55 protein-coding genes, 1 tRNA gene and 1 other RNA gene (2 of these 57 only partly in view) are annotated in these 56565 nt (G+C 66.6%); 30 read left to right on the top strand and 27 right to left on the bottom strand.

Features of this window, described 5'->3' with window-relative positions; translation table 11 throughout:
* From DFR49_RS05985 to DFR49_RS05960, 6 genes are all read right to left on the bottom strand, one after another.
* On the bottom strand, window positions 1–201 hold the 5' portion of the coding sequence (locus DFR49_RS05985) for an N-succinylarginine dihydrolase (protein WP_119034746.1). The gene continues 1053 nt to the left of window position 1, outside the view; the window shows 201 of its 1254 coding nt (coding positions 1–201); it begins with the start codon at window positions 199–201; its stop codon lies beyond the left edge, outside the window.
* The gene (locus tag DFR49_RS05980; protein ID WP_119034745.1) at window positions 201–1217 is read right to left on the bottom strand and encodes an arginine N-succinyltransferase; all 1017 of its coding nucleotides are present in this window, start codon (window positions 1215–1217) and stop codon (window positions 201–203) included. Before DFR49_RS05980 ends, DFR49_RS05985 begins: the two co-directional genes overlap by 1 nt.
* Entirely contained in the window at window positions 1214–2422 is a 1209-nt protein-coding gene (locus tag DFR49_RS05975; RefSeq protein ID WP_119034744.1) for a hydrolase, read from the bottom strand. Before DFR49_RS05975 ends, DFR49_RS05980 begins: the two co-directional genes overlap by 4 nt.
* Before the next feature lie 99 nt (window positions 2423–2521).
* On the bottom strand, window positions 2522–3520 hold the full coding sequence (locus DFR49_RS05970; RefSeq protein WP_245968259.1) for a DUF481 domain-containing protein: 999 nt from the start codon (window positions 3518–3520) through the stop codon (window positions 2522–2524).
* An 85-nt stretch (window positions 3521–3605) separates the two neighbouring features.
* Entirely contained in the window at window positions 3606–4097 is a 492-nt protein-coding gene (locus DFR49_RS05965) for an RNA pyrophosphohydrolase (protein ID WP_245968258.1), read from the bottom strand.
* A complete protein-coding gene (locus DFR49_RS05960) occupies window positions 4094–5068 on the bottom strand; it encodes an alpha/beta hydrolase (protein ID WP_119034742.1) in 975 nt (324 codons plus the stop codon). Before DFR49_RS05960 ends, DFR49_RS05965 begins: the two co-directional genes overlap by 4 nt.
* A gap of 138 nt (window positions 5069–5206) precedes the next feature.
* Here DFR49_RS05960 and DFR49_RS05955 point away from each other — a divergent pair, with 138 nt between their 5' ends.
* Window positions 5207–6253, top strand: coding sequence for a cupin-like domain-containing protein (locus tag DFR49_RS05955; RefSeq protein ID WP_170150933.1), 1047 nt, complete (start codon window positions 5207–5209; stop codon window positions 6251–6253).
* Window positions 6254–6259: 6 nt separating this feature from the next.
* Here DFR49_RS05955 and dinB read toward each other — a convergent pair whose 3' ends face one another.
* On the bottom strand, window positions 6260–7345 hold the full coding sequence (gene dinB, locus DFR49_RS05950) for a DNA polymerase IV (protein ID WP_119034740.1): 1086 nt from the start codon (window positions 7343–7345) through the stop codon (window positions 6260–6262).
* A gap of 71 nt (window positions 7346–7416) precedes the next feature.
* On the opposite strand from dinB, the gene DFR49_RS05945 reads away from it, so the two are divergent.
* Both DFR49_RS05945 and DFR49_RS05940 read left to right on the top strand, forming a co-directional pair.
* Window positions 7417–8793: a DUF4139 domain-containing protein gene (locus DFR49_RS05945; protein ID WP_170150932.1), complete on the top strand. Its 1377-nt coding sequence runs from the start codon at window positions 7417–7419 to the stop codon at window positions 8791–8793.
* Between the two features lie 6 nt (window positions 8794–8799).
* Window positions 8800–10395, top strand: coding sequence for a DUF4139 domain-containing protein (locus DFR49_RS05940; RefSeq protein ID WP_119034739.1), 1596 nt, complete (start codon window positions 8800–8802; stop codon window positions 10393–10395).
* A gap of 437 nt (window positions 10396–10832) precedes the next feature.
* Here the strand turns inward: DFR49_RS05940 and DFR49_RS05935 are convergent, their stop codons facing one another.
* The 10 genes from DFR49_RS05935 to DFR49_RS05890 form a co-directional block, all read right to left on the bottom strand.
* Window positions 10833–12149 carry a sensor histidine kinase gene (locus tag DFR49_RS05935; RefSeq protein WP_119034738.1) on the bottom strand — a complete coding sequence of 439 codons (1317 nt, stop codon included), beginning with the start codon at window positions 12147–12149 and terminating at the stop codon, window positions 10833–10835.
* 38 nt (window positions 12150–12187) lie between these two features.
* On the bottom strand, window positions 12188–12904 hold the full coding sequence (locus DFR49_RS05930) for a response regulator (protein ID WP_119035292.1): 717 nt from the start codon (window positions 12902–12904) through the stop codon (window positions 12188–12190).
* Between the two features lie 86 nt (window positions 12905–12990).
* Window positions 12991–13518, bottom strand: a complete 528-nt coding sequence (locus tag DFR49_RS05925) for an EF-hand domain-containing protein (RefSeq protein ID WP_119034737.1) — start codon at window positions 13516–13518, stop codon at window positions 12991–12993.
* Window positions 13519–13733: 215 nt separating this feature from the next.
* Window positions 13734–14429 carry a glutathione S-transferase N-terminal domain-containing protein gene (locus DFR49_RS05920; protein ID WP_119034736.1) on the bottom strand — a complete coding sequence of 232 codons (696 nt, stop codon included), beginning with the start codon at window positions 14427–14429 and terminating at the stop codon, window positions 13734–13736.
* Window positions 14426–15655 carry an MFS transporter gene (locus DFR49_RS05915; protein WP_211325803.1) on the bottom strand — a complete coding sequence of 410 codons (1230 nt, stop codon included), beginning with the start codon at window positions 15653–15655 and terminating at the stop codon, window positions 14426–14428. Before DFR49_RS05915 ends, DFR49_RS05920 begins: the two co-directional genes overlap by 4 nt.
* 193 nt (window positions 15656–15848) lie before the next feature.
* Window positions 15849–17108, bottom strand: coding sequence for an adenosylmethionine--8-amino-7-oxononanoate transaminase (locus DFR49_RS05910; RefSeq protein WP_119034735.1), 1260 nt, complete (start codon window positions 17106–17108; stop codon window positions 15849–15851).
* Window positions 17105–17731 (bottom strand): dethiobiotin synthase, encoded by a 627-nt coding sequence (bioD, locus tag DFR49_RS05905; RefSeq protein ID WP_119034734.1) that lies wholly within the window; start codon window positions 17729–17731, stop codon window positions 17105–17107. Before bioD ends, DFR49_RS05910 begins: the two co-directional genes overlap by 4 nt.
* Window positions 17728–18852 (bottom strand): 8-amino-7-oxononanoate synthase, encoded by a 1125-nt coding sequence (locus tag DFR49_RS05900; protein WP_119034733.1) that lies wholly within the window; start codon window positions 18850–18852, stop codon window positions 17728–17730. The genes bioD and DFR49_RS05900 overlap by 4 nt, the downstream gene beginning before the upstream one ends.
* Before the next feature lie 176 nt (window positions 18853–19028).
* Entirely contained in the window at window positions 19029–20438 is a 1410-nt protein-coding gene (gene astD, locus DFR49_RS05895; RefSeq protein ID WP_119035290.1) for a succinylglutamate-semialdehyde dehydrogenase, read from the bottom strand.
* A gap of 66 nt (window positions 20439–20504) precedes the next feature.
* Window positions 20505–21887: a protein adenylyltransferase SelO gene (locus DFR49_RS05890; RefSeq protein ID WP_119035289.1), complete on the bottom strand. Its 1383-nt coding sequence runs from the start codon at window positions 21885–21887 to the stop codon at window positions 20505–20507.
* Between the two features lie 37 nt (window positions 21888–21924).
* Between DFR49_RS05890 and DFR49_RS05885 the strand changes: the two genes are divergently transcribed.
* Window positions 21925–22800, top strand: coding sequence for an alpha/beta fold hydrolase (locus DFR49_RS05885; RefSeq protein WP_119034732.1), 876 nt, complete (start codon window positions 21925–21927; stop codon window positions 22798–22800).
* 15 nt (window positions 22801–22815) lie between these two features.
* Window positions 22816–23934 carry a glycoside hydrolase family 130 protein gene (locus DFR49_RS05880; RefSeq protein ID WP_119034731.1) on the top strand — a complete coding sequence of 373 codons (1119 nt, stop codon included), beginning with the start codon at window positions 22816–22818 and terminating at the stop codon, window positions 23932–23934.
* A 35-nt stretch (window positions 23935–23969) separates the two neighbouring features.
* Here DFR49_RS05880 and DFR49_RS05875 read toward each other — a convergent pair whose 3' ends face one another.
* The 5 genes from DFR49_RS05875 to DFR49_RS05855 all read right to left on the bottom strand — a co-directional run bounded on the left by DFR49_RS05875 (window position 23970) and on the right by DFR49_RS05855 (window position 30929).
* A complete protein-coding gene (locus tag DFR49_RS05875) occupies window positions 23970–24857 on the bottom strand; it encodes an acyl-CoA thioesterase (RefSeq protein ID WP_119034730.1) in 888 nt (295 codons plus the stop codon).
* 163 nt (window positions 24858–25020) lie between these two features.
* Window positions 25021–26148 (bottom strand): acyl-CoA dehydrogenase family protein, encoded by a 1128-nt coding sequence (locus DFR49_RS05870; protein WP_119034729.1) that lies wholly within the window; start codon window positions 26146–26148, stop codon window positions 25021–25023.
* Window positions 26149–26246: 98 nt separating this feature from the next.
* Complete coding sequence (locus DFR49_RS05865) at window positions 26247–27434, bottom strand: acyl-CoA dehydrogenase family protein (protein ID WP_119034728.1); 1188 nt, start codon at window positions 27432–27434, stop codon at window positions 26247–26249.
* 35 nt (window positions 27435–27469) lie between these two features.
* Window positions 27470–28774, bottom strand: coding sequence for an amidase family protein (locus tag DFR49_RS05860; protein ID WP_119035288.1), 1305 nt, complete (start codon window positions 28772–28774; stop codon window positions 27470–27472).
* Window positions 28775–28901: 127 nt separating this feature from the next.
* Complete coding sequence (locus tag DFR49_RS05855) at window positions 28902–30929, bottom strand: 3-hydroxyacyl-CoA dehydrogenase NAD-binding domain-containing protein (RefSeq protein ID WP_119035287.1); 2028 nt, start codon at window positions 30927–30929, stop codon at window positions 28902–28904.
* A gap of 170 nt (window positions 30930–31099) precedes the next feature.
* Between DFR49_RS05855 and DFR49_RS05850 the strand changes: the two genes are divergently transcribed.
* From DFR49_RS05850 to DFR49_RS05840, 3 genes are all read left to right on the top strand, one after another.
* Complete coding sequence (locus DFR49_RS05850) at window positions 31100–32857, top strand: class I adenylate-forming enzyme family protein (RefSeq protein WP_119034727.1); 1758 nt, start codon at window positions 31100–31102, stop codon at window positions 32855–32857.
* 231 nt (window positions 32858–33088) lie between these two features.
* Window positions 33089–34210 (top strand): AI-2E family transporter, encoded by a 1122-nt coding sequence (locus tag DFR49_RS05845; protein WP_425454915.1) that lies wholly within the window; start codon window positions 33089–33091, stop codon window positions 34208–34210.
* Window positions 34211–34263: 53 nt separating this feature from the next.
* A tRNA-Asp gene (locus DFR49_RS05840) sits at window positions 34264–34340 on the top strand.
* Here DFR49_RS05840 and DFR49_RS05835 read toward each other — a convergent pair.
* The 5 genes from DFR49_RS05835 to DFR49_RS05820 all read right to left on the bottom strand — a co-directional run bounded on the left by DFR49_RS05835 (window position 34329) and on the right by DFR49_RS05820 (window position 35878).
* On the bottom strand, window positions 34329–34538 hold the full coding sequence (locus DFR49_RS05835; protein ID WP_119034726.1) for a DUF2842 domain-containing protein: 210 nt from the start codon (window positions 34536–34538) through the stop codon (window positions 34329–34331). The two genes, DFR49_RS05840 and DFR49_RS05835, sit on opposite strands and share 12 nt — an antisense overlap.
* Complete coding sequence (locus DFR49_RS05830) at window positions 34535–35086, bottom strand: 5-formyltetrahydrofolate cyclo-ligase (RefSeq protein WP_119034725.1); 552 nt, start codon at window positions 35084–35086, stop codon at window positions 34535–34537. The genes DFR49_RS05835 and DFR49_RS05830 overlap by 4 nt, the downstream gene beginning before the upstream one ends.
* 133 nt (window positions 35087–35219) lie before the next feature.
* Window positions 35220–35375, bottom strand: a non-coding RNA gene (ssrS, locus tag DFR49_RS22525) — 6S RNA.
* 12 nt (window positions 35376–35387) lie between these two features.
* Window positions 35388–35696 (bottom strand): cell division protein ZapA, encoded by a 309-nt coding sequence (locus tag DFR49_RS05825; protein WP_119034724.1) that lies wholly within the window; start codon window positions 35694–35696, stop codon window positions 35388–35390.
* The gene (locus DFR49_RS05820; protein ID WP_119034723.1) at window positions 35696–35878 is read right to left on the bottom strand and encodes a hypothetical protein; all 183 of its coding nucleotides are present in this window, start codon (window positions 35876–35878) and stop codon (window positions 35696–35698) included. Before DFR49_RS05820 ends, DFR49_RS05825 begins: the two co-directional genes overlap by 1 nt.
* A 158-nt stretch (window positions 35879–36036) precedes the next feature.
* Between DFR49_RS05820 and tkt the strand changes: the two genes are divergently transcribed.
* The 22 genes from tkt to nuoI form a co-directional block, all read left to right on the top strand.
* The gene (gene tkt / locus DFR49_RS05815; protein WP_119034722.1) at window positions 36037–38001 is read left to right on the top strand and encodes a transketolase; all 1965 of its coding nucleotides are present in this window, start codon (window positions 36037–36039) and stop codon (window positions 37999–38001) included.
* Between the two features lie 86 nt (window positions 38002–38087).
* Entirely contained in the window at window positions 38088–39098 is a 1011-nt protein-coding gene (gene gap / locus DFR49_RS05810; RefSeq protein ID WP_119034721.1) for a type I glyceraldehyde-3-phosphate dehydrogenase, read from the top strand.
* A 60-nt stretch (window positions 39099–39158) separates the two neighbouring features.
* A complete protein-coding gene (locus DFR49_RS05805; RefSeq protein WP_119034720.1) occupies window positions 39159–40349 on the top strand; it encodes a phosphoglycerate kinase in 1191 nt (396 codons plus the stop codon).
* A 109-nt stretch (window positions 40350–40458) separates the two neighbouring features.
* Window positions 40459–41373, top strand: coding sequence for a class I fructose-bisphosphate aldolase (locus DFR49_RS05800; RefSeq protein ID WP_119034719.1), 915 nt, complete (start codon window positions 40459–40461; stop codon window positions 41371–41373).
* A gap of 82 nt (window positions 41374–41455) precedes the next feature.
* Window positions 41456–42121: an O-methyltransferase gene (locus DFR49_RS05795; RefSeq protein WP_119034718.1), complete on the top strand. Its 666-nt coding sequence runs from the start codon at window positions 41456–41458 to the stop codon at window positions 42119–42121.
* On the top strand, window positions 42118–42789 hold the full coding sequence (gene thiE / locus DFR49_RS05790) for a thiamine phosphate synthase (RefSeq protein WP_425454914.1): 672 nt from the start codon (window positions 42118–42120) through the stop codon (window positions 42787–42789). The genes DFR49_RS05795 and thiE overlap by 4 nt, the downstream gene beginning before the upstream one ends.
* A gap of 162 nt (window positions 42790–42951) precedes the next feature.
* Window positions 42952–43515, top strand: a complete 564-nt coding sequence (efp, locus tag DFR49_RS05785; protein ID WP_119034716.1) for an elongation factor P — start codon at window positions 42952–42954, stop codon at window positions 43513–43515.
* 2 nt (window positions 43516–43517) lie between these two features.
* A complete protein-coding gene (locus tag DFR49_RS05780) occupies window positions 43518–43916 on the top strand; it encodes a hypothetical protein (protein ID WP_119034715.1) in 399 nt (132 codons plus the stop codon).
* A gap of 4 nt (window positions 43917–43920) precedes the next feature.
* Complete coding sequence (locus DFR49_RS05775; protein WP_119034714.1) at window positions 43921–44733, top strand: inositol monophosphatase family protein; 813 nt, start codon at window positions 43921–43923, stop codon at window positions 44731–44733.
* Window positions 44734–44810: 77 nt separating this feature from the next.
* Window positions 44811–46013, top strand: a complete 1203-nt coding sequence (locus DFR49_RS05770) for a GGDEF domain-containing protein (RefSeq protein ID WP_119034713.1) — start codon at window positions 44811–44813, stop codon at window positions 46011–46013.
* A gap of 121 nt (window positions 46014–46134) precedes the next feature.
* Window positions 46135–46509, top strand: coding sequence for an NADH-quinone oxidoreductase subunit A (locus tag DFR49_RS05765; protein ID WP_119034712.1), 375 nt, complete (start codon window positions 46135–46137; stop codon window positions 46507–46509).
* Window positions 46479–47063 carry a NuoB/complex I 20 kDa subunit family protein gene (locus tag DFR49_RS05760; RefSeq protein WP_425454913.1) on the top strand — a complete coding sequence of 195 codons (585 nt, stop codon included), beginning with the start codon at window positions 46479–46481 and terminating at the stop codon, window positions 47061–47063. Before DFR49_RS05765 ends, DFR49_RS05760 begins: the two co-directional genes overlap by 31 nt.
* A 6-nt stretch (window positions 47064–47069) precedes the next feature.
* Window positions 47070–47906 (top strand): NADH-quinone oxidoreductase subunit C, encoded by an 837-nt coding sequence (locus tag DFR49_RS05755; RefSeq protein WP_119034711.1) that lies wholly within the window; start codon window positions 47070–47072, stop codon window positions 47904–47906.
* Window positions 47907–48011: 105 nt separating this feature from the next.
* Window positions 48012–49247, top strand: a complete 1236-nt coding sequence (locus DFR49_RS05750) for an NADH-quinone oxidoreductase subunit D (RefSeq protein WP_119034710.1) — start codon at window positions 48012–48014, stop codon at window positions 49245–49247.
* Window positions 49244–49489: a hypothetical protein gene (locus tag DFR49_RS21675; RefSeq protein ID WP_147373656.1), complete on the top strand. Its 246-nt coding sequence runs from the start codon at window positions 49244–49246 to the stop codon at window positions 49487–49489. The genes DFR49_RS05750 and DFR49_RS21675 overlap by 4 nt, the downstream gene beginning before the upstream one ends.
* Entirely contained in the window at window positions 49482–50150 is a 669-nt protein-coding gene (locus DFR49_RS05745) for a complex I 24 kDa subunit family protein (RefSeq protein WP_119034709.1), read from the top strand. The genes DFR49_RS21675 and DFR49_RS05745 overlap by 8 nt, the downstream gene beginning before the upstream one ends.
* Complete coding sequence (locus DFR49_RS21885; protein ID WP_170150863.1) at window positions 50147–50305, top strand: hypothetical protein; 159 nt, start codon at window positions 50147–50149, stop codon at window positions 50303–50305. The genes DFR49_RS05745 and DFR49_RS21885 overlap by 4 nt, the downstream gene beginning before the upstream one ends.
* A gap of 1 nt (window position 50306) precedes the next feature.
* Window positions 50307–51611, top strand: a complete 1305-nt coding sequence (gene nuoF / locus DFR49_RS05740; protein ID WP_119034708.1) for an NADH-quinone oxidoreductase subunit NuoF — start codon at window positions 50307–50309, stop codon at window positions 51609–51611.
* Window positions 51612–51968: 357 nt separating this feature from the next.
* A complete protein-coding gene (locus tag DFR49_RS05735) occupies window positions 51969–52736 on the top strand; it encodes a hypothetical protein (RefSeq protein ID WP_119034707.1) in 768 nt (255 codons plus the stop codon).
* A 252-nt stretch (window positions 52737–52988) separates the two neighbouring features.
* Complete coding sequence (gene nuoG, locus DFR49_RS05730; RefSeq protein ID WP_119035284.1) at window positions 52989–55013, top strand: NADH-quinone oxidoreductase subunit NuoG; 2025 nt, start codon at window positions 52989–52991, stop codon at window positions 55011–55013.
* Between the two features lie 97 nt (window positions 55014–55110).
* Window positions 55111–56160: an NADH-quinone oxidoreductase subunit NuoH gene (gene nuoH / locus DFR49_RS05725; protein ID WP_119034706.1), complete on the top strand. Its 1050-nt coding sequence runs from the start codon at window positions 55111–55113 to the stop codon at window positions 56158–56160.
* On the top strand, window positions 56157–56565 hold the 5' portion of the coding sequence (gene nuoI / locus DFR49_RS05720) for an NADH-quinone oxidoreductase subunit NuoI (protein WP_119034705.1). 77 nt of this gene lie beyond the right edge of the window; 409 of the gene's 486 nt are visible here — the first part of the coding sequence; its start codon is at window positions 56157–56159; its stop codon lies off the right edge, out of view. The genes nuoH and nuoI overlap by 4 nt, the downstream gene beginning before the upstream one ends.

The following is a 56565-nucleotide window of genomic DNA, read 5'->3' as shown; positions in this document are numbered from 1 at the left end:
CGGACGGGGGAGCGGCAAGAACGCCGCCTGTCGCAGCCCGAGCGCGAGATTGGCGCGCATCTTGGCGATCCCTTGCAACGCCGCCGCGCGCGGATGCGAAACCTTGCCGGCATTGTTCGTCGCGGCGAGATTGCCCGGGCTCAACCCGGCGTAATTGTGGCTCGGACCGATGATGCCGTCGAAGTTGATCTCGGTGAGCATCAGCGCCCCGCGTAACAGACTTGATCGTCCTCGCGCACGCCAAGCGCCTGCGCGCAACCGGGATCGAGCACCACATGATCGCGCTCCTGCTCGCGCACGACGCCATAGGCGCAGCGGAAATCGGCAAGCCGCCCGGTCGCCACCAGCGCCTGATTGCCGCCATCCTTGTCGCAGGTGAGCACGGCGGCGGTGCGCGCCTCGCGAACCGCTTTCACCCGATCGGTGCGCGCCGTCATCGTCGGGCCGCCGTCGAAAATGTCGATATAATTGTCGAAACCGAAGCCTTCGTTCTCGAGCATCCGCATCGCCGCGCGGCCCGACGGGTGCGGTAGCCCGATCGCCGCGCGCGCGGTATCGGTGAGCATCGCGATATAGATCGGGTGCTTGGGCATCAGATCGGCGATGAACTGGTTGCCGTGGATGGCGTTGAACTGATCGGCATCCTGGAAATTCATCCCGAAGAACCGGCCCGCCAGCCCGTCCCAGAACGGCGATCCGCCGGCCTCGTCGATGATCCCGCGCAATTCGGCGAGGATATGGTCGGCGAAGCGCGCGCGGTGCATCGCGATGAACAGATAGCGGCTGCGCGCGAGCAGCATCCCGAGCCCGCCGGCGCGCTCGCCGGGATGGAGGAACAGCCCGCCGACCTCGCTCGACCCTTCCAGATCGGTCGACAGCGACAGCATGTCGGCGCGGAACGTGCGGTCGAGTTCGGCCGAATGCTGGGTCAGCGTGCCGATGCGATACGAATAGAACGGCCAGGTCTGCCCAACGCGGGTGAACATCTGGCAGGTGCCGCGCACTTCGCCGGTCGCGACGTTTTCGAGGATGAGCACGAACAGGTCGTCGCCCAGCGTGTCTTCTTCACGCGCAAAGCTCGCCCGGCTGCGATCGAGTTTCGCCTCCAGCGCGTGCTTGTCGGGGGGCAGGTTGGTGAAGCCGCCCCCGGTCAGCTTCGCCATTTCGTAAAGCGGTTGCAGATCCTCGTCGCGCGCCGCGCGGATACGAAAGCTCATTGAACCCCCTTTGCTGCGATCCTGAGGATCGTGACTGCCGACAGCGCCGCGCGCTCGGCGAGGCTGTCGACCAGCAAGAATTCGTCCGGTGAATGGATCGCGCCGCCGCGTGCGCCCATCGTATCGACCACCGGTACGCCGGCGGCGGCGATGTTGTTGCCGTCACACACCCCGCCGGTATCGCGCCAGCCGATGTCGAGGCCAAGGTCGGTGCCGCTGCGCTTCACGAGATCGAACAGGCGCGCGGCGCCGGCATCGATCGGCTTGGGCGGACGATTGAAGCTGCCGTGCACATCAATGCGCACGTCGTGTTTCGCCGCCACATCGGCGACCGCCGCGTCGATCGCGGTGCGCGCGCGCGCAATCTCGTCGGCGGCCTTGGGGCGGAAGTTGACGCGCAGCACGGCGAGATCGGGCACGACATTGTTGGGGCCGCCGCCCTCGATTCGCGCGGGGTTGACCGCGAGCGTCGGGCGTCGTTCCGCCGCGAGCCGCACCGCGATCTCGGCCGCGGCGACGATTGCGTTGCGCCCGTCATCGGGATTGCGCCCGGCATGGGCGCTTCTGCCGTGGATGACGATCGAGAAATTGCCCGTGCCGCCCCGCGCGCCGGCAAGCGTGCCGTCGGGCAATGCGGGTTCGTACGTCAGCGCCGCCACCTTGCCGCGCGCGGCCTGCGCGAGCAGCGCGGCGGAGGAGAAAGAGCCCGTTTCCTCGTCCGAGTTGATCACGACCTCATAGCCGATGCGTTCGGCAAGCGGTGTCGTCTCAACCGCCTCCAGCGCGGCGAGCAACAGCGCGAGCCCGCCCTTCATATCGGCGACGCCCGGGCCGTTGAGCGTGTTCGCATCGAGAAAGCGCTGATCCTGGAACGGATGATCGGCCGGATAGACGGTATCCATATGGCCGGTGAAGAGCATCTGCACCGGGGCGTCGGGGCGTACCGCGAGGTGCAGATGGTGGCCGTGCGGCTGCGCGCTGACGGCGCCTGCGGCCGATACCGCCTCGACCGGTTCGGGGTCGACCAGCCGGAGTGTTCCCGGCAGCACCGAGAAGGCGTCGGCGAGCGTCGCGGCGATCCGCGCCAGCCCGTCGAGATTGGCGGTGCCGCTGTTGATCGCGGCCCAGGCTTGCACGCGCTCGAGCATCGGCGCGGCGGCGGTGCGCGCGATCGCATCGCGTTCGATTGTCGAGAGCCTCTCCATCCGCCGAGCGTGTAGCGCCAAATCGGTTGCGAATGAAACCGTCACGGTTTTTTTGATGGTGGTTTGAGAGCGGGCCGGTGCCGGCCTCATGCAACGAATCTAGAACGCGTAGATGATCGACGCGCGGCTGGTGGTGTCGGTGGTGACGTTGCCCGTCGGCGGCTCGCTTTCATATTGGACATTGTACGAAAGCTGCGCCGAAAGCGGGCCGAATAGCTTGGCGTTGAGCGCGGTCGTGCCGCTCACCGTGCTGTTGTAGCTCTGCCAGTAGATCGACGCGTTCTGCGTCAGCGAGATGGCGTGGGTGAACTGCCACGCAAAATCGAGCGATCCGCGGCCGGCGAGGCTGCGCTCGTTGGTGCCGTCGGTGAATTCGGTGGCGCGATAGGCCGGGCCGAGTTCGAGGCTGAGCTTGGTTACGGGGCCGGTTAGCACGCTGTAGCCTGCACCTACCGACGCCGAATAGCGGTTGTCATAGCCCAGGAAGTGGTCGCCCTCGTATTGAAGCGCGCCGTAGACATAGGAACGGTCGTCGATTTTGTAGTTGGGCTCGTACGACGCGAGATAATGTTCGCGCGTGGTGATGTCGTTGCTGCGTTGGAAATCCGCCTGCAACCGCACCTTGTGGCGCCATTGCAGCCCTTCGCGCGTGACATCGACGACCGCGCTCAGCCCGATATTGTCGGTGTTGCCCGTGGTCAGCCAGCCGCCGACCGTTGCCTTGCCTTTCCACAACTCGAAGACGCCGGCGGCTTCGACCATCGCCTCGTGCCGCAAGCGGCGATCGGTGCGCCAGGCATTGACGCGCTTCTTCATCGCATCCTGCGCCCACGGCGCGCGCCGGCCGGCATATTTGACGACCGTGTCGATCTCGCCGTCATTGCCGCCGGCGATCGCGGAATCGAGCATCGCGCTGAATTCGGGCGGGACGGCGGGCGGCACCTCGACCAGCTCGATCTGGGTAGGATCGATCGGCCGCGCATAGGCGATGTCGGGCACGTAGAAGTCGAAACCCTGGAAGGGCTCCGGCAGCACGACCGTTTCGGTCAATTGAGGTGTCGCGGCGGCGAGCACAAGGGGGGCGAGCAGCATGGCCATGATCTGCGGCGTTCCCTAGTCAGACAAAAAGGCGGAGAAAAGGCCTCAGTCAGACCCTTTTGCCGCATTGCGTCATCGAATCAACTCAGCCGAGGCGATTTGCGAACGCCGCCAGCACCTGCTCGTAGAGGGCTTTCTTGAACGGGACGATCATCGCCGGCAGATCGGTGGGCGCCACCCAGCGCCACGCCCGAAATTCCTGATGAGCGGTGCGGATGTCGATATCGGTGTCGTCGCCGGTGAAGCGATAGAGAAACCAGCGTTGCCGTTGCCCGCGCCAACGGCCCCCCCACAATTTGCCGATCAACTCGTCGGGAAGGTCGTAGCGAAGCTCGTCGGGCGCGGCCGCGACCAGTGTCACCTTGTCGGACGCGATTCCCGTCTCCTCGCCCAGTTCGCGCAAGGCCGCGGTCTCCGCGTCCTCGCCCGGCTCGATCCCGCCCTGCGGCATCTGCCACGCCTCGGTGGTCGAATCGAGGCGCTGGCCGACAAAGACCTTGCCCTCGCGGTTGAGCAGCATGACGCCCGCACACGGACGATAGGGCAAAGCGGTAAAATCGGTCGCGGCCATCGTCATCGTGCCGCCTGCGCCATCACGCGGCCGGCCTCGGCTTCGACGATCACCGCCTTGAGCGCGGCGAGCGCGCCCGCGATATCGCCCTGGCTCGAGGGGATCGCTCGACGCAGGTTGGCGAAGCCGTGGATGTTGCCGCGCGCCTCGCGGAACACGACTGCGACCCCGGCATCGACCAATGCGCCGGCATAAGCACGGCCCTGGTCGCGCAGCGGATCGAGGCTGGCGGTGACGACCACCGCAGGCGGCAATCCGGCGAGGTCGCCCTGCATCGGCGATCCGCGCATATGCGTGAGATCCGCCGCATAGGCATCTGCGAACCATGCCATCGTATCTCGGGTCAGCAGATAGCCCTCGGCGAATTCCTCGTACGAGGGATAGATTTTGCTCATGTCGGCGGCGGGATAGATCGGGAAATGCGCGATGACGGGCGCCGCCGCTGGGCGGTCGCGCAGCGCCATCGCGGTGACGATCGTCAGCGTGCCGCCCGCGCTGTCGCCCGCGAGCACGAGGCTGGTGATCGGCCGACCGAGCGCGGCGCCATTGGCGGCCACCCAGCGCGCCGCGGCCTCGCAATCATCGGGCGCGGCGGGCCAGCGGCTCTCGGGCGCGAGCCGGTAATGAACCGAGACCACCGGCAGATCGAGCACCCGCGCCATCTCGGCGCACAGCGAGGCGTGGGTATCGAGATCGCCGAACACGAATCCGCCGCCGTGGAAGAATACCATCGCCGGGCCGGGCTCACGCGTTTCGCGTGCGTCAAAAAGCCGCAGCGCGATCGGGCCGGCGGGGCCGTCCATCTGGAGGTCGGTGATGCACGCCAGCTCGCCGACGGGCGGATCGGCGACATCCTTCATCGCCAAATAGAGCTGGCGGGCCTCGGGCGGCGTCAGCTCATGCGTCTTCGGCCCGGGCACGCTTTCGAGGTAATCCAGAAACCCGCGAACATCGGGGCGAACGAACGGTCCGGTCATGCGCATGTCTCCCATCGCCGGTGGCTGTCTTCGTTTCCTAGGAAGTCGACGCGGGCGCGTCCACGCTTTCGATGCGGTTTCCCCGCCGGCCGAAGCGGCTATAATGCAGAATCAGCGGCGGTTCGGAGTGGGGGAGCAATGACGGCGATCGTGGCGGATGAACAGCAGGCGGCGATCCCGATTCCCGAAGTCGACGACAGCCTGCGTCGGGTGATCGCCGAATTGATTCTCGACGGCGCGGCGGACGGTGACATTGCGCGCGTGCTTTCGGATGCGGCCTCGATTCCCGCCGATGTGCTTGCCGGCGAGATCGCGATCGCGCGCAAGAGCCCGTATCTTGCGGGGGCGCAGCGATTGCAGCGCCGACTCCAGAAATGGTCGTGGGTATTGCAGAACCGCGCGCGGCTCTACGCGAGCGCGTCGAATGCCCTCACCGTGCCCGTGGTCAACGGGATCGCACCGGCGCGCTTCTACAGCGACCTCTACATCGGCCATCGCCCGGCGGTGGTCCGCGGGCTCGTCGATCACTGGCCGGCGCGCGAAAAATGGTCGCTCGATGCCGTTGCGGAGACGCTGGGGGACCAGCCCGTCCAGCTTCAATGGGATCGCAGCCGCGATCCTGCCTACGAATCGAATTCAAACCGGCACCGGGTCAAGAAACCCTTTTCGGAGATCGCCGCGCGGCTGCGGTCGCACGAGCCGAGCAACGATTTCTACGTCACCGCGAACAACCGCGACGAGAATCGCGATGTGTTCGCGCCGCTGTTCGGCGATGTCGGGGAGATTCCCGGCATCCTGAAACGCGGCGGCGCCCGCGAGGGCTTCATCTGGATCGGGCCGCGCGGCACGATCACGCCGTGGCATCACGATCTCACCAACAATTTGCTGGTGCAGTTCGTCGGCCGCAAGCGCGTGCGGCTGGTCGCGAGCCACGATACGCCGCTGATGCGCAATCATCGCCATTGCTACAGCCTGTGGGGCACCGACGATCTGCTGCCGGGGCCGGCGGTGGGCGATAAGCCGACGGTGCTCGAATGCACGATCGGGCCGGGCGACGCCTTGTTCCTGCCGGTTGGCTGGTGGCACCATGTCGAAGGGCTCGATCAGACGATTGGCATGTCGTTCACCGCCTTCGCCTGGAACAACGATTTCTACAGCGCCTATCGCAGCAACGATTCGTTGTAGGCGGGATCATTCCAGCAACGGCAACGACGGCTGCGGATCGGGGCGGCCTTGCTCGCCGGTGATGTTCGACAGCGTCAGCCCGAGCAGGCGGATGCCGAGCGGAGTGGGCAGCAATGCGTCGAGCATCGCGAGGCCGGTAGCGAGAAACAGCGCGCGGTCGGCGATCGGGATGTGGCTCGATCGCGCGCGGGTGATCGTGCGGAAATCGGCATAGCGCAGCTTGAGCGTCACCGTTCGGCCGAGCGCCCCGTAACGATCGACACGCGCCCAGGCGGCGTCGGCGACGTTTTCGAGCGCCGCGTGGAGCGCGTCGCGATCGCTGAGATCGTCGAAGAAGGTGCGTTCGGCGCCGATCGATTTGGAAGGGCGATCGACGCGCACGGGGCGGTGATCCTCGCCCCGCGCGGCGCCGTAGAGATAGGCAGCGAAGCTGCCGAAATGGGCGTCGAGAAAGGCGCGGGGCTGCGCGCACAGATCGGCGCCGGTGCGGATGCCGAGAGCCTCCATCTTGCGCGCGGTGACGGGGCCGACGCCGTGGAAACGGCGTACCGGCAGGCTGGCGACGAACGCGGCGCCTTTGGCGGGCGGGATGACGCACAGCCCATCGGGTTTGTTCTGGTCCGATGCCAGCTTGGCGATGAACTTGTTGTACGATACCCCCGCAGAGGCAGTGAGCCGCGTCTCCGCCTTGATGCGCGCGCGGATTTCCTCGGCGATCGCGCGGGCTGAGCCGAGCCCGCGAATATCCTCGGTGACGTCGAGATACGCCTCGTCGAGCGACAGCGGTTCGATCAGCGGCGTGTAATCGGCGAAGATCGCGCGGATCTGCTGCGAGACCGCGCGATAGACCTCGAAGCGCGGCTTGACGAATACGAGATCGGGGCAACGCCGGAGCGCGGTGACCGAGGGCATCGCCGAGCGCACGCCGAACACGCGCGCTTCGTAGCTGGCCGCCGCCACCACGCCGCGCCCGCTCTTGCCGCCGACTGCCACCGGCAGACCGCGCAGGGCAGGGTCGTCGCGCTGTTCCACCGACGCGTAGAAGGCGTCCATGTCGACATGGATGATCTTGCGAAGGGGCGCGTCGGCCATGCGGTGCTGCGGAACAGTTTTGTAACAATGGGATGCCAGCCTATACGACCCCAAAGCCGGGAGGAACGGAAATGATGCGTTTTGCAACGACGACCGTCTTGATGCTGACGGCCAGCGCGGCGTTTGCGCAGGATCGCGATCTTTCGGTGACGATCTATTCGGGTGACCTCGCGCTGGTGCAGGATACGCGATCGATGGCGATCGGGCAGGGGCGCCAGAAACTCGAATTTCCCGACGTTTCGGCGCAGATCAGGCCCGAGACGGTGCAACTCACCGCCGCCGATACCGGCATCGTCGAGCAGAATTTCGATTTCGACCTGCTGACGCCGGGCAAGCTGATGGAAAAGGCGGTGGGCGACACCGTCACGATCGTCCGCACCAACCCCGCGACCGGCGCCGAGACGCGTCAGCAGGCGAAGGTGCTTGCGACCAACGGCGGCGTCGTGCTCCAGGTCGGCGACCATATCGAGGTGCTGCGTGATGACGGTTTGCCCGCCCGCGTGATCTTCGATCGCGTGCCGGACAATCTGCGGGCGCGGCCGACGCTGTCGGTCACGGTCGATTCGGCGCGCGCCGGAACGCGGCCGGCGAGCCTGCGCTATCTGACGCCGGGGCTTGGCTGGAACGCCGATTATGTCGCGCTCTATGATGAGGCCGCGGGTAAGATCGACGTGCAGGGCTGGGTGACGCTGACCAATTCGACCGGCACCACCTTTACGCAGGCGAACACGCTGCTCGTCGCGGGCTCGCCCAGCGGGAGCGGCGGCTCAAGCGCGCGGATTCGCCGTCCGCAGCCGCCGCGCGGGACGATCGTGCGCGCGGGCACTGAAAGCGGGACGCGCGAACGGCTCGGCGATTACTATCTCTATCCGCTCGCCGAACGCACCACGATCGCCAACATGCAGACCAAGCAGGTCAGCTTCCTCGACGTCCACGGCGTGCCCGCGACGCATGGCTATGAATATCGCAACGCCTGGCTGGGCACCGCCGACGAACCCGAGAGCGCGCAGACGATTTACCGTTTCTCGACCAGCGGGCAGGAAGGGCTGGGCGACCAGCTTCCCGCCGGCACGCTGCGCTTCTATCTGCGCGACAAGCGCGGCGACCCGCAGTTCATCGGCGAAAGCGCGATTTCGCATACGCCGATGGGATCGGACCTGTCGCTGGCGACAGGCGACGCGTTCGACGTCAAGGTCAAGCCGGTGGTCGAGAAGCGCGAGCGGCTCGGCCTGTTCCGCTGGCGCACGACGATGCACTACACGCTCACCAACGCGCTGCCGCGCGGCGTGACCGTCGATCTGCTCCAGGACGGGCTGTGGGGCGATACGCGGATCGTCTCCGAAAGCGCCAAGAGCGAGCGGCAGAGCGCCGATGTCGCCAAATGGCGCGTCAGCGTGCCCGCGAACGGCAGCGCCGAGGTGCGCGCCGTGTTCGATTCGCGTTACTGATCGCCGGTGCCGCGGCGTCTGATCCTGCCGCTCGTCGCGCTGGCGGCGGCGATGCCCGCCGCGGCCGAGGACGTGGTCGCCTCGGCGCCGAGTGCGCTGTCGGTGACGGTCTATCGCGCGCCTAACCGCGACGCGGGGAGCATCGATCTCGACGATCTCGGCGGGTTCGCGCTGATCTCCGAGACGCGGACGATCCGCGTGCCCGCAGGCGTCAACCGGTTGCGGTTCGAGGGCGTCGCCGACGGGATCGATGCCGCGACCGCGATTCTCACCGGGCTGCCGGGCGCGGTGATCGAGAAGAACCGCGATGCGGCATTGCTCAGCCCGTCGGCGCTGCTCGACGCCTCGCTCGGGCGATCGGTGGCGCTGGTGCGGACCAACCCGGCGACCGGGGTGCGCGACAGCGTGCCAGGCACGATCCGCTCGGATGCCGGCGGCGGGGTGGTGTTCGAAACCGTCGAGGGGGTCGAGGCGCTGCGCTGCTCCGGGCTGTCCGAGACGGTCGATTTCGCGCTCGCCACGCCGGGTCTGTCGGCGCGCCCGACCTTGTCGGTAACGACGCGCAGCGACCGCGCCGTCGATGCGACGGTGACGCTGTCATACCTCGCGCGGGGGTTCGACTGGTCGGCCGATTATGTCGCGACGCTGGGGGCGGACGGCAAGACGCTCGATCTCGGCGCGTGGGTGACGCTTGCCAACGGCAACGGGACGGCCTTTCCGCACGCGCAGACCAATGTCGTCGCGGGGCGGCTCAACAAGCAATCGGGGGCGGTCGAGCCGATCGATATCGGGCACCCGATCCTTGCGCGATGCTGGCCGCGCGGCACGACGAGCAATGTGTCGTCGGGGATGCTGATCGCTTATCGTACCGGCGCGCCACCGCCGCCGCCACCCCCGGCGCCGCCCGCGCCGATGCTGATGGCGTCGCAGGAAATCATGGTGACCGCGATGAAGGTCAGCCAGGAGCAACTCGGCGACCTCAAGCTCTATCGGGTACCCGAACCGATGACGGTCGCCGCGCGGCAGAGCAAGCAGGTGCGATTGCTCGATCAGTCGGACGTTCCCGTCGAGCGGGTCTATACGATCGATATCGGCGCGAACGATACCCGCGATTATCAGCCCGCCGGGGTGGTGCTGCGCACGACGAACGACGCCGCGCATCACCTCGGACTGGCGCTGCCCTCGGGCAAGGTCGCGGTGTTCGAGCGGGCGGGCACGCGCGCGCTGCTCGTCGGCGAGGCGGGGATCGGCGACACCACGATCGACGAGGAGGTCGAGATCGCGCTCGGCGCGGCGCCCGATGTGCAGGTGCGCCAGACGATCGAGGAACGGACCGTCGATCAGGACGAAGTCGAAACGCTGGCACTGGTGCCGGGCGTCAGGATCGCCCGGTCGGTGCCGGTGAGCCGGGTCGCGCGGATCGACCTCGGCAACGCGGGGTCATCGCCCGCGAGTGTCGAGGTGCGGCTGGCGCTCGATCCATCGCAACAGGTGGTGCGCGCCGACCATCCGGTCGGGCGCAAGAACGGGCGGCCGTTGTTCCGCGTGACGCTGCCCGCCAACGGCACCGCGACGATCCGCTATCAGACGCAGGCGCGCTAGCGGACGAAATGCCGCGGAAGGTTACAAAAGTTAGGCTATGTTCCCGCTGTTTTGCCTTCCCCTGCGTGTCGTACGCCCCGGGCATGGCGGGTCGGTCGACAACGCGCCGACGCGGGTGGGATCGACCGACTCAAAGAGCGGTGGGGATCATGGCATGATTCCGGGGTTGTAGGACAGCGAAAGGAACAAAGAGGGAATATTCTGAAGGCGTGAGGAGGAAGAAGAATTGGTTCGCGCGGAGGCGCGGAGACGCGGAGGTGTATCGTTCGCGGTGTCGTCGCCCGCGTCAGCGGCCAATCACTTTCCGGCAGCCTCGGACTTCACGGTCTCGCTGACGCGAGACGGAGGCAAAGCACGCGGTCTCTCTCCGCGTCTCCGGGCCTCCGCGTGAATCAATCTTCTTCGAGTGGTGGTTGTGGCCCCGGCGGTGTGCCGTTCTATCCGCGCATCGGCAGCGCGATCACCGCGTCGAGGCCTCTGCCCGCGCGGTTGACGAGGCGGATGTCGCCGCCCGCGTCGCGGACGATCGCGCGGGCGAGCGCGAGGCCGAGCCCGGCGCCGCCCGTCTCACGGTTGCGCGAGGTTTCGAGCCGGGTGAAGGGATCGAATACATCGGCGAGGCGATCCTCGGGGATGCCGGGGCCGCGATCGGCGACGACGATCCGCACCTCGGCATCGTCACGATCGATGCGCACCTCGGCGCCGCCCCCGTATTTGATCGCATTCTCGATCAAGTTGCGCACCGCGCGGCGCATCAGCGAGGGCCGCAGCCGCATCGTCAGCCGGCCCGATTCGAGGAACGCGACATTGTCGCCGAGATCGCGGAAATCCTCGACCACCGCGTCGACGAGCGCGGCGAGGTCGACGTCGGTGGGCGGCTCGCTCGGGCGGCCGAGGCGCGCCAGCGATAAGATATCGTCGAGCGTGCGGTTCATCTCGGCGATCGTCTCCGCCATGCGCTGGCGATCGTTGTCGTCATCGACCGATTCGATGCGGACGCGCAGTGCGGCGAGCGGCGTGCGCAGATCGTGCCCGATCGCGCCCAGCATCCGATCCTTTTCGTCGAGCATCGCGTTGACGCGCAGCCGGAGCGCGTTGAACGCGGCGATGACGTCGCGCACGTCGCCGGGGCCGCGCTCCTCGAGCGGGGTATCGCCCTCGCCGGGGGCGAAATCGCGCGCCGCCACCGCCAGCGAACGCAGCGGCCGCGAGATCCGCCGCCCGATCCAGAGCACCGGGATGAGCATGATCACATAGAGGATCAGCGTCTGCCCGATCAGCCGCCAGATGATCGACGAATCGCCGCCGCGTGGCCACGGCGCATGCTGGACGAGCCAGCCGCGCCCCGGCACCTCGGCGACGATCAGCAGTTCGGCGCCGAACCGGCGGATGATGCGCGCGGTGTGGCGCGGCCGGATATGGTCGATCCGTGTCTTGTGGACATCGATCATGTGCAGCGCGGCCTGGACGGGCGGCGCGGCCTGCCCGGCGTCGGTCAGCGTGTCGCGGATCGCCTGCTCGACATCGGGCAGCCGCTGCATCGCCGGGGTGATCGGATTGTGCGGCTCGAAGCGCACGCGGCCGCGATCGAAGGCCAGATCGGGGCGGGTGTGCGCGCGTTCGATCGCATCGGTCATGCGCGTGATCGCGGGGGCGGTGACCTGTTCGAAGCGAAACCGCTGACGCTCGTGGAGCAGCAGCCCGAAATTGATCGCTTGCGCGACGAACAAGGCGATCGCAACCAGCAATGCCATCTGCCCCGCCAGGCTGCGCGGCCACAGCGCAATGCGCCTCACAGCCGCGTCACTTCGGCGGCGAGCGTGTAGCCGCCGCCCCAGACGGTCTTGATGATTTCGGGGTTCCTGGCATCGGCCTCGATCTTGCGGCGCAGGCGGCTGACCTGATTGTCGATCGCGCGATCGAACGCCGCCGCCTCGCGGCCCTGCGTCAGATCGAGCAATTGATCGCGCGTCAGCACCTGACGCGGGCGCTGCGCCAGCGCGAGCAGCAGATTGTATTCGCCGGTGGAGAGCGGCACCGATACGCCGTCCGAATCGACCAGCACGCGCTCGCCGGTCTTGAGCACCCAGCCCGCGAAGCCGTAGCTGCCGCTGTCGGGCGCGTGCTGGCGGGTGCCGGTGGCGGCGCGGCGCAGGATCACCTTGACGCGCGCGGCCAGCTCGCGTGGGGAAAACGGCTTCACGACATAATCGTCGGCGCCCATTTCGAGCCCGACGATGCGGTCGGTCTCCTCGGTGCGCGCGGTGAGCAGGATGACGGGGATGTCGGTGGTTTCGCGGATATGGCGCGTCAGGCTGAGCCCGTCCTCGCCGGGCATCATGATGTCGAGGATGACGAGATCGATCGCATAGGCCGCGAGCCGCGTGCGCGCGGCCTCCGCATCGCCCGCCTGCGTGATGCGGAAACCCTGCTTTTCAAGGAATTTCGCGAGCGGCTCGCGAATCGAGCGCTCGTCGTCGACCAGCAGCAGGTGCGGGGTTTCGGCCATGATCGCTTCGCTTGGCATAGCGCGCCCTCGAAGGGAAGATGCCGGGCGGGCGTGGAGGAATACCCGCCCGGCGACCGGCGAGTGGGTTACTCGCCGGCAGGCTTGGGAGCCGTCTGACGCTCGGCCTTGCGCTGCTGCCAGCGCGCCTTCATCTGCGCGCGGACCTGGGCGACCTCGGCCTGGTCGACGCGGCCGTCCTTGTTGGCGTCGATCCGGTCGAAATGCTTCGCGGCGCGCGTGGCGCCGGCCGCCTCGGCTTCGGCGCGCGTCACCACGCCGTCACCGTTGGTGTCGAGATGCTTGAGCATGTCGCCGTGGCCGCGGTGGCCGCCACGATGCCCGCGCTGACCGCGATGGCTCCGATGCTTGTGCGGCGCGCGCATTTCGTCGCCCGAAAGCTGGCCGTCGCCATTGGCGTCGCGGCGCGCGAACCGCGCCTCGGCGGCGGCGAGCATCTCGGCGCGGCTGATCGTGCCGCTGCCGTCGGTATCGATCTTCGGCATCGCGCGCGGGGCGCGGGGTTGCGCGTCGGGCGCGGGGGTCGCCTGGGCGGCGAGCGCGGCGCCGCCGAACAGGGTGCCGGCCAGCAGACCGGCGACAACGAACTTGCTCATGTGCTTGTCCCTCGAAATGGCGGCGGATCAGCCGTCTTGATCGAGGGTTTGCATGCCATCTGTCGCAGCGCTTTGTCAGGCGGCGGCAAAAGTGTCGCAAATTGTCGCAATGGAGGAATTGCGGCCCCGGCTCATTCCCTCTCCCCACTACCCATTCAGCATAATGCTTTGGGTGGTGGGGGGGATCGGGCCGGGGCCGCATCCACGTCAGTGGATCAGATGCTCGCCGCGGTCTGGCCGAACAGGATCTTCTTCTGTTCGTCGGTCATCGGTGCGTCGCTGGGGCGGATTTCCTCGCCCTTGCGATACGCCTCGATCGTCGCGGGGCGCGCGCGGATCGCGTCGAACCAGCGCTTGAGATCGGGGAAATCGTCCAAATCCTGCTGCTGTGCTTCGTGCGGCACGATCCACGGGTAGCAGGCCATGTCGGCGATCGAATAGGTGCCGGTGATGAAGTCACGGCCCCGCAACCGCCGATCGAGCACGCCGTAGAGGCGGTTGGTTTCCTTGACGTAACGATCGATCGCATAGGGGATCGGCTCGGACGCGTAGCGGTTGAAATGATGGTTCTGCCCCGCCATCGGGCCAAGCCCGCCCATCTGCCACATCAGCCACTGCATCGTATCGATCTTCTCGCGCGGGGTCTCTCCAAAGAAGCGGCCGGTCTTGTTGGCGAGATAGACGAGGATCGCGCCCGATTCGAACACGCTGACAGGGGCGCCGCCATCGGCAGGATCGTGATCGACGATCGCGGGCATCCGGTTGTTGGGCGCGATGGCGAGGAAATCGGGTTTGAACTGATCGCCGGCGCCGATGTTGACCGGCACAATCCGGTAATCGAGCCCGGTTTCCTCCAGGAACAGCGTGATCTTGTGCCCGTTGGGCGTGGGCCAATAGTGCAGATCGATCATGCGGCGGGCTCCGGTTCGGTTGAGGGTACAGCCGGAACATGGGGAACCAATAGCCAGATGATAAGCATCGCGGCGGCCATTAACCCGCCCGCGACGATGAACGCGGCGCCGTCGAAGCCGTTGCGTGTGCCCCAGGCGAGCGACTGCGCGGCCAGCAACGGCCCCGCGATCGCCGCGACGCTGTTCATGCTGCCGATCCCGCCCTGGAGCGCACCCTGCCGGCTGGCATCGACCATCCGCGACAGGATGCCGCTGAGCGCGGGATAGGCGAACGCGCCGAACGCGCCGACGAGGAAGAACGCGTACACCTGCCAGCCCTCGGTCGCGAAGGCATAAGCGATCAGGCACGAAGCCGCGCACGCAAGGCCCAGGATCGCGGCGCGGCGCTCGCCGAGCCGCGCCACCACATTGCCGGTCAGTACCAATTGCACGATCGCGGTGAGCAGGCCGACCCAGGCAAGGCTGAGCCCGATCGCGGTCGCATCCCAGCCGAAGCGGATCGCGGCCCAAAATGCCCAGGTGGCGGGATAGACCATGCCGCCCACTTGCCACAGGAACCAGGCAAGCAGCAGCGGCCCCGCGCGCCCCGCCTCGAACAGCGGCCGGAAGGCGCCGATGACGTGCGCGTCGCGCAGGCGGAACGGGCGGCGGTGGGCGGCGTCGAGCGTCTCGGGGAGCAGGAACAGCATCGCCATCGCGTTCAGCCCGGCGAGGATCGCGGCGGCGATGAAGGGCGCGCGCGGCCCCAGCGTCGCGACGAGGCCGCCCAGCGCCGGGCCGATGATGAAGCCGATCCCAAACGCCGCACCGAGCAGCCCGAAGGCCGCCGCGCGCTTTTCGGGCGGGCTGACGTCGGCGATCACCGCGCCGGCCGGGCCGTAGATCGCGCCGGTGGCGCCCGCGATGATGCGCCCGACGAACAGCCAGGCGAGCGTCGGCGCGGCGGCGGTGATCGCATAATCGATCGCAAAGGCGACCATCGAGATGATCAGGATCGGGCGCCGGCCGAACCGGTCGCCGAGGTTGCCGACGATCGGGCCCGCGACGAACTGCGCGATCGCGAACACCGCGAGCAGCCAGCCGGCGACCCGCGTCGCCTCCTCCAGATCGACATGGCCCAGATGCGTGATCAGCTCGGGCAGCACGGGCATGATGATCCCGAAGCCGATCACGTCGACGACGACGGCGGCCAGCACGATCGGTATGGCGCGATTGGGAAAGCGCATCGGAACTCCGGGAAAGAGCGGCCAACGCGCTTAAGGCCTGTGCCCGAAAACGGCAACGACGCGATTCACGGCAGTGCATCGTCTTTCCGTCACCCCGGACTCGTTCCGGGGTCCAACTTTCCAACTGCATGTCATCGCGTGCTGAAGTTTGGATGCCGGAACAAGTCCGGCATGACGGAGGGTAAATATGCCCTCAGTGGCCGAAGCGCGCGCCCGCCTCGGCGATCAGGCCGTAGACGAGATCGAGATCGGCATCGTCGATGCAATAAGGCGGCATGACGTAGATCGTGTTGCCGAGCGGCCGCAGCAGCACGCCGCGATCGATGAAGAAGCGCATCAGTGCAGGGCCCAGCGCGGAGAGATAGTCGCTATGCGGATCGGCGAGTTCGAGCGCGGTGACGGTGCCGAGCTGGCGGACATTGCGGAACATCGGCTGGTCTGCGAGCGGCGCATGGCGCGCGCGCTGGCGCCGCGACAGATCGGCGATTCCGTCGAGCACGGGTTCGTCGCGCCAGATCGCCAGATTGGCGCGTGCCGCCGCGCAGGCGATCGGATTGGCGGTGTAGCTCGACGAATGGAAGAACATCCGCGCGCGATCGTCGGAGAGGTGCGCCTCGAAGATCGCGGGCGTCGCCATCGTCACGGCCAGCGGCACGGCGCCGCCGGTCAACCCTTTCGACAGGCACAATATGTCGGGCACGACGCCGGCCTGATCGCACGCGAGCAGGCTGCCGGTGCGGCCCCAGCCGGTCATCACCTCGTCGGCGATCAGCAGCACATCGTGGCGGGTGCAGATTGCGCGCATCTCGGCCAGCACCTCGGGCGTGTAGATCCGCATCCCGCCCGCGCCGAGCAGCAACGGCTCGACGATCAGCGCGGCCAGCGGATCGGCGGCACGGGCCAGCGATTCGAGCGCGTCGAGCGTCGCCTGTTCGGCGCCCGCTTCGGGGAAGGGCAGCGTCTCGACCTCGAACAGCAACGGCGCATAGGCGCGGTTGAACACCCCGCGCTCGCCGAGCGACATCCCGCCAACCGTGTCGCCGTGATAGCTGCCCTCGAGTACCGCGATCCGGCTGCGTGGGCGGTTCGTATTGAGCCAGAAGCCGAGGGCCATCTTGATCGCGACCTCGACGCTGGTCGAGCCGCTGTCCGAATAAAAGACGTGCGCGAGCGGCGCGGGCATCATGTCGACGAGCGCGGCCGCCACCGTCTCGGCGGGTTCGTGCGTCCAGCCCGCGAAGATGATCTGGTCGAGGCTTTGGGTCGCCTCGGCGATCGCGGCCATGATCGCGGGTTGGCGGTGGCCGTGCGTCGTCACCCACCACGATGAGATCGCATCGACGATGCGCGCGCCGTCGGCGGTGTGCAGCGCGACGCCCTCGGTGCGGATGACGGTGGGGATCGGTTCGCCGAGCCCGTGCTGAGTGAAGGGGTGCCAGACGGGCGAGGTCATGCGAAATCCTCTGTGTGGAAGGCGGCCGCGAAGGCGACGGCGAGCGTGTCGGAGGTCAGCGGATCGAGCCGGGGGAGGCGGCCGAGATGCTTCACCTTGCCGATCGCGCAGATGATGCGTTCGCTTTCGGGCACGTCGTCGCCGATGAAGGCGATGCCGTGGATGGGCACGCCGCGGTGGCGCAGCGCCTCGATCGTCAGCAGGCTGTGGTTGATCGTGCCGAGCGCGGTGGTGGCGACGACGATCATCGGTTCGTGCCAGCGCGCGAACAGATCCGCGTATAGCAGCGTCGGCGTCAGCGGCACCAGGGCGCCGCCCGCGCCTTCGATGATGAGCGGGCGGTCGGTCGCGGGCGGATCGAGCCGATCGGGGTCGATCGTCACGCCGTCGATCGCGGCGGCGGCATGCGGCGAGCAAGGGGTGTTCAGCCGATAGCCTTCGGGGAGAACCCGCTCCGGCGGCAGCGCCGCGAGCGCAGCGACGCGCGTCGAATCGGTGCCGCCGTCGACGCCTGCCTGCACAGGTTTCCAGTAAACGCCGCCCAGCAGGCGGACGAGCCCGGCGGCGAACACGCTCTTGCCGATGTCGGTATCGGTGCCGGTGACGACGAACCGACGGGTCATGCCAGCGCCTCTGCTAGTGCGGCGTCGAGCCGATCGATCGCGGCGTCGTCGACGTTGAGCGTGATGCTGATCCTGAGCCGCGCGGTGCTGGCGGGTACGGTCGGCGGGCGGATGCCGCGCACATCGAGTCCGCTCGCTTGTAGCGCCCCGGCGGCGCGCATCGTCGTCGCGTCGTCGCCGAGAATCAGCGGCATTATCTGCGATCCCGACGCCACCGCGCCGTGGCGTGCGAGCCGATCCTGCGCGTAGCCGATCAGCGCCGCCAGCCGCGCGCGCGGCGCGGGATTGTCGCAGGCAAGCCGCAGCGCCGCGCGCCCGACGGCGGCGATCAGCGGCGAGGGCGCGGTCGAGAAGATGAACCCGCGCCCGCGGTTGATCAGGAAATCGGCGAGCACGCGCGGCAGGCACAGCAACGCGCCCTCGGTGCCCAGCGCCTTGCCGAAAGTGTGGAGTGTGATGACGTTCTCGCGCCCCTCGAACCCTTCGGCGAGCCCGCGGCCGTGCGCGCCGAACACCCCGGTCGCGTGCGCCTCGTCGATGACGAGGAAGCCGCCGTTCGCATCTGCGATTTCGGCGAGCGCGGCGATCGGTGCGCGGTCGCCGTCCATGCTGTAGAGGCTTTCGACGACGATCCACGGGCGCCCGGTGCCGCCCGCGTGCCGCCACGCGGCGATCGCATCGGCAACGGCATCAGCATCGTTGTGCGGCACGGGCTGCGCATCGCAGCGCGCGAGCCGCATTCCGTCATGCGCGCTGGCGTGGATCAGCGCGTCGTGGAAAATGCGGTCGCCGGTTTGCGGCAGTGCCGAGAGCAGCGCGACATTGGCGGCATAGCCGGTGGCGAAGAACAAGGCGGCCTCGGCGCCGAACCGTTGCGCCGCCTCGGCTTCGAGCGCTTCGTGCTCAGCATGGTTGCCGCGCAGCAGGCGTGACCCGCCCGACCCCACCGGCACGCCGCGCGCCAGCGCCGCGCGCGCCGCATCGGCAAGCGCCGCGCTGTCGGCGAGCCCGAGATAATCATTGGACGAGAAATCTGCTCCCGTGCGTGGCTGCAGGGCGCGGCGCCGGTTAGCGGCGGCGAGCCGATCGAGATCGGCGTGGTAGGGGGCGAGGAGCGACATTGCGGCGCTGCTAGACCAAGGGGGTGTGATTGGCGAGGCTGCGATTCGTTATGTGTGGGAAGGCTATGCTTGCAGACCACCCGTCATGCCAGACTTGTTCCGGCATCCAACTCTCCACGAGCGTCGGCACATGAGGCACGTTGGACCCCGGAACAAGTCCGGGGTGATGAGGAGACTCACCCGTCGCGTAGCCCGATCCCGATCAGGGCGCGGGCCTGATCGGCCTCGCTTGAGACGACCGGATAGGCGCAATAATCGGCGGCATAATAGGCGCTGGGGCGGTGGTTGCCCGACCAGCCGATACCGCCGAAGGGCGCCGCCGACGAGGCGCCGTTGGTGGGCTTGTTCCAATTGACGATGCCGGCGCGCGCATTCGCCCAGAAGCGGTTGTAGAGCGCGGGATTCTGGCTGATCAGCGAGGCCGACAGGCCGTAGCGCGTGTTGTTCGCCTCCGCGATCGCGGCGTCGAAATCGTGCGCGCGGATGACCTGGAGGATCGGGCCGAACAGCTCGATATCGGGCCGCTCGGCCATGTCGGTGGTGTCGATCAGCGCCGGGCTGAGGAAGGGCCGGTCGTCGATCGGGCGTTCGAGGTGGCGGATCGGATGGCCGCCGCGCATCATCAGCGCGAGGAAGCTTTCGGTAAGCTGGTCGGCGGCTTCATTGTCGATCACGCACCCCATGAACGGTGCGGGATCGGCGTGGGGCTCGCCGACGATGAGCCGCCCGACGAGCTTGTTGAGCGTCTCGATCAGCGGTTCGTAGAGCTTTTCGTCGACGATCAGGCGGCGTGCGGCGGTGCAGCGCTGCCCCGCGGTCGTGAACGCCGACTGGACGATCAGCGTCGCCGCGGAATGGAGATCGGGCGTCTCCCAGACGATGATCGGGTTGTTGCCGCCCATCTCCAGCGCGAGGATCTTCTCCGGCCGATCGGCGAACTGGCGGTTGAGCGCGATGCCGGTGCGTGCCGATCCGGTGAAAAGCAGCCCGTCGATCCCGTCGTGCGCGGCCAGCGCCTTGCCTTCCGCCGGGCCGCCGACCACCAGCCGCGCGCAGCCTTCGGGCACGCCCGCCTCGTGATAGCATTTGACGAGGAAATCGCCCGAGGCCGGGGTCTTTTCGGAGGGCTTGAAGACCACGGCGTTGCCCGCGATCAGCGCGGGCACGATGTGGCCGTTGGGCAGATGCGCGGGGAAATTGTATGGGCCGAGCACCGCGAGCACGCCGTGCGGCTTGTGGCGCAGCGCCATCCGCGATCCCATCTGCGCGTCCAGCCGGCGCTGCGAGGTGCGATCGGCATAGGCCTTGGCCGAGATATCGACCTTGGCGATCACGGTATCGACCTCGGTGCGCGATTCCCACAGGGGCTTGCCGGTTTCGCGGGCGATCGTATCGGCGAAGGCCTCGTGCTTCGAGCGAACCACATTGGCGAACCGGCGCAGCGTCTCGACCCGGTTGGCGAGCGGGCGCGCGGCCCATTCGGCCCAGCTTTCGCGGGCACGCGCGACCTCGGCATCGACGTCGCTGACCGGGTGGCGCCAGAGTTCCGCACCGGTCGCGGGCTCGGTGGAAATGATGTCGGCCATAAGGTTGCTTGGTTCCTTCCCCCTGCGCTTGCTCTTGCCCGATTTCGCGCGGCTTTGCCACACCGCTCAGCCGGCCAGCGCGGCGCCCATTTCCCGGATCGCGACGATCTTCGCGTTGAACGGGCGCCAGTCGTCGCGCGTGTCGATCGCGGCCCAGATCGCCTCGACCTCGTCGATCAGCATCGAACAGGGCGTCCCTCGCCAATAAGCATGGTCGCGCGCCGCGCGCGGCGTATAGCCCGACAGACGGCCGCGCAGGTCGGCGAACGCCGCGCCGGTATAAGGCGCCGCGTCGGGCAGTGCGCCGCCGAAGGCATCGAAGAAGAAGCGATCGATCGGGGTGTCGGCGGCGTGGAGCGCCTTTTCCATCGCGGTGATCAGCGCTGCATCCTCCACGTCGCCGCGGGGGCGCACGCCAAGCCGCCACAGCAATGCCTCGGTCACCGCGCGCTGATAATGATCGCCGAAGCCGTCGAGCACCGCGATCAGCGGTTCGGCCTCGCTCAGGGCGCGCAGCGATACGGCGAGCTGCGCGGCATCCCAGTGGATCGCCTCGGGCTGGCGGCCGAAGGCGTAGAGCCCGGCATGGTCGAAATAGGCCGCGGTGAAGCCGGGGTTCCACGTCGGGTTGAAGCGCCAGGGGCCGTAATCGAAACTCTCGCCGGTGACGTTGATATTGTCCGAATTGAGCACGCCGTGGACGAACCCCGCCGCCATATAACTGGCCGCGAGCCGCGCAGTGCGGCGGACGACGTGATCGAGCAGCCGCACCGGGGCATCGTCGCCCGCGTCCTCGCCGTAATAATGGCGCAGCACATAGAGGGTCAGCGCGCGCAGCCCCTCGTCGTCGCGCAGGAAGGCGAGCCGCTGGAAGCTGCCGATGCGGATATGGCCGTGGCTGAGCCGCACCAGCACCGACGACCGGGTGGGGGAAGGCTCGTCGCCGCGCGTCAGCGCCTCACCGGTCTCGATCAGCGAGAAGCTGCGCGATGTCTCGACCCCCAGTGCCTCGAGCATTTCGGTCGCCAGCACTTCGCGCAAGCCCCCCTTCAACGTCAGCCGCCCATCGCCGAAGCGGCTGTATGGGGTCTGTCCCGATCCCTTGGTGCCGAGATCCATCAGCCGCCCGCGATCATCGCGAAGCTGCGCGAACAGGAAGCCGCGGCCGTCGCCGATATCGGCGTTGTAATTGCGGAACTGGTGGCCGTGATAACGCAGCGCGAGCGGCGCGGACAGATTGTCGGACAGGGGCTCGAACCGCCCGAAATGGCGGATCCATTCGGCGTCGCCCAGCGCATCCAGCCCCACGCTCGCCGCCGCGCGATCGTTGCGGAAGCGCAGCCGCGTGTCGGGAAAGCGCGCCGCCTCGACCGGATCGTAGAAGCTGTCGCCGAGATCGAGGATAGCGGTGGCGGGGCGATAACGCGCGGGTTGCGGGGAAGCGGCCATATCGCGATATGGGTAATCGGAGACGAAGGACGCAAGCATGGCCGCATACGAAAACCGCTATTGGTGGTCGCGCGACGGCCTGAGGCTGCATTATCGGGACTATCCAGGGCGCGAAGGTCGCCCCCCGATCGTGTGCCTGCCCGGCCTGACACGCAACGCGCGCGATTTCGAGGGGCTGGCGGATCGGCTCGCGGGCGAATGGCGCGTGATCGCGGTCGATCTGCGCGGGCGCGGCGAGAGCGCCTACGCCAAGGACGCGATGACCTATACCCCGCTCACCTACGTCCAGGATATCGAGGCGCTGCTGGAGGATATCGGTTGCGATCGCTTCGTGGCGTTCGGTACGTCGCTGGGCGGCATCGTGACGATGCTGCTCGCCGGCATGGCGCCGCAGAAGATCGTTGGTGCGCTGCTCAACGATGTCGGGCCGGAGATCGAGGCGGCGGGGCTGGCGCGAATCCGCACCTATGTCGGCAAGGCGAGTTCGTGGCCGACCTGGATGCACGCCGCGCGTGCGGTCGCCGACGCCAATGGCGATGTCTATCCCGGTTATGAGACGGCCGACTGGCTGGCGATGGCGAAGCGGCTCTATCGGCTCAACAATGCGGGCCGGGTCGTGCTCGATTACGATCTCAAGATCGCCGAGCCGTTTCGCGTACCGGGCAACGAGGCGGGGCCGGACATGTGGCCCGCGCTGAACGCGCTTGGCGACGCGCCGGTGCTGCTCGTGCGCGGGGGCCACTCCGACGTGCTCGGCGCGGCGACCGCGGATCGGATGCGCGCGGCGCTGCCAGGGGCGGAGCTTGTGACCGTGCCCGATGTCGGCCATGCGCCGACGCTCGACGAGCCGGCGGTGACCGCCGCGATCGACCGGCTGCTCGCCCGGGTGGCGGCGGAACCCGCCACCGCCTGACGCGTCTCGGATAAGGTGAGCTTCTTTTTCGATCACCTCGTCCTGACGCCCGCCGACGTCGATCTCGCGCGATCGCCGCTCGCGGGCCGGATCGACGCCGACACTTATGTGCTGGGGGCATTCAACCCGGGGATGACGCGGCTCGCCAGCGGCAACCTGCTGCTGATGGTGCGGATCGCCGAGGCGCTCCGCGAGCCGATCCGCGACGGGCATATCCACGCGATCCGCTGGTTCGACGGCGGCTATACGCTCGACGCCTGGCCGCTCGAGCAGGTCGATACCGCCGATCCGCGCAAGTTCACGGTGCATGGCGGCGGCTGGCCGGTGATGGCGCTGACCTCGCTGTCATGGCTGCTGCCGGTCGAACTGTCATCCGACGGCAGCCGCGTGGTGGCGATGCATTACGATCACGCGATCGCACCCGCGGCGTCGTGCCAATGCTACGGCGTCGAAGATGCGCGGATCAGCCGCGTCGGCGATCGCTTCCTGATGACGACCTGTTCGGTCAGCCCCGAGCGACACGCGACCGTGCTCTATTCTTCGCCCGATGCGCTCGACTGGACCCTGGAGGGGATCGTCCTCGATCATCAGAACAAGGACATGCTGATCTTCGAAGGGCTGATCGACGGGCGCTATTGGGCCGAGACGCGCCCGCTCGGCGATCTGTTCTTTGCCTATCCGCCGGGCAGCGAATGGCGCGCGGGGCCGTCGATCAACCTCGCGACCTCACCCGATGCGCTGCACTGGAAGCCGTGCGACCGGCCCTTCCTGCGCCCGCGCGCGGCGACGCTGGCGACCGCGCGGATGGGCGGCGGTGCCCCGCCGATCCTCACCGATCGGGGCTGGCTGACGTTATGGCATGGCGTCGAGCCCAATGCCGGGGTGGGCACCTATCGCACCTATTGGTCGCTGCTCGACGCGCGCGAACCGTGGCGTGTGGTGCATAGCGAGGAGATGCCGCTGATCGAGGCGGACCCGGCGCTGACGCGGCCGATCGAGGACCTGCTCTATCTGCGCGACATCGTGTTCACGACGGGGATCGTGGACGCGGGAGATCATTATGTCGTCGCCAGCGGCGAGGCCGATCTCGCGTGCCGGATCACGCATATACCGAAGGCGCGCTTCGGGCTGTGATGGCTCAGGCGAGGCGCAGAAACGGGACGGCGTTCTCAATCGCGGAGCCGGATCAACCCTTCCTGTGCCGCGCTGGCGACGAGCCGGCCGTCCTGGGTGTAGATCCTGCCGCGGTTGAACCCCCGCGCGTGCCCCGCCCACGGGCTGTCGCACGCGTAGAGTAGCCATTCGTCGGCGCGAAAGGGTTCGTGGAACCACAAGGCGTGGTCGAGGCTCGCGGTCTGGAGGCTGGGTGTCGTCCAGTTGATACCGTGCGGGAGCATCGCGGTGCCGAGCAGCGACATATCCGACGCGTAAGCGAGGATCGCACGGTGCATCGTCATGTCGTCATCGATTCGGGCGACGAGGCGGAACCAGCTATATTGTGCGGGCGGCCGCTTTTCGGGGGTGAACCATGAGCGCGGGTGGACGGGCCGAATCTCGATCGGCCGCGCGCGCAGCATGTGGCGGCGGAATTTCTCGGGGATCTCGTCGATCATCTCGCGGCGCAGTTCGGACTCGGACCTGAGATCGTCCGGCCCCGGTACGTCGGGCATCGCGTCCTGATGGTGCACACCATCCTCGGGAATTTGGAAGCTCGCCGCCATGTTGAGGATCGGCTTGCCCTGCTGCAACGCGATCACGCGGCGAGTGGCGAAGCTGCGCCCTTCGAAATCGCGCACGACGCGAAAGATGATCGGGTAATCCTCGTTTCCCGGCCGCATGAAATAGGCGTGGAGCGAATGCGCGGTCTTGGGCGCCTCGGTCGAGCGTTGCGCGGCCTGGAGTCCTTGCGCGATCACCTGCCCGCCGAACACACGCCCGACGCCACCGGGCAAACGGCGCCCGCGATAGAGATCGGTATCGAGTTCCTCGATCGTGAGCAGATCGACGAGGGCATGGGTGAGAACAGCGGGCGAGGGGGCGGGGTCGGCGTTATCCATTCGTTACCGTATCCATTCGTTACCGTATCTCTCTTGTCTCTCCGGTTCTTGCTTCCCCGGCGCAGGCCGGGGCCCAGTTGGGAAAGCCTTAGCGACTGAGCCCAGCGCGCGCCAACTGGAGAGTGCCAACTGGGCCCCGGCCTGCGCCGGGGAAAGTGTTGCCTCAATAGCCGGAGATTTTCGCCAATTGATCGGCATGAAAGTTCGCGTCGCCGAACATCTCCGCCAGCACGCGCGCGCGCTTCATGTAGAAACCGACGTCATATTCGTCGGTCATGCCGATGCCGCCGTGCATCTGCACGCTTTCCTGAACGCTGAGCGTGGTCGCCATCCCCGTCATCGCCTTGGCGACCGAGACCGCGGCGTCGGCGCCGGCATCGTTCGCGTCGAGCAATTGCTGCGCCTTGAGCACCGCCGATCGCGCGATCTCCATTTCCGAATAGAGATGCGCGGCGCGGTGCTGGAGCGCCTGAAAGCTGCCGATCGGGGCGCCGAATTGCTTGCGCTCCTTCAGATAGCCGATCGTCAGGTCCATTGCGCCGCCGCCGACGCCGAGCAACTCGGCCGCCGCCCCGGTGCGCCCGGCCGCGAGCAGTCGCCTGAGCGGCCCCGCGCCCGCATCGACCTCACCGATCACCGCATCGGCATCGACCTCGACGCCGTCGAATACCAGCCGCGACGCAAGGGTGGCATCGGCGAGCCGCTCGGGCGTGTTGGTGAGCCCGGCGGCGTTGCGGTCGACCGCGAACAAGGTGATCCCATTTTCATCGTCGGCGCTGCCGGCGGTGCGCGCGGCGACGATGATCACGTCCGCGACATGCGCGTGGGTGGCGAATTGCTTGCGGCCGCTCAGCTTGAAGCCGTTGCCCGAGCGTTCGGCGGCCATGCCGATCCGCGCGCGGTGCTTGGCGCCCTCGTCGATCGCGAGCGCGGCGACCGCATCGCCCGCGATGATGCCGGGGAACCAGCGCTCGGCGTGGGGCGTGCCCTTCAAAGCCTCGACGGCGGCGACGGCGGTGGCGAGGAAAGGGGAGGGCGACAGGTTGCGCCCGATCTCCTCGAGCACCACCCCGGCCTCGACATGGCCCAGCCCGAGCCCGCCGGATTCCTCGCCGATCAGGATGCCGGTGAAGCCCATTTCGGCGAATTGCTTCCACAGGTCGCGTGAGAAGCCGGTGGCGTCGTTTGCGTCACGCAGGGATCGCAAATGGCCGACGGGGGCGTGTTCGGCGACGAAATCCTTCGCGGTATCGCGGAGCATCGTCTGTTCGTCGTTGAGATAGAGGGGCATTTTCTACTCCGTCACCCCAGCGCAGGCTGGGGTCCATGTCTCTCGCGGGTGGCACGTCAACCAGTGATAAACCCCAGCCTTCGCTGGGGTGACGTGGGTCAGCTCGGCAATTCCAATATCCGTTTGGCGATGATGTTGAGCTGGATTTCGCTCGTCCCGCCCTCGATCGAATTGGCCTTGGTGCGCAGCCATTGGCGTGCCGTCGCGCCGCCCGATGAGGCCTGGCTTTCCCATTCGAGCGCGTCGGATCCACCCGCCGCCATCATCAATTCGTAGCGGCGCTTGTTCAGTTCGGTGCCGTAATATTTCATCATGCTGGGCTGCGCGGGATGCGCCTTGCCGGCTTTCAGTTCGTCGATGAAGCGTTCGGACGTCATCGCGAACGCCCTGGCGCGGACCTCGAATTCAGCGATCGCGGCGCGCAGCAGCGGGTCGGCGAGCCGGCCGGTATCGTCGAGCCCGATCGTCGCGATCGCCCCGTCGATCAGCGGATTGCCCGCCGCCCCGCCGAGCCCCATGCCCGAGATCATCTCGCGTTCGTGGCCAAGCAGATATTTGGCGACATCCCAACCCTTGTTCTCGTCATGCACGCGCTGGCTCTTGGGCACCTCCACATTGTCGAAAAAGGTCTCGCAGAACGGCGAATTGCCCGAGATCAGGAGGATCGGCCTGGTCGAGACGCCTTCGCTCGCCATGTCGAACAGGACGAAGCTGATCCCGCCCTGCTTCGATTGCTTCGAGGTGCGCACGAGGCAGAAAATCCAGTCGGCCTTGTCGGCATAGCTGGTCCACACCTTCTGCCCGTTGACGACATAATGGTCGCCCGCATCCTCGGCCGAGGTCGCGAGCCCGGCGAGGTCCGATCCGGCATTGGGTTCGGAATAGCCCTGGCACCAGCGGATTTCGCCGCGCGCGATCTTGGGCAGATAATCGAGCTTCTGTTCCTCACTGCCGTATTTGAGCAGTGCCGGGCCGAGCATCGAAATGCCGAAGCTGTTCAGGGGATTGCGCGCGGTGATCCGGCGCATCTCCTCGCGCAATATCTTGGTTTCGGCCGGGGACAGCCCGCCGCCGCCATAGGCCTTGGGCCAGTCGGGGACGGTCCAGCCGCGCGCGCCCATCGCGTCCATCCACTGTTTTTGCGCAGGCGTGAGCTTGGATTGGTCGCGCCCGCCCCAGCACACATCACTTTCGGAGCGCACCGGCTTGCGCATCTCGGGCGGGCAATTCGCCTCCAGCCATGTGCGGGTGTCGGTGCGGAACTGGTCGAGATCGGTATCGGGCATTTTCTACTCCGTCGCTGAGATGACGAAAGCGGCGTTCATCGCATCACCAGGTCATGCGCGGCCCTGGCCACGGCAATCGCGGTGAAATCGCGGTTGGTATCGGCGATCACCTGCACGCCGATCGGCAGCCCGTCGGCATCCGTGCCGATCGGCACGCTGGTGGCGGGCAGCATCGGGAAGGTCGCGAGGCCGGGCCAGGCGAGTTGGAGCCCGAACTGGGTGTCCTCGCCATCCACATCGAGCCGGCGTTCGGTGATCGGCGTGTCGTCATGCGGGAAAGCGGTGGTGCCCCAGGCGGGGGCGATCACCGCGTCGTAATCGGCGAACAGCCGCTGCCACGCGCGCGCATTGCGGGCCTGCGCGTCGAGCAGCCCGAACCAGTCCGCGAGCGTCGGCAGCGGCCGGCCCTCCTGCTGCGCGCCGCGCGTCATCGCGACGTTGAGCATGTGCATATAATGCCCGTATTGCTGGGCGAGGTCGGGGAGTAAATCGCTGCCCCGATCGACGCGCGCGCCTGCATTCTCGAACGCATCGCCGACGCCGTGGATCGCCTGTTTGATCGAGGCTTGCGCTTTGGCAACCGGATGTTCGGGCAGCAGTAGAATGCGCCAGTCGCCATGCTTGCGCGGCGCCGGCTTGGGCAGCGGAATATCGGCGAGGACGTCGAGTTCGGCCGCGAGATCATCGCGATCGGCCGCCAGCGGGCCGATCACCGACATCGCGATGCGCGCATTGTCGGTGCGCGGGAAATAATGGCCGTCGGGAGCAATCGCGGTGAAGCTCGATTTATGCCCCCACACGCCGCAGAACGCCGCCGGTACGCGGATCGAGCCGCCGATATCCGAGCCCAGTTCGATCGGCACGTAGCCTGCCGCCACCGCCGCCGCCGCACCGCCCGACGAACCGCCACTGACGCGGTTCGGATCGTGCGGGTTGCGGGTGCGCCCGTAATTGGGGTTGTTCGATTGCAGATCGGCCAGCCCGACGGGGATATTGGTCTTGCCCAGGATCACCGCGCCCGCCGCCTTGAGCCGTTGGACGGCGACGGCATCGGCGGTCGCGACATGATCGGCGTGTTCGGCGAAGCCCCAGCTCGTCGGCAGCCCGGCGATGTCGAAGCTCTCCTTGACGGTCATCGGCACGCCGAAGAACGGGCGGTCGTCCGGCCTCGCTTCATCAAGCGCCCTGGCGGCGGCACGGGCGCGATCGAAATCGCGGACGACGACGGCGTTGATCTCCGTGTCGCCCGTCTCGATCCGTGCGATCGCCGCGTCGGTTTCGGCGAGCGCAGTGGTTTCACCCGCTCGAATCGCGGCGGCGGTGGCGAGGGCCGTACGCATCACCACGCCCCTCCATCACCCCGGACGTGTTCCGGGGTCCAATGCTCCGCATAAACCGCCGCTGGTGCGTTCGCGGTGCCTTGGATACCGGAACAAGTCCGGCATGACGGTGAAGAGCGAAGCACTTTCACGACGTGAACCGCTCGCCCCTGTCGGCTTTCTCGCGGAGCAGCGGCGCCACGTCGAAACCGTGCTTCTCCAGCCCGGCGACAATCTTCTTCAAGCCTTGGGTATCGGCCCAGAACATCGGCCCACCGCGATAGACCGGCCAGCCGTAGCCGTAGATCCACACGACATCGATATCCGATGCGCGCTGCGCCTTGCCCTCGGCGAGGATCAGCGCGCCTTCGTTGACCATCGGATACAGCGTGCGCTCGACGATTTCCTCGGTCGTCACTTCATGCTGTTTGGCGCCGGTCTTCTTGCGGAAATCCTCGATGATCTCGGCGACGCGGGGGCTGGGAGAGGGGTTTCTCTTGTCGTCGTAATCGTAAAAGCCCGCCTTGGTCTTCTGGCCCCAACGCTTCTCGGCGGCGAGGGCGTCGCGGATGCTCTCGATGCGCGTGGGGTCGCGGTGCCAGCCGATATCGACGCCGGCGAGATCGCTCATCTGGAACGGCCCCATCGGCATTCCGAAATCGACATGAACCTTGTCGATCTGCTCCGGCGTCGCGCCTTCCATCAGCAGCTTCATCGCCTCGACCTGACGCGGCATCAGCATCCGGTTGCCGATGAAGCCGTGGCATACGCCCGCGACCACGGCGACCTTCCGGATCTTCTTGGCGAGCGCCATCACGGTGGTGAGGACGTCATCCGCCGTCTTGTCGCCGCGCACGACCTCAAGCAGCTTCATGACGTTGGCGGGTGAGAAGAAGTGCATCCCCAGCACATCGCCGGGCCGCTTGGTGACCGCGGCGATCTCGTTGATGTCGAGATAGGAGGTGTTCGAGGCGAGGATCGCGCCCGGCTTGGCGATGCCGTCGAGTTTGCCGAAAATGTCTTTCTTGACGCCCATTTCCTCGTACACGGCCTCGATGATGAGGTCGCAATCGGCGAGATCGTCGAGCTTGAGCGTCGGGGTGAGCGCCCCCATCGCCGCTGCGACCTGATCGGCGGTCATCCGGCCCTTGGCGGCGGTCGCTTCGTAATTCTTGCGGATCGTCGCGGTGCCGCGGTCGAGCGCTTCCTGTTGCATTTCGACGATCGTCACCGGGATGCCCGCCGACAGGAAGTTCATCGAAATGCCGCCGCCCATCGTGCCCGCGCCGATCACGCCGACGCGCTTGATGGAGCGCAGCGCGATGTCGTCCGCGATACCGTCGATCTTCGCGGCCTTGCGCTCGGCGAAGAAGATGTGGCGCTGCGCGGCGGATTGCACGCCCATCATCAGCTTCATGAATTCCTGGCGCTCGAACTGGATACCCTCTTCGAACGGTACCTCGGTCGCCTTGACGACGCAGGCGATGTTGGCGGCCGGCGCATCGAAGCTGCGGAAACGGCGTGCGTTGGCCTTGGTGAACGCCGCGACGGCCTCGGGATCGGGCGTGGCGGTCTTTTGGCTCGCGCGGGGTAGCGGTTTGCCGATCATCTCCTTCGCGAAGCGAAGCGCATCGGCCTCGAGGCTGTCCTCGCCGGCGAGCCGATCGATCAGCCCGGCATCGAGCGCCCTCTTCGCCGGGATCGGATCGCCTTTGGCGGTCATCTCAAGCGCCAGCGGCACCCCGGCGAGGCGCGGCGCACGCTGGGTGCCGCCCGCGCCAGGGAGCAGCCCCAACTTGACCTCCGGAAAGCCGAGCTTCGCCGAGGGCACGGCGATCCGGTAATGGCAGCTCAGCGCCACCTCGCACCCGCCACCGAGCGCGGTGCCGTGGATCGCGGCGATCACGGGCTTGTCGGCGGCCTCGATCATGTCGACCAGCGCCGGCAGCGCGGGCTCCGCCATCGGCTTGCCGAATTCGGTGATGTCGGCGCCGGCGAAGAAGGTGCGACCCTCGCAGCGGATCACCATCGCGGCGATGCTCGCATCGGCGACGCCCTCCTTGATCGCCGATTCGAGTCCCTGCCGCACCGCCGCGCCGAGCGCGTTCACCGGTGGGTTGTCCGACACGATGACAAGCACGTCGCCGTGGCGGTGAAGGGTGATGGGGCTCGTCATGATCGCGGTGTCTCCTGTGGTGGCGGCGGGGCGCTGGCGCCCGCGTCCGTCTCGCGGTGTGGCATACCCTGTGTTCAAATGCTGATTCTCCTATTGCCTTGAGCGGCGCATGAATCAACACTAACGTCATAAGCGTCGGAGAAATATCCAAACCCGACATTCGGAATATGATGGAGAGGTGCCCCGTGGACAGCCAGCCTATCGTCGCGCTCGATCCGGCCTGGCCGGCGATGTCGATCGCCGAGGCCGAGGCGCTGCTGACCGCGCCGGGCCAGAAATTCGAGATGGAGACGGTGACGATCCGCGGCGTGCCGACGCGGGTGTGGAAGAACTCGCCGCCCCATCTGCGCGCGCTGATCGAGGCGGCGCGGGCCTATGGCGGCCTGCCCTTCACCGTCTATGAAGACGAACGCGTCAGCTATGACGCCAATTTCCGCGCGATCGCGGCGCTGGCGGCGCATCTCGCCGCGCTGGGAGTGGGCAAGGGCGATCGCGTCGCGCTGGCGATGCGCAACCTGCCCGAATGGCCGGTGGCGTTCTTCGCGGTGGTGACGCTCGGCGCGATCGTGGTGCCGCTCAACGCCTGGTGGACGGGCGCCGAACTTGCCTATGGGCTTGCTGATTCGGGGGCCGGAGTGCTGATCGCCGACGAACGACGGCACCAATGCCTCGCCGCTCATTACGCCGATCTGCCCGGCCTGCGCCATGTGCTCGTCACGCGCGCGGCGGCACCGCTTGAGGGGGCACACGCGCTCGAGGAGGTGATCGGCAACCCTCGCGATTATGCGACGCTCCCCGACCGGCCCTTGCCCGCCGCCGAGATCGCGCCCGACGATGCGGCGGGGATTTTCTATACCAGCGGCACCACGGGGGCGCCCAAGGGCGCGCTCGGCACGCACCGCAACATGGCGACCAACATTCTGTCGGGGGGCTTCGCGGCGGCGCGCACCTGCCTCCGGCGCGGCGAGACCCCGCCCGAGCCGACTCCGCGCTCGATGCTGCTCGTCATCCCGCTGTTCCACGTCACTGCCTCCAGCGCGGTGATGATGGGCGCGATCGCCACCGGCAGCACCTTGGTGTTCATGCGCAAGTGGGAGCCGGTGGAGGCGATGGCGATCATCGAGCGCGAGAAAGTGACGATGACCGGCGGCGTGCCGACGATCGCGTGGCAATTGCTCGAACATCCCGAGCGTGGCCGCTTCGATCTGTCGAGCCTCGAATCGATCGCTTATGGCGGCGCGCCCGCCGCCCCCGAACTGGTGCGGCGCATCCATGCCGAATTCGGCGCGCTGCCCGGCAGCGGCTGGGGGATGACCGAGACGATGGCGACCGTCACCACCCATTCGGGCGAGGATTATCTCAATCGCCCTGAAAGCTGCGGGCCTCCCGTCGCCACCGCCGATCTCAAGATCATGGACGAAGACGGCACGCGCGAACTGCCCTCCGGCGAGATCGGCGAATTGTGGGCGAAAGGCCCGATGATCGTGAACGGCTATTGGAACAATGCAGCGGCCACCGTGGCGACCTTCGTCGACGGCTGGGTGCGCACCGGCGACATCGCGCGGATCGACGAGGAGGGGTTCTGCTTCATCGTCGATCGCGCCAAGGATATCGTCATCCGCGGCGGCGAGAACATCTATTCGAGCGAGGTCGAGAACGTCCTCTACGTGCACCCCGCGGTCACCGATTGCGCGCTGATCGGCATCCCCCACCGCACGCTGGGCGAGGAACCCGTGGCGGTCGTCCATCTCGCGCCAGGCAGCACCGCGAGCGAGCACGAATTGCAGGCGTGGGTCGGCCGCCATCTGGCGGCGTTCAAGGTGCCGGTCGCGATCCGCTTCGTCGCCGAAACGCTGCCGCGCAACGCCAACGGCAAGATCCTCAAGCGCGACCTCAAGGGGCTGTTCGCGGAGGAGGCGGCGGCATAGCCTGACCCCATTTCGCTATATTACACGCACTCCAAATCCGGCTAGGGTGGCCTTTGAGCCTCGAAAGTCCGGGAAGGGCAGCGTGTGGACAAGCGTTTGGGGACTGGTGACGATACGACGCGAACCGGGGAGGGGGGCCGCCCCGACTCCGCACCTGATCGCCCTGCATCCGATCGCGAAGGCGCGTTCGGGCTTCCACTGCCGCGCGAAGGCACCGCGGACCGGAATCGCGTGTCGCTGCGCCGCGATCGGCTGCTCGCCGCGCTGACGTTGCTCGTCGGCGCGGGGGTTGCGCTGGCGACGCCGTTCGCGCTCAAATCGGGCGCCGAATTCTTCCTTCCCGTCACCGCCGCGCTCGTCATCGCGGTCGCGTTGGTGCCGGTGCTCGAATGGCAGGAGCGGCACCGCATTCCCTCGCCGATCGCGGCGCTGGTGTGCGTGCTGCTGTTCCTGATCGCGGCCAATATCGCGCTTGCGGCGATCGTCGTGCCCGCGACCGAATTCTTCCGGCTGCTGCCCGAACGGATCGACCGCATCCAGAGCAATGTCGCGCCGCTGCTCGATTTCTACGCGAACCTCCAGCATTACGTCGATTCGACGATCGAGAAGCTCGCCTCCGGCCCCGTCGGCCGCGCCGAACAGGCGACCGTGGCGCCGCCCAATTCGCTGCTCGAACTGGCGGCGACATCAGCGCCGGTGGTGATCGTCCAGCTCTTCTTCGGCATCCTCGTGGTCTATTTCTTCCTCGCCGGCTGGACCAAGACGCGCGAACGCACGATCACCAACCGATCGAGTTTCGGCGGGGCGATGGCCACCGCGCGCGTCATCCAGGCGGTGGTCGACGACGTGTCGGCCTATCTCGGCACGATCACCTTCATCAACGCGTGCCTGGGGCTGTTCGTGGCCTTCTGGCTGTGGATGGTGGGAATGCCCTATCCGCTGATGTGGGGCGGGGTGATCGCGCTGCTCAACTACATCCCCTATTTCGGCCCGATCGTCGCCGCGCTGCTGATGGCGCTGGGCGGGCTGATGACCTTCACCGATATCTGGATGGCGATGGTGCCGCCCGCGATCATGATCGGCTGCCATCTCGTCGAGGCGAACGTGGTGACGCCGCTGATCGTGGGGCACCGGCTGACGATCAACCCGCTGATGATTCTCGTCTCGCTCAGCTTCTGGGGCTGGATCTGGGGCACGCCCGGCGCGCTGCTCGCGGTGCCGCTGCTGATCATCATGCAGACCGTGATCGGCGCCGCCGGCAAGCCCGACATCGCGGGTTTCCTGTTCGAACACGGCACGCTGACGACGCATCGGCGGCGAATCGACGAACCCGTGCCCGAGGAGCAAGCGTGACCAGTTGACAGGGTGGGGTGGCTCCCCTAGTTGGCGCGCCTCACGCACATCATGCGGGTGTAGCTCAGTTGGTTAGAGCGCCGGCCTGTCACGCCGGAGGTCGCGGGTTCGAGTCCCGTCACTCGCGCCACTTCCCGGTTTCCATCCACCGGAGAAGCGGCTTCAGCGGCGTGATCCACACGATCCCCGCGACGACGTAGAACGCGAGCTGCGCCAGCCAGTGCCAGCGGCCGACTACGCCCGACAGGCTGACGACAAGCCCCGCCCACACCACGATCAACACGATGATCGCCAGCATCCCTGCGGGTTTACGCCAGCTTGGTGTCATGCAGTCTTCCCTTCGATCCAGCCGTTTTCGGTGATGACGGCGTGCAATGGCACATCCCAGGGGTCGGGCGCGAGCGCCGCGATCTGCTGGACGGACCATGCCACGCCGATGCGCCGCGCGGCCGGGTGGGCGGCGAACGCGCGGTCGTAATGGCCCGCGCCCTGGCCGAGCCGGTTGAGGCCCGCGTCGAACCCGACGAGCGGGGTCAGGATGATGTCGGGCGCGACCTCGCGACGGTCGTGGTGCGGCTGGCGCAGCCCGAACGGCCCGTCGTCGAGCGGATGATCGGGATGCCATTCGAGGAACCGCAGCGGCTGCGCGCGGCTGACGACATGCGGCAGCGCGAGGGTGCAGCCCGAATCGAGCGCGGCGGTGGCGAGCGCCGTCGGATCGGCCTCGCCGCCGATCGGTATGTACGAGGCGACCACAAGCCCCGGCCGCAGCAGCGCGAGATAAGGCGCAGGCGGCGCGATCGCATGCGGGCGCTCGACGACGAATGTGTCGCGCGCGGCGCGCAACCGTGCCCGGAGTGTTTGCTTGTCAGTCAAGGCTGGCCCCCGGCTTCCTCATTTTCGTCACCCCGGACTTGTTCCGGGGTCCAACGTGCCGCAAACGCTGGCGCTTGCGGTGGGTCGGATGCGTCTGACGGGGAGGGGAATGAGCGGGGCGCCGCAGCAAGGTGGTGGGACCGCCATGACCGTTTGCTTGAGAATCCACTGACGCCCAAAACGTCAGGTGGGCGCCATGTACGTCGGGCCAGGGCCCGGGCAGGGACAGCTCCCATGGATGATGAATAGCCTCAGGGATAATCGAACAGCTCGTACCGGGCAGTTCCCACCGTCGGTCAATTTAGGCGTTCGGCCCCGCATCCTCAAGAGTGGCGGCGAGCGCCTCGAGCTTTTCGGCAACCCGATCGAGCGAGGCGCCGTCGGCGGGCGAATCGCCCGGCGGCTGGCGCCGGGCCTCGTCGAGCGCGTCGGCGAGCATCAGCGCGACGAACAGCATCGTGCGTTCGTTGCCCATATTGCCCGAGGCGCGCGATGCCACCTCCCAGCGCTCGTCGAGCAGCGTGCCGAGATGGCGGAGCTGTGCCTCCTCGCCGTCGCGGCAGGCGACGACATGCGCACGATCGCCGATGGTGAGCGTGACTTCGGCCATCAGCCCCGATCCTCGCGTGCGATCACATCGTCGAGCGCCTGGACGGCCTCCGCGATCCGCGCGCGCAGTGCGGCGTGCCGCTTGGCAAGCGTGTCGTTTTGGCGGGTGCGCGTCGTCACGGCGCGCTCGATCCGTGCGATTGCGCGATCGATGCGATCGATGGCGGCGGGTTGATCGGCCATGCCATCGGGATAGCACGGCTTTGCCCCACCGCAAGAAGGATTCCCGGCGGCCCGGTTGACGACAGCATCGTGTCACCGCAAAGACCCGCTCATTCGTCGACTCACCGGTCGCCGCGCGACGATCCCGGGCGCGCCGGCCAAGCTCCGAAGGATGCCCGATGGCCGTTTCCCCGACCGATCTCGCCAACGCGATCCGCGCGCTGTCGATGGACGCCGTGGAGGCCGCCAATTCGGGCCATCCGGGAATGCCGATGGGCATGGCCGACGTCGCCACCGTGCTGTTCACCGATTATCTCAAGTTCGATCCCGCCGATCCGGCCTGGCCCGATCGCGATCGCTTCGTGCTGTCGGCCGGGCACGGATCGATGCTGATCTATTCGCTGCTCTATCTCACCGGCTATCAACGCCCGACGATCGACGACATCAGGAATTTCCGCCAACTCGGCAGCCCGTGCGCGGGGCATCCCGAGAATTTCGAGCTGCCGGGCATCGAATGCACCACCGGTCCGCTGGGGCAGGGGCTGGCGATGGCGGTGGGCATGGCGCTGGCCGAGCGTCACCTGAACGCGGTGTTCGATGATGGCCTTGTCGATCATCGCACCTGGGTGATCGCGGGCGACGGCTGCCTGATGGAAGGCATCAACCACGAGGCGATCGGGCTCGCCGGGCACCTCAAGCTCGGCCGGCTGAACGTGCTGTGGGACGATAACAAGATCACGATCGACGGCGCCACCTCGCTGTCGACCAGCGAGGACATTCCCGCACGCTATCGGGCGGCGGGCTGGCACACGGTCACCTGCGACGGCCACGATCCGGCGGATATCGCGCGCGCGTTCGACGAAGCGATCGCCGACGAGCGCCCGTCGCTCGTCCAGTGCCGCACGATCATCGGCAAGGGTGCGCCCAACAAGCAGGGCACGGCAAAGACCCACGGATCGCCGCTCGGCAAGGACGAGATCGCCGCGGCGCGCGAGACGCTCGGCTGGACGGCGCCGCCGTTCGAGGTGCCCGCGTCGATCCTCGCCGCCTGGCGTGCGGCCGGCGCGCGCGGTGGTGCGCTTCGTGCCGAATGGACGGATCGCCTTGCAACGCACGGCGATCACGACGAATTCGGGCGCCGTGTTGCGGGGCGTCTTCCCGATAATGACGTGACGGCAACCGCGATCGCCGGTTGGCTCGCCGATCCGCAGAAGGTCGCCACGCGCAAGGCGTCCGAACTCGCGCTCGACGCGCTGACCGCGGCGATCCCCGAGATGATCGGCGGCTCGGCCGATCTCACCGGCTCGAACAACACCAAGACGCCTGCCACCACGCCACTGACGGCGGAGGATTATGCGGGTCGCTACATTTATTACGGCATCCGCGAATTCGGCATGTCGGCGGCGATGAACGGCATGGCGCTGCACGGCGGGGTGATCCCGTTCGGCGGCACCTTCATGGTCTTTTCGGATTATGCGCGCCCCGCGATCCGGCTGTCGGCGCTGCAGCGCGCGCGCATCGTCTATGTGATGACGCACGATTCGATCGGGCTCGGCGAGGACGGGCCGACGCATCAGCCGATCGAGCACCTGCAAAGCCTGCGCGCGATGCCCGGCCTCGACGTCTACCGTCCGTGCGATATCATCGAGACCGCCGAATGCTGGCAACTCGCGCTCAACCGCGCCGACGGCCCGTCGTTGCTTGCACTCACGCGCCAGAACCTGCCGCAATTGCGCGATGGCGGCGGGATGCTGAGCGCGCGGGGTGCCTATCGCCTGCGTGCCGCCGCGGCGCCGCGACAGGTGGTGCTGATCGCCACCGGCTCCGAAGTCGAGATTGCGTGCGGCGTCGCCGAACGGCTCGAGGCCGAGGGGATCGGCGCCGATGTCGTGTCGATGCCCTGCACCTCGCGCTTCGACGCGCAGCCGGATGATTATCGCGCGGACATTCTGCCGGGCGGCGTCTTGCGCGTCTCGATCGAGGCGGGGACGACCTTCGGCTGGGAACGCTATACCGGGCTGGAGGGGATGCGCTTTGGCATCGATCGCTTCGGCGCGTCGGCGCCGGCAAGCGCCCTCTATGATTATTTCGGGCTTACCGCCGAGAAGATCACCCCCAAGGTCATTGCGCGCGTGAAGGGCTGACCTACCTAGCAGACGGACCCCCAAAAAGGCCCGATCTCATTTTCGCCTCGCAAGAGGCTGCTGACCAGCAAGTTGGAGACTGACAGATGAGCGTGAAGGTAGCGATCAACGGCTTTGGACGGATCGGGCGGCTGGTGGCGCGCGCGATGCTCGAGCGCGGCGACACGGGGATGGAACTGGTCACGATCAACGACCTCGCCGATGCCAAGTCCAATGCCTGGCTGTTCTCGCGCGATTCGGTCCACGGCAAATATCCGGGCGAGGTTTGGGCCGACGGCAACGATCTCGTGATCGACGGCAAGCGCATCCGCGTCACCGCCGAGCGTGATCCCGCCAATCTGCCGCACAAGGAACTTGGCGTCGATCTGGTGCTCGAATGCACCGGCTTCTTCACCGATCGCGCCAGCGCGCAGAAGCATATCGATGCGGGCGCGAAGAAGGTGCTGATCTCGGCGCCCGCCAAGGATGTCGATCTCACCGTCGTCTACGGCGTCAACCACGATCAATTGACCGCCGAGCAGACGATCGTCTCGAACGCCTCGTGCACGACCAACTGTCTGGCGCCGGTCGCCAAGGTGCTCAACGACGCATTCGGGATCGAACGCGGGCTGATGCTGACGGTCCACGCCTATACCAACGATCAGAAGATCCTCGATCAGGTCCACAAGGATCTGCGCCGCGCGCGTGCCGCGGCGGTATCGATGATCCCGACCACGACCGGCGCCGCGCGCGCGGTCGCGCTCGTCCTGCCCGAATTGAAGGGCAAACTCGACGGCGCCGCGATCCGCGTGCCCGTGCCCGACGGCAGCATCATCGACCTGACCTTCACGCCGGGCCGCGAGGTGACCCGCGACGAGGTCAACGCCGCGCTCAAGGCGGCGTCGGAAAGCGGCCCGCTCGCCTCGGTGCTCGATTATACCGACGAGCCGCTGGTCTCGGCCGATCTCGTCCACACGCCGGCCTCGTCCACCGTCGACAGCCTTGAGACCGCGGTGATCGACGGCAAGCTGGTGCGCGTCGTGTCGTGGTACGACAACGAATGGGGCTTCTCGAACCGGATGGTCGACACCGCCGGCGCGATGGCGAAGCTGATCTGATCGCGGGCGCCCCGTAACGGGGCGCCCTTGCTATCGGAGTATCGAGAACGAAGGTAAGCAATGGCGGCCAAGAGTTTCAAGACGCTGGACGATATCGGCGACGTGCGCGGCAAGCGCGTGCTGGTCCGTGAGGATCTGAACGTGCCGATGGCCGATGGCGCCGTCACCGACGACACCCGCCTGCGCGCGACGCTCGCCACCGTCACCGAACTGGCCGACAAGGGCGCGATCGTCCTGATCCTCGCGCATTTCGGGCGCCCGAAGGAGCCCGATCCCGAATTGTCGCTGGCGCGCATCACACAGCCCTATTCGCAGGTGCTCGGTCGCCCGGTGCGCTACATCGATTGGGAAGGCGACGAGGCCGCGGTCGCCACGCTGGCGCCAGGCGACATCGCCGTTCTGGAGAACACGCGCTTCTTCTCAGGCGAGGAGAAGAACAGCCCCAAAGTAATTGATCGATTTGCGATCCTGGGCGATCTCTACGTCAACGATGCCTTTTCCGCCGCGCACCGCGCGCACGCTTCGACCGAGGGGCTGGCGCATCGGCTGCCGGCGTTCGCGGGCCGCGCGATGGAGGCCGAACTCGACGCGCTCGAAAAGGCGCTCGGCAATCCCGAACATCCGGTCGCGGCGGTGGTCGGGGGCGCCAAGGTCTCGACCAAGCTCGACGTCCTCAGGCATCTCGTCGGCAAGGTCGATCACCTGATCATCGGTGGCGGCATGGCCAACACCTTCCTCGCCGCGCGCGGGGTGGATGTCGGCAAGAGCCTGTGCGAGCACGATCTCACCGCCACCGCCGAGGCGATCTTCGACGCCGCCGACGCTGCGGGCTGCATCGTCCACCTGCCGTATGACGTCGTGGTGGCGAAGGAATTCCGTGCCAACCCGCCCACGCGCACCGTCAACGTCCACGAAGTCGCCGCCGACGAGATGATCCTCGATATCGGCCCCGCCGCGGTCGAGGCGCTCGGCGACGTGCTCAAGAACTGCCGCACGTTGGTGTGGAACGGCCCGCTCGGCGCGTTCGAGACGCCGCCGTTCGACGCCGCGACGGTTGCGCTCGCGCGCACCGCGGCGGCGCTGACCCGCGAAGGCCAGCTCGTTTCGGTGGCGGGTGGCGGCGATACCGTTGCCGCGCTCAATCAGGCCGGCGTGGCGGACGATTTCACGTTCGTTTCAACGGCGGGCGGCGCTTTCCTCGAATGGATGGAAGGAAAAGAACTGCCCGGCGTCGCGGCGCTCGCGCGCTGATCGGTGCATCCGGCGCGGCATTTACGCGCCGGATCATCGGACTTGGGGCTTCCCCGTTCGAACGTGGCTGCCTATCAGGCAGACGCAATCACAGGGAAGGGAAGGCCCGATGACGATGACGCCCGCCGTAAAGGCGATTCTGGACAATTACGAAAGCGACAATCCGGGGGTGAAGGCGAACCTCGCCCGCATCCTGATGCAGGGCAGGCTCGGTGGCACCGGCAAGCTGATCATCCTGCCGGTCGATCAGGGGTTCGAGCACGGCCCGGCGCGCAGTTTCGCGGTCAATCCCGACGCCTACGATCCGCATTATCACTACCGGCTCGCGCTCGATGCGGGGATGTCGGCCTATGCTGCGCCGCTCGGCATGATCGAGGCCGGTGCGGACAGTTTCGCGGGGCAATTGCCGACCATCCTCAAGGTCAATTCGGCGAATAGCTGGGCGACCGCGCGCGACCAGGCGGTCACCGCCGGGGTCGACGATGCGCTGCGGCTCGGGTGCGCGGCGATCGGCTTCACCGTCTATCCGGGGTCGGAGCATTTCTTCGAACTGGCCGAGGAAATCCGCGAGCTTTCGGCGCAGGCCAAGTCGGTCGGCATCGCCACGGTGATCTGGTCGTATCCGCGCGGCGGCGAACTCAGCAAGGACGGCGAACTCGCGCTCGATGTCGGCGCCTATGCCGCGCATATGGCGGCGCTGCTCGGTGCGCACATCATCAAGGTCAAGCTGCCGAGCGATCATATCGAGCAGAAGGACGCCAAGAAGGCGTATGAGGGCACCGACTGGGCCAAACAGTCGGATCGGGTCCGCCATGTCGTCCAGTCGTGCTTCAACGGCCGCCGCATCGTCGTCTTCTCGGGCGGAGCCGCCAAGGGGGCCGACGCGGTCTATCAGGACGCGCGCGACATTCGCGATGGCGGCGGCAACGGCTCGATCATCGGCCGCAACACCTTCCAGCGCCCGCGCGCCGAAGCGCTGGCGATGCTCGACAAGCTCGTGCGCATCTACAAGAACGAGGAATGACCGGCGCTCCGGTGGGCGCCGGCATCTCTCCGCGGCGAGAGGCGCCGGCGTCCGCCGGAGTGATATCGAAGGAGGCGGCACAATGAGCGATCCACGCTGGACCGAGGTCGACCATTATATCGAAGGCAAGCTGCTAGGTGACGACGCCGCGCTCGGGGCCGCGCTGGCGGCCAATCATGACGGCGGGTTGCCTGCGATCGACGTGTCGGCGGCGCAGGGGCGCTTCCTCCATCTGCTCGCGCTGGCCGGGCGGGCGGCGCGCATCCTCGAAGTGGGCACGCTCGGCGGCTATTCGACGATCGAGCTGGCGCGCGGGCTTGCCGAGGGCGGCCGCGTCGTCACGCTCGAAATCGATCCGCATCATGCCGAGGTCGCCCGCGCCAATATCGATCGCGCCGGGCTGTCGGATCGCGTCGATATCCGCGTCGCACCGGCGATCAACACGCTCGACGCGATGGTGGCGGGCGGCGAGGCGCCGTTCGATCTCGTCTTCATCGATGCCGACAAGACGGGCAACGCCGCCTATTTCGACCGCGCCGTCGCGCTGTCACGGCCCGGGACGATCATCATCGTCGATAACGTGATCCGCGACGGCGGGGTGATCGATCCCGCCAGCGACGATGCCGCGATCAAGGGCACGCGCGCGCTGTTCGACGCGCTCGAACGCGACGATCGCGTGGTGGCGACCGCGGTGCAGACGGTGGGCGTCAAGAAATGGGACGGTTTCGTGATGGCGGTGGTCAAGTGAACGACGACGATCTCGATCCCGACTTCGCCGAGCGTTTCCAGCGCGACGACGCGCGCGAGCCGTGCCAGCTCTATCTCGTCTCGCCGCTCGACGTGTCGGGGGGATTCGCCGATCGGCTCGCCCGCGCGCTCGATGCGGGGCCGGTCGCCGCGTTCCAGTTCCGCGTCAAGCACGTCGATCAGCATGAGGCGGCGCGCCTTGCCGAGCCGCTCCAGCCGATCTGCGCAGCGCGCGACGTGGCGTTCATCGTCAACGACAGCGTCAGCCTCGCCAAACGGCTCGGCGCCGATGGCGTCCATCTCGGGCAGGACGATGGCGACCCGCGCGAGGCGCGCGCGCTGCTCGGCCCCTCGGCGCAGATCGGCGTCACCTGCCACGACAGCCGTCATCTCGCGATGGAAGCCGGCGAAGCGGGGGCCGATTACGTCGCCTTCGGCAGCTTTTATCCCACCACGACGAAGGAAGTACGCCACCATGCCGAACCCGCGCTCCTTTCATGGTGGGCGACGATGTTCGAACTGCCGTGCGTCGCGATCGGCGGGATCACGCCCGCGAACGCCCCGCCGCTGATCGCGGCGGGGGCGGATTTCCTCGCCGTTTCGGGCGCGGTGTGGAACGGCGACGAGGCGGAAGCGGTGCGCGCCTTCGCCGCGCTGCTGCGGGGTTAGGATTAGGCGAGGTCCACGTGCCGGGCCAAGTCGATAGCCGCGCCTGGCGGACCGTCGCCACGCCCCGCCGATCGGCTGCTTGCCCGCGGCGGCGTGGATCGGTAAAGGGCGCGGCACTCGGGCGTCCGCGGGCGCTCTTCGCTCTTTCCAGCAGGTAGGCCCATGAAGATCAGCGGCGTGGACATCCGTCCCGGCAACATTCTCGAATATGAAGGCGGCATCTGGCGCGCGGTCAAGATCCAGCACACCCAGCCCGGCAAGGGCGGCGCCTATATGCAGGTCGAGATGAAGAACCTCATCGACGGCCGCAAGACCAACGTCCGCTTCCGCTCGGCCGAAACGGTCGAGCGCGTGCGGCTCGATACCAAGGATTTCCAGTTCCTGTTCGCCGACGGCGACATGCTGACCTTCATGGACAAGGACACGTACGAACAGATCACCCTGCCCAGCGACCTGCTGGGCGACGCCGCCGCCTTCCTTCAGGACGGGATGGACGTGGTGATGGAGCTTCACGACGAAAAGCCGATCAGCGTCCAGTTGCCCGACCAGATCGAAGCCGAAGTGGTCGAGGCCGACGCGGTGGTGAAGGGGCAGACCGCCTCGTCGAGCTACAAGCCGGCGGTGCTCGATAACGGCGTGCGCGTGATGGTGCCGCCACACATCAGCGCGGGCACCCGGATCGTCGTCGACGTCTACGAACAAACCTATGTGAAGCGGGCCGATTGATCATGCGTAGTTTCCCTCTTTTCCTCGCCACCGCGTTCCTTGCCGTCTCGCCGGCGATCGCGCAGGACAAGCCCGCTGCGGCGGCCGAAGCGCCGAGCCAGGAGGACATCAAGAACGCCAGCGATACGCTGAGCCTGCTCGTCAGCGCGCTCAATTCGAAGGAAGTGCCGCAGGAAACCAAGAACGGCCTGTTCGGTTGCCTCTATCAGAATCCGCTCGGCAAGCTGGGCGATGGGCTTTTCAAGACACTTGCCGAAAACAAGGATCTCGACGCCGCCGATCCCACGATCCGGCTGATGGTGCTCGCCAAGATCTGCGGCGCGCCGCTGCCGACCGGGGACAAGGCGGCCGGGGATGCCAAGCCGGCGGCCGGCGCCGCGGGCGCGACCAGCGGCCGCTGACGCGATGGTATCGCATTCGGGCCTCATCACCGTCATGGATCGCGCCGCGCGCAAGGCGGCGCCGCGGCTGCGACGTGATTTCAACGAAGTCCAGCACCTCCAGGTCAGCCGCAAGGGGCCGGCCGATTTCGTTTCGATGGCCGATCAGCGCGCCGAACAGACGCTGTTCGAGGAATTGTCGCGCGCGCGCCCCGATTGGGGCTTCATCATGGAAGAGCGCGGCGAGGTCGAAGGCGATCCCGCCAAGCCGCGTTTCGTGGTCGATCCGTTGGACGGCACCTCCAATTTCCTCCACGGCATCCCCCATTTCGCGATCTCGATTGCGGTCGAGGAGCCGCGCCCGAACGGCACCTGGGAACCGATGGCGGCGCTGGTCTATCAGCCGCTCACCGACGAAAGCTTCTGGGCCGAAAAGGGCAGGGGCGCGTGGGTGCAGGAAAAGCGGCTGCGCGTCTCGGCGCGGCGTGACCTGGCGGATGCGCTGATCGCGACCGGTATTCCGTTTCTCGGCCACGGCGATTTTGCCGAATGGAGCCGCATTTTCGGTGCGGTCGCGCCCGAAGTGGCGGGGATCCGGCGGCTCGGCTCGGCGGCGCTCGATCTCGCCTGGGTCGCCGCGGGCCGGTTCGACGGTTTCTGGGAATCGGACCTTGGCCGCTGGGATGTCGCGGCGGGGCTGTTGCTCGTCAAAGAAGCGGGCGGGTTCGTCACCGATTATCGCGGCGGCGACCGGGCGATCGCGCGTAACGAATTCCTCGCCGCCAACGACGTGCTCCACTCCAAGCTGCACAAACTGATCGCCGCCGCGCTGCGCTGAAGTCTGTTCGGCACCGGCCCGCTGTTTCTCGAACACACTATAACCCGTGCTTAACCCGGCCGGGCTAGCATCGGGCCATGCGCACCGAGCCGATCGTCCAAGCCGAACGTGACGCGTTCCTGCGAACGCAGATCGATGCGGTGTACGGGCTCAACCTGCCGCTGATCGTGATGGATGCGCTCGGCTGCGTCCTCATCGCGAGCTTCTGCTGGAGCGCGGCGACCGCGCCCGCGCTGGGGCTGTGGCTGTCGATCAATGCCGTGGCGATGATGGTGCGCGCCGCGATCGCCTTTGCCTATCGCACCGGGCGGTTGCCGGCGATCGGCACCCGAGGCTGGGCCGCTGCGCTGGTCGCGGGCGCGGCGTTCGACGGGATGATGTGGGGCGCGGCGATCGTCTGGGTGGTCGCGACCGGCAGCGACAATCAGGTGATGGTCGTGATGTGCGTCGCGTTGAGCGCGCTGACGCTGAGCATCGCCAATATCGCGTACTGGCCGGTGTATGCCGCCTTCGCCGCGCCGGTATCGCTTTCGGCCGCGTTCGGCTTCGCGCTCTCCGATCGCTATGGCAGCGTGCTGCTGTCGATCGGCGCGGTCGCAATGACGGCGGCGTTGCTGATGATCAGCCACCGGCTCGCGCGCAGCGTCCTGCGCGCGCAGCGGCTGGCGGTCGATAACCAGCACCTCATCGATTCGCTGGCGCAGCGCAGCCGCGATCTCGAAGAAGCGTGCCGTATTCTCGAGGAGGTGAGCCGCACCGATCCGCTCACCGGCCTCGCCAACCGGCGATCCGGCGATGCCTGTCTGGCACGTGAATGGGCGCGGGCGCAGCGGTACGGCGGCGCGCTCGGCGTCATCGCGATCGATGTCGATCGCTTCAAACGCTATAACGACACCCACGGCCACGCGGAGGGCGATCGCTGTTTGCAGGCGGTGGCGCGGATTATCGCCGAGGCGCCGCGCGGCCCGGCCGACCTCGCGGTGCGCCCGGGCGGCGAGGAATTCATGCTGATCTTTCCGGGCGCGGCGCTCGAAGACCTGCGGCCCATCGCCGAGCGCCTGCGGCGGCGGATCGAGCGCGACACGGCAGCGTCGGCGCTGATGCTGCGCGAAGGCGTGACGGTGAGCCTCGGGCTGGCATCGGTGGAGTCCGCGCCGGGGCTGTCGCCCGACGATCTGGTGCGCGCCGCGGACGCCGCGCTGTACAGCGCCAAGATGAGCGGCCGAAACCGCCTCGCGTGCGCGCCTGCCGGCGAGATCACGGCCGCCGCGGCGGCCTGACGCGCGATCGGAACCGGCGCAACGCACCTAATTGCGAGCGATTCTCAGCGGCTATGGCCTTGCCCCACCCGGGCCATCGTCCTAAAGCCCCGCCACACCTGCCGCCTCACGAGAATGCCCCTTGGTCGACCTGTCGCAATATCTGCCGATCCTGCTGTTCCTCGGCGTCGCGCTCGCGCTTTCGGGCACGTTCGTGTTCCTGCCGATGCTGGTCGGCCGGCTGACGGGCGCGCACAAGCCGTATCCGGAAAAGCTCACCGAATATGAGTGCGGCTTTCCCGCGTTCGAGGATCCGCGCAGCCAGTTCGACGTGCGTTTCTATCTGGTCGCGATCCTGTTCATCATCTTCGATCTCGAAGCCGCGTTCCTCTATCCGTGGGCGGTCTCGGTGTTCGGTCTCGGCTGGACGGCCTGGATCTCGATGATGGTGTTCATCGGCGAGCTGGTGCTCGGCCTCGTCTATGCATGGAAGAAGGGAGCGCTCGATTGGGAGTGAGACCGCAATCTGGCCCCGTCGAGCTGGATCGTAACGCCGGCTCGTCGATCGTCCCGCCCGATCAGACGTATTTCAACGATCTGAACGGCGAACTGACCGACAAGGGCTTTCTCGTCACCTCGACCGAGGATCTGTTCCAGTGGGCGCGGACGGGTTCGCTGTGGTGGATGACATTCGGCCTCGCGTGCTGCGCGGTCGAGATGATCCACGTCAACATGCCGCGCTACGACCTCGAGCGCTTCGGCGCCGCGCCGCGCGCGTCCCCGCGCCAGTCCGACGTGATGATCGTCGCCGGCACGCTGTGCAACAAGATGGCCCCGGCGCTACGTCGCGTTTACGATCAGATGTCGGAACCCAAATACGTCATCTCGATGGGAAGCTGCGCCAATGGCGGCGGCTATTACCATTACAGCTATTCGGTGGTGCGCGGCTGTGATCGGATCGTGCCGGTCGACATCTACGTGCCCGGCTGCCCGCCGACTGCCGAGGCGTTGCTCTATGGCATCATGCAGCTCCAGCGGAAGATTCGCCGCTCGGGCACGATCGAGCGATAATTCCCGATGCTGGCACCTGCTCCCCGCACGCTTTCCAACGACGGCGTGATCGACGCGGCCAAGGCTGCGCTCGGCGACATGATCGTCGATACGCTCGACGCGGTCGGTGAGATCACGCTGACGATCGATCGGCCGCGGCTGATCGACGCGATGATCGGCTTACGCGATACGCCGGGCCTGGAATATCAGCAGCTCATGGAAATCGCCGGAGTCGATTATCCCGATCGCGAGGATCGGTTCGACGTCTGCTATCACCTGCTGTCACTCACGAAGAACCGTCGCCTGCGCGTGCGCGTTACCACCGACGACGTGAAGCCAGTGCCGTCGGTGACGGGTATCTGGCCGGTCGCCGGCTGGCTCGAGCGCGAGGTGTACGACATGTACGGCGTGCTGTTCGAGGGCAATCGCGACCTGCGCCGCATCCTCACCGATTACGGCTTTCGCGGCCATCCGCAGCGCAAGGATTTTCCGCTCTCGGGCTATGTCGAGCTGCGCTATTCGGAAGACGCCAAGCGCGTCGTCTACGAACCGGTCCAGCTTGCGCAGGATTTCCGCACCTTCGATTTCATGAGCCCGTGGGAAGGCGCCGAATATATCCTGCCGGGCGACGAAAAGGCGGCGATGCCCGAGGCGAAGGGCGCGCCCTCGCCGGTGACGGCCGACAAGCTCCAGAAGGCCGATGCGGCCGCGGCGAAGAAGGCGACGCCGAAGGCCAAGACGCCCAAGACGACCGAAAGCCCGGCGCAGACCGGCGAAGGCAAGGCCGAGGCCAAGCCGGCGGCGAAGCGCAAGCCCAGGAAGGTCGATGTGAAGAAGGCGCCCGGCAAGGGGCAGAACCAATGACGCCTCTTTCCCGTTATTTCCTCCCCGGCGAAGGCCGGGGTCCAGTTACGGCCGGCTCGATGCTGGACCCCGGCCTTCGCCGGGGTGGTGCCTTGGGAGATACCCGTGGCTGATTATGTAGAAGAACTCCTCGGCGAGACCGACGCGATCGACCCGACGACGGGCGACGTCGCGATCCAGAACTACACGATCAATTTCGGCCCGCAGCACCCGGCCGCGCACGGCGTGCTGCGGCTGGTGATGGAGTTGGACGGCGAGATCATCGATCGGATCGATCCGCACGTCGGGCTGCTCCATCGCGGCACCGAGAAGCTGATCGAATACAAGACCTACGCGCAGGCGCTGCCCTATCTCGACCGGCTCGATTATTGCTCGCCCTTGTGCATGGAGCACAGCTTCGTGCTCGCGGTCGAAAAGCTGCTCGATCTCGAAGTGCCGCTGCGCGCGCAATATCTGCGTGTGCTGTTCGCCGAGCTGACGCGCATCTCGAACCACATGCTCAACCTCGGCAGCCATGTGATGGACGTCGGCGCGATGACGCCGAACCTGTGGCTGTTCGAGGTGCGCGAAGACTGCATGAACTTCTTCGAGCGCGTGTCGGGCGCGCGGATGCACTCGAACTATTTCCGCGTCGGCGGGGTGCATCAGGATGCACCGCTGAAGCTGCTCGCCGATATCGGGGACTGGCTGGACACGCGATTGCCGCGCTTGTTCGAGGACGCGATCAGCCTGGTCGCCGACAACCGCATCTTCAAGCAGCGCAACGTCGACATCGCGACGGTGAGCCGCGACGACGCGATTGCCTGGGGCTTTTCCGGCCCGATGATCCGCGCGTCCGGCATCCCGTGGGATCTGCGCAAATCGCAACCCTATGACGTCTACGATCGGATGGAGTTCGACGTGCCCGTGGGGACGCGCGGCGATTGTTATGATCGCTTCATGGTGCGCGTCGAGGAGGTTCGCCAGTCGGCGCGGATCATCAAGCAGTGCCTGCGCGAGATGCCCGAAGGCCCGGTGATGACGCTCGACCGCAAGGTAGCGCCGCCCCGGCGCGCCGAGATGAAGCGCTCGATGGAAGCACTGATCCATCACTTCAAGCTGTTCACCGAAGGCTATCACGTCCCCGCGGGCGAGGTGTACGTCGCGACCGAAAGCCCCAAGGGCGAGTTCGGCGTCTATCTGGTCGCCGACGGCAGCAACAAGCCCTATCGCTGCAAGCTGCGCCCGACCGCGTTCAGCCATTTGCAGGCGATGGACTTCATGTCGAAGGGCCACATGCTGGCCGATACGACCGCGATCCTCTCCGCGATCGACGTCGTGTTCGGGGAGTGTGACCGGTGAGGCTGTCGTGGTGGAACAGCGGCATTAAGGTGACATGGGCGCGTGCTCCACTATGGTGGAAAGCGTCGACTGGCCTCGCAATTGCCGCGTGGCTCATTCTGGTGACGGCGAACGTCGATCCCGAAATTCAGATAATTTGTTTTGCCGTGATCTTTTTCGCTGGCCTGTCTGGTGCCGTGATCGGCCTACGACAGAACGGAATTCAACTGAGCAGAACGAAGAGCAGCAAGACAGATGGCTGAATCTCCGCACCTTCCACCCGAAGATGAGGTCCGCGCGCGCTGGGGCGCGTTCGCGTGGACCGACGAGAATGCGCGCAAGGCCAAGGAAATCATCGCCCGCTATCCGCCGGGTCGCGCGCAATCGGCGTCGCTGCCGTTGCTCGATCTCGCGCAGCGCCAGGTCGGCGCCGAGACCAAGACGCAAGGCTGGCTCCCCGTGCCGGTGATCGAGTTCGTAGCGCGCGAGATCGGCGTACCGTACATGCGCGTGTTCGAGGTCGTGACCTTCTACACGATGTTCAACATGGTGCCGGTGGGCCGCTATCATGTGCAGGTCTGCGGGACGACGCCGTGCATGTTGCGCGGGTCGGACGACGTGCTCGCCGCGTGCCGCAATCACGGGCTTTCCAAGGGCAAGACCACGCCCGACGGGCTGTTCACGCTGACCGAGGTCGAATGCCTGGGCGCGTGCACCAACGCGCCGATGGTCCAGATCAACGACGATAATTACGAAGATCTCGACTACGACAAGATGACCGCGATCCTCGATGCGCTGGCGCAGGGGCAAACGCCCAAGCCCGGCCCTCAGAACGCCCGTCAGACGAGCTGCCCCGAAGGCGGGCCGACGACGCTCAAGGATATGGTTTCGGAAAATCACGATTATCGGGGCGAATGGGCATGAACCTGCTGATCGCCATCGTCGCGGCGGTGATCGCCGTCATCGTGCTGATCGCGGTGCTCAAGATCGCGTTCGGGATGATCGTGCTCGGGATCGGCCTCGCGGTCGCGGTGGCAGCCTATTTCGGCGCGGAAAAGCTGATCGGGAAGGGGCGCTAGGATGCTTGCCGACAAGGACCGCATCTTCACCAACCTCTACGGTTTCCAGCCGTGGAACATCGGCGCGGCGATGAAGCGTGGCGATTGGGACAATACCAAAAAGCTGCTCGAGATCGGCCCCGACGCGATCATCGACGCGATCAAGGCATCGGGCCTGCGCGGCCGCGGCGGCGCGGGCTTCCCCACCGGCATGAAGTGGAGCTTCATGCCCAAGGAACCGCGCGCCGATCGGCCCAATTTCCTCGTCATCAACGCCGACGAATCCGAGCCCGGTTCGTGCAAGGATCGCGAGATCATCCGCCACGATCCGCACAAGCTGATCGAAGGCGCACTGGTCGCCGGCTTCGCGATGCGCGCGCGGGCGGCCTACATCTATATCCGCGGTGAGTTCATCCGTGAGGCGGAAACGCTCTTCGCCGCCGTCGCCGAGGCCTATGGCAAGGGCTTCCTCGGCAAGAACGCGTGCGGCTCGGGCTATGATTTCGACGTCTTCGTCCATCGCGGCGCGGGCGCATACATTTGCGGCGAAGAGACCGCGATGCTCGAAAGCCTCGAGGGCAAGAAGGGCCAGCCGCGCCTCAAGCCGCCGTTCCCGGCGGGGGCGGGGCTCTACGGCTGCCCGACGACGGTCAACAACGTCGAATCGATCGCGGTGACGCCGACGATCCTCAGGCGCGGCGCGGCGTGGTTTTCCTCGATCGGTAACGAGAACAACAAGGGCACCAAGCTCTTTCAGATCTCGGGCCATGTGAACACGCCGTGCGTGGTCGAGGAAGCGATGGGCATTCCCTTCCGCGACCTGATCGAGAAGCACGCCGGCGGGATTCGTGGCGGCTGGGACAATTTGCTCGCGGTGATCCCCGGCGGCTCCTCGGTGCCACTAGTGCCCGCCGAGCAGATCATGGACGCGCCGATGGATTTCGACGGGCTGAAAGCGCTCGGCTCCGGCCTCGGCACTGCGGCGGTGATTGTGATGGACAAGTCGACCGACATCGTTCGCGCGATCAGTCGCATCTCGCATTTCTACAAGCACGAGAGTTGCGGCCAGTGCACCCCGTGCCGTGAAGGCACCGGCTGGATGTGGCGCGTGATGGAGCGGCTGCGCACCGGAGACGCCGAGGCAAGCGAGATCGACACGCTGTTCCAGGTCACCAAGCAGGTCGAGGGCCACACGATCTGCGCCCTGGGCGACGCGGCCGCCTGGCCGATCCAGGGCCTGATCCGCCACTTCCGCCCCGAACTCGAACGCCGCATCGCCGAGCGCGGGCGCGATGAGGCGACGCCGATGCAGGAGGCGGCGGAGTGATATGGTGGCGTGCGACAGTTGAGAAGCTGTTTGCCGATGGTCGGTGAAGGCCTCGTTGTTGAGCGTTATTGCGTTGATTGGCGGTAGTATTGCGAGCCAGGTCGCTTGTGCGGCAGAAGTCGACGAATCATCAGTCGAGGCTCAAAAGGCGGGTGCTGCTTTCGTTGCTTGCGTAGTGGAGCGCTCGTCGAGCAAACGGGTTCACGAGTTGCTTGATCTTCGCAGGATCGCCAGGATGGTTTCAGCGCCGCAACGCGTATTTGGCGCGCTTCATCGTATGTGATAATCTCTTGAAATCATGACGATCGCGCGATTCATTCGCGGAAGGGCGTCGATGGGGGAAGGGGAGATGTCACGATGAATGTGCGTAAGATGATCGGGACAGTGCTTGGCGCGACGGCAATGTGCTTCGCCAGTTCGGCGGCGTGGGCACAAAGTTCGGGCGGAATCACCTATTCGAGGCCGCCGAGCGCCGATGCGCCGGCAGCGAGCGCTTCCATCAAAAACCGTAAGGCGCAACTCGACCCGAAGCGAGATACGCCCGAATCGTTCGCGACCTATCAGCTTATGCTCGCCTATGGGAAATGCGCAGCGGGCCTCGGCAACGATTTCGTTTCAGGCATACTGGGCAGTCCGGCCGAATCTCGAACGGAGAAGCACGATCTGGTCGAGCTTCAGCAACGGGTGAGTTCGTGCAAGCGGACGGGGCTGACTAACGTCATGTCGCTTCAGCGGGGCGTTCTCGCCGAGGGGATGTACCGGCGCGCAAACGAAACAGCCCCCAAGCTGCCGAGCTATGGCGCGGCGAAGCCCGAATACCAGCAGTTCATCGATCTGGAGAACAAGCGAAATCACCTCCGGAGCGCGGCCGACCAGACGATGATATCGGCGACCGATTGCCTCGTCGCGCAACAGCCCGCCATCGCCGATCGGGTGCTGCGTACCGAGCACGGTTCCGATGCCGAATCGAGCGCGATGGATTCGCTGTTCGCTTATGCGTCGAAATGCGCCGGGCCGAAGCGCCCCGAAGCGCTGAGCCGATCGTTTCTGCGCGCGTTCGTTGCCGACTCGATGTATCAGTATACGAAATGGAGCGCGCAGCGAGTATCCGCATCGAAGGATTGAGGTGCCGCCACCACGGTGGCGTGCCTTCTTATGGGCCGATCGGACCGTTCCCATCGGTCGCTGCGGCATGAGCGGTAGCAGGCGCTGTGCGTAGATGTTTCGGGTGGTCTCGCGACAAAACTTTTGGTTTAGCCCTTGCCCTTGCGCGGGCGGTGCGGCATCGCGCACCGCATTGACGGGCTGATCGAGACGGACTGCACCAGCCGATCCCCTCCAGCCCGGCTGACGATGATTGTCGAGGACGGCTCCGCAGTGCCCAAGGTCAAAGTTGATGGCGTCGAGATCGAGGTGCCGCAGGGCGCCACCGTACTGCAAGCGTGCGAGCTTGCGGGCAAGGAGATTCCGCGCTTCTGCTATCACGAACGCCTGTCGATCGCGGGCAATTGCCGGATGTGCCTCGTCGAGGTGAAGCCGGGGCCACCCAAGCCGCAGGCGAGTTGCGCGCTCCCCGCCGCCGACAATCAGGAGATCTTCACCACCACGCCGATGGTCAAGGCTGCGCGCGAAGGCGTGATGGAGTTCCTGCTCATCAACCACCCGCTCGATTGCCCGATTTGCGATCAGGGCGGCGAGTGCGACCTCCAGGATCAGGCGATGGCCTATGGCCGCGGCCATTCGCGCTTCGAGGAGAACAAGCGCGCGGTCACCGAAAAATACATGGGCCCGATCATCAAGACGGTGATGACGCGCTGCATCCAGTGCACGCGCTGCGTCCGTTTTGCCGAGGAAGTCGCGGGCATCGAGGATATCGGCGCGATCGGGCGCGGCGAGGACATGCAGATCACGACCTATCTCGAACGCGCCTACAAGAGCGAGCTTTCGGGCAACGTGATCGATCTGTGCCCGGTGGGGGCGCTGACATCGCGGCCCTATGCCTTCGAGGCGCGGCCGTGGGAATTGACCAAAACGCTGACGATCGACGTGATGGACGCGGTCGGGACGAACATCCGGCTCGACAGTCGCGGGCGGCAGGTGCTTCGCGCGCTGCCGCGCGTCAACGACGACGTCAACGAGGAATGGGCGACCGACAAGACGCGTCACGCGGTTGACGGGCTCGTGCGCCGGCGGCTCGACCAGCCGTATATCCGCAAGGACGGCAAGCTGGTGGCCGCGACGTGGGACGAGGCGTTCGCGAAAATCGCCGAGGTTGGCAAAAGTGCAGCGGGCAGTGTGGCCGCGATTCACGGCGATCTGGTCGATTGCGAAACGCTGTTTGCCGCGAAAATGCTGTTGAAATCGATGGGGTCCTCGCTGCTCGAAGGGCGGCAGACCGGCATGGCTTACGATACGTCGAGCCTCGCCGCGGTCAATTTCAACACCACGATCGCGGGCGCTGAAGAGGCCGACGCGATCCTGCTGGTGGGCACCGATCTGCGCTGGGAAGCGTCGTTGGTGAACACCCGGATCAGGAAGGCGATCAAGAAGGGCGCCAAGGTGTTCGCGATCGGCCCCGAGACCGACTTGACCTACAAGGTCGAGTGGCTGGGCGACGATCTGGCGCTGCTCGGCAAGCTGCCCAAGGCGGTGAAGGACGCGTTCAAGGATGCGGCCAGGCCGATGGTGATCGTCGGCGGCGCGGCGCTGAAGGGCGGGCACGGCGCGGCGCTCAAGCTCGCCAAGACGTTCAAGCTGGTGCGCGCGCTCGAAGACGGGCGTGTGTGGAACGGCTTCAACGTCGTCCATATGGGTGCGGCGCGGATGGGCGGGTTGATGCTCGGCTATGCGCAAAAGGGCGGCATCGCCGACGTGATCGCGGCCGCGCCGAAACTGGTGTTCTTCCTCGGTGCGGACGAAACGGATTTTTCGGCGTTCGACAAGAGCTTCAAGGTCTTCATCGGCCATCATGGCGATCGCGGCGCGCATCATGCCGACGTGGTGCTGCCGGGCGCGAGCTATGCCGAGAAATCGGGGACGTGGGTCAATCTCGAAGGCCGCGTCCAGCGCGGCGAGCGCGCGGTATTCCCGCCGGGCGATGCCCGCGACGACTGGACGATCCTGCGCGCGCTGTCCGAAGTGATGGGGCACACGCTGCCGTTCGATACGATCGAGGAGTTGCGCGCCGACATGGGCGACGACGTGCCCGCGCTCGCGACCGAGGGGCTCAAGGCGTTCGAATGGAACCCACCGGCGCTCGACGACAAGGGCGAGGGGCGGATCGAGAGCTATCCGATCAAGGATTTCTATCTCACCAACGCCATCTGCCGCGCCAGCCCGACGATGCAGCGCTGCTCGGCGGAATTGCTTCACGGCGAGGAATTTGCGGAGGCGGCGGAGTGAAGCGCAAAATCATCACCGCTTCCCCGGCGAAGGCCGGGGGCCAGCTACGACCGGCCCGCAACTGGGCCCCGACCTTCGCCGGGGAGGGAATTAAGCAATGACCGCCTGGTTCGAAACCTGGGGCATGCCCTATGGCTGGGCGTGGTTCGTCGCCACGATCATCGGCATCCTCGTGATCGCGCTGCCGCTGATGCTGGCGGTGGCGATGATCATCTATGCCGATCGCAAGATCTGGGCAGCGATGGCGTTGCGGCGTGGGCCGAACGTGGTCGGGCCGCTCGGGCTGCTCCAGAGCTTCGCCGACGGCTTGAAGGTGTTCCTCCAGGAAACGATCATCCCGTCGGCCGCGAACAAGGGGCTGTTCCTGCTGGCGCCGATCATCACCTTCACCGTGGCGCTGATCGTATGGGCGGTGATCCCGTTTCAGGCGGGCGTGGTGCTTGCCAACATCAATGTCGGGCTGTTGTACGTGCTCGCGGCGTCGTCGCTCGGCGTTTACGGCGTGATCATCGCGGGCTGGGCCTCCAACTCCAAATATCCTTTCTTTTCGGCGCTGCGTGCGGCGGCGCAGATGGTGAGCTACGAAGTCTCGATCGGGTTCGTCCTGATCTCGGTGGTGCTGTGGGCGGGGACGTTCAACCTGAGCGGCATCGTCGAAGCGCAGCAAGGGCTGTACGGCTTCGTCAACGGCTTCGCGTTCAACCCGCTGCTGTTCCCGATGGCGGTGATATTCTTCATTTCGTCGCTGGCCGAAACCGCGCGCACGCCGTTCGACCTGACCGAGGCAGAAAGCGAGCTGGTCGCCGGCTATCAGACCGAATATTCGTCGATGAGCTTCGCGCTCTACTGGCTCGGCGAATATGCCAACGTGCTGCTGATGTGCACGCTCAACGCGGTGCTGTTCTGGGGCGGGTATCTGCCGCCGTTCGATTGGGCGCCGCTTTACTGGGTGCCCGGAATCCTCTGGCTGTTCGCCAAGATCCTGTTCTTCTTCTTCGTCTTTTCGTGGGTGAAGGCGACGGTGCCGCGCTATCGGTACGACCAGCTCATGCGGCTGGGGTGGAAGATATTCCTGCCGGTGTCGCTGTTCTGGATCTTTCTCGTTTCCGGGTTCCTGATGCTGACCCGCGTTGGAGTTCCGTCATGAGCATCTCTCAAACCCTCAAAGCATACACGCTGTGGGAGTTCATCGGCGCGCACTGGACGACGCTGAAATACTTCTTCAAGCCCAAGGCGACGATCAACTATCCGTTCGAGAAGAACCCGATCTCGCCGCGGTTCCGGGGCGAGCATGCGCTGCGCCGCTATCCCAACGGCGAGGAGCGCTGCATCGCGTGCAAATTGTGCGAGGCGATCTGCCCCGCGCAGGCGATCACGATCGAGGCCGAGCCACGCGACGACGGCAGCCGACGCACCACGCGCTACGATATCGACATGACCAAGTGCATCTATTGCGGCCTGTGCCAGGAAGCGTGCCCGGTCGATGCGATCGTCGAGGGGCCGAACTTCGAATTCGCCACCGAAACCCGCGAGGAACTGATCTACGATAAGG

It is taken from the genome of Hephaestia caeni, assembly GCF_003550065.1.
GTDB lineage: Bacteria > Pseudomonadota > Alphaproteobacteria > Sphingomonadales > Sphingomonadaceae > Sphingomonas > Sphingomonas caeni_A.
Note: the sequence above shows the minus strand (reverse complement) of the source record. Positions and strands in the feature narration are given on the sequence as shown.

Excerpts from the sequence above, each read along its gene's own strand:
- DFR49_RS05980 (WP_119034745.1), bottom strand. The coding sequence starts at position 1,217 with ATGAGCTTTCGTATCCGCGCGGCGCGCGACGAGGATCTGCAACCGCTT.
- DFR49_RS05975 (WP_119034744.1), bottom strand. The coding sequence starts at position 2,422 with ATGGAGAGGCTCTCGACAATCGAACGCGATGCGATCGCGCGCACCGCC.
- DFR49_RS05970 (WP_245968259.1), bottom strand. The coding sequence starts at position 3,520 with ATGGCCATGCTGCTCGCCCCCCTTGTGCTCGCCGCCGCGACACCTCAA.
- DFR49_RS05965 (WP_245968258.1), bottom strand. The coding sequence starts at position 4,097 with ATGACGATGGCCGCGACCGATTTTACCGCTTTGCCCTATCGTCCGTGT.
- DFR49_RS05960 (WP_119034742.1), bottom strand. The coding sequence starts at position 5,068 with ATGACCGGACCGTTCGTTCGCCCCGATGTTCGCGGGTTTCTGGATTAC.
- DFR49_RS05955 (WP_170150933.1), top strand. The coding sequence starts at position 5,207 with ATGACGGCGATCGTGGCGGATGAACAGCAGGCGGCGATCCCGATTCCC.
- dinB (WP_119034740.1), bottom strand. The coding sequence starts at position 7,345 with ATGGCCGACGCGCCCCTTCGCAAGATCATCCATGTCGACATGGACGCC.
- DFR49_RS05945 (WP_170150932.1), top strand. The coding sequence starts at position 7,417 with ATGATGCGTTTTGCAACGACGACCGTCTTGATGCTGACGGCCAGCGCG.
- DFR49_RS05935 (WP_119034738.1), bottom strand. The coding sequence starts at position 12,149 with ATGGCATTGCTGGTTGCGATCGCCTTGTTCGTCGCGCAAGCGATCAAT.
- DFR49_RS05930 (WP_119035292.1), bottom strand. The coding sequence starts at position 12,904 with ATGGCCGAAACCCCGCACCTGCTGCTGGTCGACGACGAGCGCTCGATT.
- DFR49_RS05925 (WP_119034737.1), bottom strand. The coding sequence starts at position 13,518 with ATGAGCAAGTTCGTTGTCGCCGGTCTGCTGGCCGGCACCCTGTTCGGC.
- DFR49_RS05920 (WP_119034736.1), bottom strand. The coding sequence starts at position 14,429 with ATGATCGATCTGCACTATTGGCCCACGCCCAACGGGCACAAGATCACG.
- DFR49_RS05915 (WP_211325803.1), bottom strand. The coding sequence starts at position 15,655 with ATGCGCTTTCCCAATCGCGCCATACCGATCGTGCTGGCCGCCGTCGTC.
- DFR49_RS05910 (WP_119034735.1), bottom strand. The coding sequence starts at position 17,108 with ATGACCTCGCCCGTCTGGCACCCCTTCACTCAGCACGGGCTCGGCGAA.
- bioD (WP_119034734.1), bottom strand. The coding sequence starts at position 17,731 with ATGACCCGTCGGTTCGTCGTCACCGGCACCGATACCGACATCGGCAAG.
- DFR49_RS05900 (WP_119034733.1), bottom strand. The coding sequence starts at position 18,852 with ATGTCGCTCCTCGCCCCCTACCACGCCGATCTCGATCGGCTCGCCGCC.
- astD (WP_119035290.1), bottom strand. The coding sequence starts at position 20,438 with ATGGCCGACATCATTTCCACCGAGCCCGCGACCGGTGCGGAACTCTGG.
- DFR49_RS05890 (WP_119035289.1), bottom strand. The coding sequence starts at position 21,887 with ATGGCCGCTTCCCCGCAACCCGCGCGTTATCGCCCCGCCACCGCTATC.
- DFR49_RS05885 (WP_119034732.1), top strand. The coding sequence starts at position 21,925 with ATGGCCGCATACGAAAACCGCTATTGGTGGTCGCGCGACGGCCTGAGG.
- DFR49_RS05875 (WP_119034730.1), bottom strand. The coding sequence starts at position 24,857 with ATGGATAACGCCGACCCCGCCCCCTCGCCCGCTGTTCTCACCCATGCC.
- DFR49_RS05870 (WP_119034729.1), bottom strand. The coding sequence starts at position 26,148 with ATGCCCCTCTATCTCAACGACGAACAGACGATGCTCCGCGATACCGCG.
- DFR49_RS05865 (WP_119034728.1), bottom strand. The coding sequence starts at position 27,434 with ATGCCCGATACCGATCTCGACCAGTTCCGCACCGACACCCGCACATGG.
- DFR49_RS05860 (WP_119035288.1), bottom strand. The coding sequence starts at position 28,774 with ATGCGTACGGCCCTCGCCACCGCCGCCGCGATTCGAGCGGGTGAAACC.
- DFR49_RS05855 (WP_119035287.1), bottom strand. The coding sequence starts at position 30,929 with ATGACGAGCCCCATCACCCTTCACCGCCACGGCGACGTGCTTGTCATC.
- DFR49_RS05850 (WP_119034727.1), top strand. The coding sequence starts at position 31,100 with ATGGAGAGGTGCCCCGTGGACAGCCAGCCTATCGTCGCGCTCGATCCG.
- DFR49_RS05835 (WP_119034726.1), bottom strand. The coding sequence starts at position 34,538 with ATGACACCAAGCTGGCGTAAACCCGCAGGGATGCTGGCGATCATCGTG.
- DFR49_RS05825 (WP_119034724.1), bottom strand. The coding sequence starts at position 35,696 with ATGGCCGAAGTCACGCTCACCATCGGCGATCGTGCGCATGTCGTCGCC.
- DFR49_RS05820 (WP_119034723.1), bottom strand. The coding sequence starts at position 35,878 with ATGGCCGATCAACCCGCCGCCATCGATCGCATCGATCGCGCAATCGCA.
- tkt (WP_119034722.1), top strand. The coding sequence starts at position 36,037 with ATGGCCGTTTCCCCGACCGATCTCGCCAACGCGATCCGCGCGCTGTCG.
- gap (WP_119034721.1), top strand. The coding sequence starts at position 38,088 with ATGAGCGTGAAGGTAGCGATCAACGGCTTTGGACGGATCGGGCGGCTG.
- DFR49_RS05805 (WP_119034720.1), top strand. The coding sequence starts at position 39,159 with ATGGCGGCCAAGAGTTTCAAGACGCTGGACGATATCGGCGACGTGCGC.
- DFR49_RS05800 (WP_119034719.1), top strand. The coding sequence starts at position 40,459 with ATGACGATGACGCCCGCCGTAAAGGCGATTCTGGACAATTACGAAAGC.
- DFR49_RS05795 (WP_119034718.1), top strand. The coding sequence starts at position 41,456 with ATGAGCGATCCACGCTGGACCGAGGTCGACCATTATATCGAAGGCAAG.
- efp (WP_119034716.1), top strand. The coding sequence starts at position 42,952 with ATGAAGATCAGCGGCGTGGACATCCGTCCCGGCAACATTCTCGAATAT.
- DFR49_RS05780 (WP_119034715.1), top strand. The coding sequence starts at position 43,518 with ATGCGTAGTTTCCCTCTTTTCCTCGCCACCGCGTTCCTTGCCGTCTCG.
- DFR49_RS05775 (WP_119034714.1), top strand. The coding sequence starts at position 43,921 with ATGGTATCGCATTCGGGCCTCATCACCGTCATGGATCGCGCCGCGCGC.
- DFR49_RS05770 (WP_119034713.1), top strand. The coding sequence starts at position 44,811 with ATGCGCACCGAGCCGATCGTCCAAGCCGAACGTGACGCGTTCCTGCGA.
- DFR49_RS05760 (WP_425454913.1), top strand. The coding sequence starts at position 46,479 with ATGGAAGAAGGGAGCGCTCGATTGGGAGTGAGACCGCAATCTGGCCCC.
- DFR49_RS05755 (WP_119034711.1), top strand. The coding sequence starts at position 47,070 with ATGCTGGCACCTGCTCCCCGCACGCTTTCCAACGACGGCGTGATCGAC.
- DFR49_RS05745 (WP_119034709.1), top strand. The coding sequence starts at position 49,482 with ATGGCTGAATCTCCGCACCTTCCACCCGAAGATGAGGTCCGCGCGCGC.
- DFR49_RS21885 (WP_170150863.1), top strand. The coding sequence starts at position 50,147 with ATGAACCTGCTGATCGCCATCGTCGCGGCGGTGATCGCCGTCATCGTG.
- nuoF (WP_119034708.1), top strand. The coding sequence starts at position 50,307 with ATGCTTGCCGACAAGGACCGCATCTTCACCAACCTCTACGGTTTCCAG.
- DFR49_RS05735 (WP_119034707.1), top strand. The coding sequence starts at position 51,969 with ATGAATGTGCGTAAGATGATCGGGACAGTGCTTGGCGCGACGGCAATG.
- nuoH (WP_119034706.1), top strand. The coding sequence starts at position 55,111 with ATGACCGCCTGGTTCGAAACCTGGGGCATGCCCTATGGCTGGGCGTGG.